The organism is Pseudomonas sp. GW460-LB5 (assembly GCF_059423245.1).
The window spans coordinates 1-51,727 of the sequence record NZ_JBWKXT010000048.1 but is presented as its reverse complement, the minus strand read 5'-3'; the positions used below and the strand labels follow the sequence as shown (position 1 = coordinate 51,727).

The 51,727-nt window shown below is 61.4% G+C and carries 47 protein-coding genes; 23 read left to right on the top strand and 24 right to left on the bottom strand.

Features of this window, described 5'->3' with window-relative positions:
- Positions 1–162: 162 nt before the first annotated feature.
- Together ppnN and AC07XM_RS23795 are read right to left on the bottom strand one after the other, a co-directional pair.
- Positions 163–1,536: a nucleotide 5'-monophosphate nucleosidase PpnN gene (gene ppnN, locus AC07XM_RS23800; RefSeq protein ID WP_016487537.1), complete on the bottom strand. Its 1,374-nt coding sequence runs from the start codon at positions 1,534–1,536 to the stop codon at positions 163–165.
- Between the two features lie 148 nt (positions 1,537–1,684).
- Positions 1,685–2,746 (bottom strand): YeiH family protein, encoded by a 1,062-nt coding sequence (locus AC07XM_RS23795; RefSeq protein WP_102689791.1) that lies wholly within the window; start codon positions 2,744–2,746, stop codon positions 1,685–1,687.
- Between the two features lie 111 nt (positions 2,747–2,857).
- Between AC07XM_RS23795 and AC07XM_RS23790 the strand changes: the two genes are divergently transcribed.
- A complete protein-coding gene (locus AC07XM_RS23790) occupies positions 2,858–3,745 on the top strand; it encodes a LysR family transcriptional regulator (RefSeq protein WP_016487535.1) in 888 nt (295 codons plus the stop codon).
- A 56-nt stretch (positions 3,746–3,801) separates the two neighbouring features.
- On the opposite strand, the gene AC07XM_RS23785 is transcribed toward AC07XM_RS23790, so the two are convergent.
- Positions 3,802–4,422 (bottom strand): response regulator, encoded by a 621-nt coding sequence (locus AC07XM_RS23785; RefSeq protein WP_023047051.1) that lies wholly within the window; start codon positions 4,420–4,422, stop codon positions 3,802–3,804.
- 278 nt (positions 4,423–4,700) lie between these two features.
- On the opposite strand from AC07XM_RS23785, the gene AC07XM_RS23780 reads away from it, so the two are divergent.
- Positions 4,701–6,251 carry a PAS domain-containing protein gene (locus AC07XM_RS23780; RefSeq protein WP_023047052.1) on the top strand — a complete coding sequence of 517 codons (1,551 nt, stop codon included), beginning with the start codon at positions 4,701–4,703 and terminating at the stop codon, positions 6,249–6,251.
- Positions 6,252–6,281: 30 nt separating this feature from the next.
- On the opposite strand, the gene AC07XM_RS23775 is transcribed toward AC07XM_RS23780, so the two are convergent.
- Complete coding sequence (locus AC07XM_RS23775; protein WP_016487532.1) at positions 6,282–6,875, bottom strand: helix-turn-helix domain-containing protein; 594 nt, start codon at positions 6,873–6,875, stop codon at positions 6,282–6,284.
- Between the two features lie 344 nt (positions 6,876–7,219).
- On the opposite strand from AC07XM_RS23775, the gene glnT reads away from it, so the two are divergent.
- From glnT to AC07XM_RS23755, 4 genes are all read left to right on the top strand, one after another.
- Positions 7,220–8,554 (top strand): type III glutamate--ammonia ligase, encoded by a 1,335-nt coding sequence (gene glnT / locus AC07XM_RS23770; RefSeq protein WP_102689792.1) that lies wholly within the window; start codon positions 7,220–7,222, stop codon positions 8,552–8,554.
- 65 nt (positions 8,555–8,619) lie between these two features.
- The gene (locus AC07XM_RS23765; protein ID WP_060518323.1) at positions 8,620–9,525 is read left to right on the top strand and encodes a class II glutamine amidotransferase; all 906 of its coding nucleotides are present in this window, start codon (positions 8,620–8,622) and stop codon (positions 9,523–9,525) included.
- Between the two features lie 27 nt (positions 9,526–9,552).
- Complete coding sequence (locus tag AC07XM_RS23760) at positions 9,553–10,227, top strand: GltB/FmdC/FwdC-like GXGXG domain-containing protein (RefSeq protein ID WP_023047053.1); 675 nt, start codon at positions 9,553–9,555, stop codon at positions 10,225–10,227.
- Between the two features lie 15 nt (positions 10,228–10,242).
- Positions 10,243–11,568: an FMN-binding glutamate synthase family protein gene (locus AC07XM_RS23755; RefSeq protein ID WP_016487528.1), complete on the top strand. Its 1,326-nt coding sequence runs from the start codon at positions 10,243–10,245 to the stop codon at positions 11,566–11,568.
- Between the two features lie 188 nt (positions 11,569–11,756).
- Here AC07XM_RS23755 and AC07XM_RS23750 read toward each other — a convergent pair whose 3' ends face one another.
- Both AC07XM_RS23750 and AC07XM_RS23745 read right to left on the bottom strand, forming a co-directional pair.
- Positions 11,757–13,169 carry a purine-cytosine permease family protein gene (locus AC07XM_RS23750; RefSeq protein WP_016487527.1) on the bottom strand — a complete coding sequence of 471 codons (1,413 nt, stop codon included), beginning with the start codon at positions 13,167–13,169 and terminating at the stop codon, positions 11,757–11,759.
- A 351-nt stretch (positions 13,170–13,520) separates the two neighbouring features.
- Positions 13,521–13,973: an Lrp/AsnC family transcriptional regulator gene (locus tag AC07XM_RS23745; RefSeq protein ID WP_060518319.1), complete on the bottom strand. Its 453-nt coding sequence runs from the start codon at positions 13,971–13,973 to the stop codon at positions 13,521–13,523.
- Positions 13,974–14,084: 111 nt separating this feature from the next.
- Between AC07XM_RS23745 and AC07XM_RS23740 the strand changes: the two genes are divergently transcribed.
- Positions 14,085–14,699, top strand: a complete 615-nt coding sequence (locus AC07XM_RS23740; protein ID WP_016487525.1) for a LysE family translocator — start codon at positions 14,085–14,087, stop codon at positions 14,697–14,699.
- Here the strand turns inward: AC07XM_RS23740 and AC07XM_RS23735 are convergent.
- From AC07XM_RS23735 to AC07XM_RS23690, 10 genes are all read right to left on the bottom strand, one after another.
- The gene (locus AC07XM_RS23735; protein WP_095115119.1) at positions 14,692–16,893 is read right to left on the bottom strand and encodes a GAF domain-containing hybrid sensor histidine kinase/response regulator; all 2,202 of its coding nucleotides are present in this window, start codon (positions 16,891–16,893) and stop codon (positions 14,692–14,694) included. The two genes, AC07XM_RS23740 and AC07XM_RS23735, sit on opposite strands and share 8 nt — an antisense overlap.
- Positions 16,894–17,015: 122 nt before the next feature.
- Positions 17,016–17,579 carry an NUDIX hydrolase gene (locus AC07XM_RS23730; protein WP_016487523.1) on the bottom strand — a complete coding sequence of 188 codons (564 nt, stop codon included), beginning with the start codon at positions 17,577–17,579 and terminating at the stop codon, positions 17,016–17,018.
- 2 nt (positions 17,580–17,581) lie between these two features.
- On the bottom strand, positions 17,582–18,334 hold the full coding sequence (locus tag AC07XM_RS23725) for a GntR family transcriptional regulator (RefSeq protein WP_016487522.1): 753 nt from the start codon (positions 18,332–18,334) through the stop codon (positions 17,582–17,584).
- Positions 18,335–18,422: 88 nt separating this feature from the next.
- On the bottom strand, positions 18,423–18,812 hold the full coding sequence (locus AC07XM_RS23720) for a carboxymuconolactone decarboxylase family protein (protein WP_023047056.1): 390 nt from the start codon (positions 18,810–18,812) through the stop codon (positions 18,423–18,425).
- Between the two features lie 63 nt (positions 18,813–18,875).
- Positions 18,876–19,361, bottom strand: coding sequence for a flavin reductase family protein (locus tag AC07XM_RS23715; protein ID WP_016487520.1), 486 nt, complete (start codon positions 19,359–19,361; stop codon positions 18,876–18,878).
- A 12-nt stretch (positions 19,362–19,373) separates the two neighbouring features.
- Entirely contained in the window at positions 19,374–20,855 is a 1,482-nt protein-coding gene (locus tag AC07XM_RS23710) for an aldehyde dehydrogenase (RefSeq protein ID WP_016487519.1), read from the bottom strand.
- Complete coding sequence (locus AC07XM_RS23705; protein WP_016487518.1) at positions 20,852–21,685, bottom strand: alpha/beta fold hydrolase; 834 nt, start codon at positions 21,683–21,685, stop codon at positions 20,852–20,854. Before AC07XM_RS23705 ends, AC07XM_RS23710 begins: the two co-directional genes overlap by 4 nt.
- A 68-nt stretch (positions 21,686–21,753) precedes the next feature.
- Positions 21,754–22,350, bottom strand: coding sequence for an amino acid synthesis family protein (locus tag AC07XM_RS23700; protein ID WP_003256068.1), 597 nt, complete (start codon positions 22,348–22,350; stop codon positions 21,754–21,756).
- A gap of 323 nt (positions 22,351–22,673) precedes the next feature.
- A complete protein-coding gene (locus AC07XM_RS23695) occupies positions 22,674–23,714 on the bottom strand; it encodes an LLM class flavin-dependent oxidoreductase (protein WP_102689793.1) in 1,041 nt (346 codons plus the stop codon).
- A gap of 75 nt (positions 23,715–23,789) precedes the next feature.
- Complete coding sequence (locus AC07XM_RS23690; protein WP_016487516.1) at positions 23,790–24,275, bottom strand: flavin reductase family protein; 486 nt, start codon at positions 24,273–24,275, stop codon at positions 23,790–23,792.
- A 317-nt stretch (positions 24,276–24,592) separates the two neighbouring features.
- On the opposite strand from AC07XM_RS23690, the gene AC07XM_RS23685 reads away from it, so the two are divergent.
- Complete coding sequence (locus tag AC07XM_RS23685) at positions 24,593–25,996, top strand: purine-cytosine permease family protein (RefSeq protein WP_102689794.1); 1,404 nt, start codon at positions 24,593–24,595, stop codon at positions 25,994–25,996.
- Between the two features lie 138 nt (positions 25,997–26,134).
- Here the strand turns inward: AC07XM_RS23685 and AC07XM_RS23680 are convergent, their stop codons facing one another.
- Both AC07XM_RS23680 and AC07XM_RS23675 read right to left on the bottom strand, forming a co-directional pair.
- Complete coding sequence (locus tag AC07XM_RS23680; protein WP_023047059.1) at positions 26,135–27,760, bottom strand: methyl-accepting chemotaxis protein; 1,626 nt, start codon at positions 27,758–27,760, stop codon at positions 26,135–26,137.
- 228 nt (positions 27,761–27,988) lie between these two features.
- Positions 27,989–29,188: an NAD(P)/FAD-dependent oxidoreductase gene (locus AC07XM_RS23675; protein ID WP_102689795.1), complete on the bottom strand. Its 1,200-nt coding sequence runs from the start codon at positions 29,186–29,188 to the stop codon at positions 27,989–27,991.
- A 546-nt stretch (positions 29,189–29,734) separates the two neighbouring features.
- Between AC07XM_RS23675 and AC07XM_RS23670 the strand changes: the two genes are divergently transcribed.
- Both AC07XM_RS23670 and AC07XM_RS23665 read left to right on the top strand, forming a co-directional pair.
- Complete coding sequence (locus AC07XM_RS23670; RefSeq protein WP_102689796.1) at positions 29,735–31,114, top strand: trimethylamine monooxygenase; 1,380 nt, start codon at positions 29,735–29,737, stop codon at positions 31,112–31,114.
- A gap of 106 nt (positions 31,115–31,220) precedes the next feature.
- A complete protein-coding gene (locus tag AC07XM_RS23665) occupies positions 31,221–31,760 on the top strand; it encodes an RrF2 family transcriptional regulator (protein WP_023047062.1) in 540 nt (179 codons plus the stop codon).
- 155 nt (positions 31,761–31,915) lie between these two features.
- On the opposite strand, the gene AC07XM_RS23660 is transcribed toward AC07XM_RS23665, so the two are convergent.
- Together AC07XM_RS23660 and AC07XM_RS23655 are read right to left on the bottom strand one after the other, a co-directional pair.
- Positions 31,916–34,777 (bottom strand): hypothetical protein, encoded by a 2,862-nt coding sequence (locus tag AC07XM_RS23660; protein ID WP_102689797.1) that lies wholly within the window; start codon positions 34,775–34,777, stop codon positions 31,916–31,918.
- A 650-nt stretch (positions 34,778–35,427) separates the two neighbouring features.
- The gene (locus AC07XM_RS23655) at positions 35,428–36,339 is read right to left on the bottom strand and encodes an AraC family transcriptional regulator (RefSeq protein WP_016487508.1); all 912 of its coding nucleotides are present in this window, start codon (positions 36,337–36,339) and stop codon (positions 35,428–35,430) included.
- Between the two features lie 102 nt (positions 36,340–36,441).
- Between AC07XM_RS23655 and AC07XM_RS23650 the strand changes: the two genes are divergently transcribed.
- The 5 genes from AC07XM_RS23650 (at position 36,442) to AC07XM_RS23630 (ending at position 40,931) form a co-directional block, all read left to right on the top strand.
- Positions 36,442–37,002 carry a carboxymuconolactone decarboxylase family protein gene (locus tag AC07XM_RS23650; protein ID WP_024717863.1) on the top strand — a complete coding sequence of 187 codons (561 nt, stop codon included), beginning with the start codon at positions 36,442–36,444 and terminating at the stop codon, positions 37,000–37,002.
- A 99-nt stretch (positions 37,003–37,101) separates the two neighbouring features.
- Entirely contained in the window at positions 37,102–38,166 is a 1,065-nt protein-coding gene (locus AC07XM_RS23645) for an acyl-CoA dehydrogenase family protein (protein WP_016487506.1), read from the top strand.
- Entirely contained in the window at positions 38,163–38,984 is an 822-nt protein-coding gene (locus tag AC07XM_RS23640; protein WP_016487505.1) for an ABC transporter ATP-binding protein, read from the top strand. The genes AC07XM_RS23645 and AC07XM_RS23640 overlap by 4 nt, the downstream gene beginning before the upstream one ends.
- The gene (locus AC07XM_RS23635) at positions 38,971–40,176 is read left to right on the top strand and encodes an ABC transporter substrate-binding protein (protein ID WP_016487504.1); all 1,206 of its coding nucleotides are present in this window, start codon (positions 38,971–38,973) and stop codon (positions 40,174–40,176) included. Before AC07XM_RS23640 ends, AC07XM_RS23635 begins: the two co-directional genes overlap by 14 nt.
- Positions 40,176–40,931 carry an ABC transporter permease gene (locus AC07XM_RS23630; protein ID WP_016487503.1) on the top strand — a complete coding sequence of 252 codons (756 nt, stop codon included), beginning with the start codon at positions 40,176–40,178 and terminating at the stop codon, positions 40,929–40,931. Before AC07XM_RS23635 ends, AC07XM_RS23630 begins: the two co-directional genes overlap by 1 nt.
- A gap of 224 nt (positions 40,932–41,155) precedes the next feature.
- On the opposite strand, the gene AC07XM_RS23625 is transcribed toward AC07XM_RS23630, so the two are convergent.
- A complete protein-coding gene (locus AC07XM_RS23625; protein WP_016487502.1) occupies positions 41,156–41,842 on the bottom strand; it encodes a GNAT family N-acetyltransferase in 687 nt (228 codons plus the stop codon).
- Positions 41,843–41,923: 81 nt separating this feature from the next.
- Positions 41,924–42,862 (bottom strand): N-acetyl-gamma-glutamyl-phosphate reductase, encoded by a 939-nt coding sequence (argC, locus tag AC07XM_RS23620; protein WP_102689798.1) that lies wholly within the window; start codon positions 42,860–42,862, stop codon positions 41,924–41,926.
- Between the two features lie 120 nt (positions 42,863–42,982).
- On the opposite strand from argC, the gene AC07XM_RS23615 reads away from it, so the two are divergent.
- Entirely contained in the window at positions 42,983–43,864 is an 882-nt protein-coding gene (locus tag AC07XM_RS23615; RefSeq protein WP_102689799.1) for a LysR family transcriptional regulator, read from the top strand.
- A 111-nt stretch (positions 43,865–43,975) separates the two neighbouring features.
- Entirely contained in the window at positions 43,976–44,248 is a 273-nt protein-coding gene (locus AC07XM_RS23610) for a PA2433 domain-containing protein (protein WP_016487499.1), read from the top strand.
- Between the two features lie 47 nt (positions 44,249–44,295).
- Here the strand turns inward: AC07XM_RS23610 and AC07XM_RS23605 are convergent, their stop codons facing one another.
- The gene (locus tag AC07XM_RS23605; protein ID WP_016487498.1) at positions 44,296–44,946 is read right to left on the bottom strand and encodes a TIGR04211 family SH3 domain-containing protein; all 651 of its coding nucleotides are present in this window, start codon (positions 44,944–44,946) and stop codon (positions 44,296–44,298) included.
- Between the two features lie 271 nt (positions 44,947–45,217).
- Here AC07XM_RS23605 and AC07XM_RS23600 point away from each other — a divergent pair, with 271 nt between their 5' ends.
- The gene (locus AC07XM_RS23600) at positions 45,218–46,561 is read left to right on the top strand and encodes an OprD family porin (RefSeq protein WP_102689800.1); all 1,344 of its coding nucleotides are present in this window, start codon (positions 45,218–45,220) and stop codon (positions 46,559–46,561) included.
- A gap of 128 nt (positions 46,562–46,689) precedes the next feature.
- Complete coding sequence (locus AC07XM_RS23595) at positions 46,690–47,169, top strand: VOC family protein (protein ID WP_016487496.1); 480 nt, start codon at positions 46,690–46,692, stop codon at positions 47,167–47,169.
- 128 nt (positions 47,170–47,297) lie between these two features.
- Here AC07XM_RS23595 and AC07XM_RS23590 read toward each other — a convergent pair whose 3' ends face one another.
- Positions 47,298–49,046 (bottom strand): BCCT family transporter, encoded by a 1,749-nt coding sequence (locus AC07XM_RS23590; RefSeq protein ID WP_060518305.1) that lies wholly within the window; start codon positions 49,044–49,046, stop codon positions 47,298–47,300.
- A gap of 310 nt (positions 49,047–49,356) precedes the next feature.
- On the opposite strand from AC07XM_RS23590, the gene AC07XM_RS23585 reads away from it, so the two are divergent.
- The 4 genes from AC07XM_RS23585 (at position 49,357) to AC07XM_RS23570 (ending at position 51,531) form a co-directional block, all read left to right on the top strand.
- Entirely contained in the window at positions 49,357–49,674 is a 318-nt protein-coding gene (locus AC07XM_RS23585; RefSeq protein ID WP_016487494.1) for a hypothetical protein, read from the top strand.
- Between the two features lie 8 nt (positions 49,675–49,682).
- Positions 49,683–49,880, top strand: coding sequence for a DUF1289 domain-containing protein (locus tag AC07XM_RS23580; RefSeq protein ID WP_016487493.1), 198 nt, complete (start codon positions 49,683–49,685; stop codon positions 49,878–49,880).
- Between the two features lie 51 nt (positions 49,881–49,931).
- The gene (locus AC07XM_RS23575; protein WP_016487492.1) at positions 49,932–50,573 is read left to right on the top strand and encodes a LysE family translocator; all 642 of its coding nucleotides are present in this window, start codon (positions 49,932–49,934) and stop codon (positions 50,571–50,573) included.
- 169 nt (positions 50,574–50,742) lie between these two features.
- Positions 50,743–51,531, top strand: coding sequence for a substrate-binding periplasmic protein (locus AC07XM_RS23570; RefSeq protein ID WP_023048921.1), 789 nt, complete (start codon positions 50,743–50,745; stop codon positions 51,529–51,531).
- The last annotated feature ends 196 nt before the right edge of the window (positions 51,532–51,727 follow it).

Below are 51,727 nucleotides of genomic sequence, written 5' to 3'. Positions count from 1 at the left end.
AGCGCTTGACGGGCATCCATGCCCGTCACCTCCCTTCGCAAGGCCTGCGTTCGGCCTCCTGAAGTCGCGAAGATCAAGATCAAGATCAAGATCAAGATCAAGATCAAGATCAAGATCAAGATCAAGATCAAGATCAAGATCAAGATCAGAAGTATCAGGCCGTCAGGTCACCACTTGATAGCAAGGTACATACGCCGCGCCGCCGGGCAACTTCATGCGATGCTGGTCAACGAAGGCTTGCAACAGCCGGCCCAGCGGGTCCAGCACGGCGCTGTCGCCGCGGATCTGGTACGGCCCATGCTCTTCGATCAGGCGGATGCCCTTGTCCTTCACGTTACCCGCTACCACGCCAGAAAACGCCCGGCGCAGGTTGGCAGCCAGCTCATGGGGTGGCAGCTCGCGGCGCAGGTCCAGTTCGGCCATTGCCTGGTGGGTCGGGTCGAACGGGCGCTGGAAACTCTCCTCGATCTTCAGCAGCCAGTTGAAGTGGAAGGCATCATTGCGCTCGCGGCGGAACTGTTTGACCACCTTGAGCCCTTCGACCATGTGCCGGGCAACTTCTGCCGGGTCATCAATGATGATTTCGTACAACCGGTGCGCCGCCTCGCCCAGCGTGGCGCCCACGAAGGCATGCAACTGTTGCAGGTAAGGCTCGGCGCTGCGCGGGCCGGTGAGCACCACCGGGAACGGCACGTCCTGGTTATCGGGGTGCATGAGGATGCCCAGCAGGTACAGGAACTCCTCGGCTGTGCCGGCGCCGCCGGGGAAGATGATGATGCCGTGACCGACACGCACGAAGGCTTCCAGGCGCTTCTCGATGTCCGGCAGAATCACCAGCTCGTTGACGATCGGGTTGGGCGCCTCGGCGGCGATGATGCCCGGCTCGGTCAGGCCAAGGTAGCGGCTGCCATGCATGCGTTGCTTGGCGTGGGCAATGGTGGCGCCCTTCATCGGGCCCTTCATCACGCCCGGGCCGCAACCGGTGCACACGTCCAGCTTGCGCAGGCCCAGTTCGTGGCCGACCTTCTTGGTGTACTGGTACTCCTCGCTGCTGATCGAGTGACCACCCCAGCACACCACCATCTTCGGCTCCACACCCGGGCGCAGGGTGCGCGCGTTGCGCAGCAAATGGAAAACGTAATCAGTGATGCCCTGGGAGCTTTCCAGGTCGATACGCTGGCTGGCCAGCTCGCTTTCGGTGTAAACGATGTCGCGCAGGGCGCTGAACAGCATTTCACGGGTGCTGGCGATCATTTCGCCATCGACGAAGGCATCGGCCGGGGCATTCAGCAGCTCCAGGCGCACACCACGGTCTTGTTGATGGATTTTGACCTCGAAGTCTTTGTAGGCCTCGAGGATCGTCTTGGCATTGTCGACATGGGCGCCAGTGTTGAGGATGGCCAGGGCGCACTGGCGGAAAAGGGTGTAAAGGCTACCAGTACCGACTTCACTCAGTTGCTGAACTTCACGTTGTGACAGCGTTTCCAGGCTGCCTTTGGGGCTGACGGATGCATTGATGACATTGCGTTGAGGCATCTAAGTCTTTCCTGTGCGGGTAAAACATCCTTCTTTGACAACACCATACCGAGAAATGTGGGCGGCAACGAGGGGGCTGGTGAAAAACCTTGAGACCGGGATGGCTTCTTCGCGGGCAACCCCGCGAAGAAGCCATCCCGGTCCCGATTCAGCCCAACAGCTTTTGCACGCCAAGGGTAATCGCCAATCCACCCCCTACCAGCCACAGGTTCAGAATCGCCCCGGTAGCCAGCGCCTTTGGCCCGGCCTGGCGAATCTGGCTGAAGCGGGTTTCCATACCCAGCGCAGTCATGGCCATGGTCAGGGCAAAAGTGTCGAGGCTATTGACCGCTTGCGTCACGCTACCCGGCAGTACCTGCAGAGAATTCATCAATACCAGGGCAAGGAAGCCAAAGGCGAACCAGGGCATCGTAATGCGCCCATTGCCTTGCGCCTGATCAGCCTTGCGCGAGCGGCTGATCCACAGGCCGACTACCAGCAGTACCGGCACCAGCAGCATCACCCGGGTCATCTTGACGATGGTGGCGATATGGGTGGCTTCAGGGCTGACATTACTGGCTGCGCCCACCACCTGGGCGACTTCGTGGATAGTGCCGCCCAGAAACAGCCCCGCTCCCAGGGTGTCCAGGTGCAGCCAGCCGGCGTTGATGGCCAGCGGGTACAGGAACATCGACAAGGTGCCGAACAGCACCACGCTGCCGACGGCCATGGCGCTCTTGTGCGGGGCACTGCGCAGTGCCGACTCGAAGGCCAGCACGGCGGCGGCACCGCAGATGGCGCTGCCAGCGGCGGTCAGCAGGGCGGTATCGCGGTCCAGCTTGAACAGTTTCATGCCGCACCACAGGCCGATCAACAGGGTGCTGGACACCACCAGCAGCGACACGATAAGGCCCGACCAGCCGACTTCGGCAATTTCCTGCAGGCTGACCCGCAGGCCAAAGAAGGCCACGGCGATGCGCAGCAGGCCGCGGGCCGAAAAGTTGATGCCGGCTGCCCAGCTGGCCGGTACACCATCGCGCAAGGCATTGCCGTAGAGGGCGCCGGCGACGATGCCGACAATCAGCGGGCTGATGCCCAGATTGGCGATGGCGGGCAGTGCGGCCAGCTGAGTGACCGCAAGCGCGAACAGCGCGACGAACAGGATGCCATTGAGCCGCCCTCGGGTAGAGAGGGTAGGCGTAAAAGCGGGGTTGGACGGAACCGTGGCCATGTGTGTCCTCCGGAAAGGTGTTTCGACAAGGCCTACGTTAATCGGGTTATAAGCTTATAAAAAATCGTAATTTAAAATGGCAAATATCCGTTTAGCTGATATTTTTAAATCATGACCCCAGAACAACTGATAACGTTTGCCACCGTTGCCGAGCACGGCAACATCAGCCATGCGGCCCAGGCGCTTCATTTGTCGCAACCGGCGGTGTCCGGCCAGCTCAAGCTGTTGCAGGAGGCTTTTGGCGAGCCGCTGTATCAGCGCGCCGGGCGGGGGGTGCGGTTGACGGCAGCCGGCGAACAGCTGTTGGCCCATGCCGAGCGCCTGCGCGAAACCTTCCGCCAGGCCCAGGCACTGCGCGACGCCATGCGTGGCCTGGAGCGCGGTACCTTGCGCATCGGTGCCAGTACCACGCCTGCCAGTTACCTGCTGCCGTACCTGATCGCCGATTTCCATGCCAGTCACCCGGACGTGCTGGTGACTACATCACACGGCAACACGGCGGAGATCGTCGCTGCGCTGGGCAGTGTCGACATCGCCCTGATCGAAGGGCCGCCTGGGCAGGAGCTGCCGTTGGGCACGCAAGTGACAGCCTGGCGTGAGGACGAGATCGTTGCCATCGTGCCCAGCGGTCATCCGCTGGCTGGCAGTGGTCCGCAGACCTTGGGGGCGCTGGGCACTTACCCGTTGGTATTGCGCGAGAGCGGCTCGGGTGTGCGGCAGGTCGTCGAGCGCGCGTTTGCCCGTGAGGGTGTGGCGATGCGCGTAGCGCTGGAGATTGCCGGGGTGGAAGGGGTGAAGGAGGCGGTGCGTGCGGGGATGGGGGTTGGCTTTGTGTCGGCAATGTCGATCCGGCATGAGGATGGGGCCCTGCACCGACTGCAAGTTGCCCCTGAGCCGTTGGTCAGGCGGTTTTCCATATTGATGCCACATGCGGCAACGCCCTCAAGGGCGGCAGCGCGGTTTCTCGAGTTGTGTGTCGGCTTGCAGGCGGTGGGGTAACGGCCCCGGCCTGTTTGCGGGTGAACCCGCTCCCACAGGTCGAGAGTGCTGGCAGATCATCCCTCACATTGATGGGTCCAGCTGAGGTAGGCTGCCTTGAGTGATTGCGGAAGGTTGGGCAGGTTGCGTCCTAAATCCGGCACGGTGCCTGGCTGCCGCGCCCACTCCGTTAGCCATGCGATCACCAAAGGCCTGGTTACGGGGCTGGGCGATATTTGGCGTTCAAGCTCGTCTGCGACCTGGCCGAGTATCGCCATGTCCACATCCAGTTGGGCAATTTTGTCCACCCTGTAGTCACCCCTCATCAAGTCGTTTGCTTTGAAAGATAGCGTTTGCTCGATAGCAGTCAGCAACTGGCCAACCGTCCAAGGTTTTGAGAGGAACGTAGCAGACCCGGGTAAGCGGGAGCCGGCATCACGTTGGCCGGCCGACATCACGATCACGGCGGTGCCCGGCCATCGGTCAATGACCAGGTGCGCGAGGTCCACTCCATCGAGCTGGCCTGGCATCTGGATATCGGTCAACACGAGATCCAGGCGGGCCGTGGTTTCCAGCACCGTTATCGCCTCATCGACGCAGCCGCAGCTGCGCACGTCGAGGTCGAGCGATTCCAGCGCTTCGCAGGCGAGCATTCGAATCAACGCGTCATCCTCTACTACCAATACACTGCGAGCCATAACAAAACCCCGATCATGTAGCCATTCGGCGGGCGGCTATGATCTGTGGTTTCATGCAACTGACGGGTGGCGCTTGGGTTGTTGGCAAACCGAGCGATCTATACTTTCCCATTGCCGCCGGGCTTAGATGGTTTTCGTCATTGCCATCGATGCTGGATCGTTGGTAAATGAAGCCACGAAAAGTTTTCGATCCCTGCCTGGCACGTCCGCAGGGGCCATGGTGTCGAACGGCGCGCCCGAAAGTAATCTTCCCAATTGCCAGCTGTGGATGAGAACCCATGCATCAACTGCCTCCCGATGAAATGATCAGGCTTGCACTGCAGAAGTCACAGGCCCGTTTACACAAGCAGCATCAGTTGGTGGTGGAGTATGGCGTGTCGTCGCTCAGGTCGACGAGTCTCGATACTTTGCTCACGCAGGCTTGTACCGTTGTGGCCAAAGGCATGCACACGCGTTTTGCCAAGGTGTTGATGCCATTGCCTGGCAGCGATGATTTTTTGCTGACCCACGGTGTCGGTTGGGATCCCTCTGATATCGGCCACGCCAAGGTCGGTGGCGATGTGGCCAGTCCGGCGGGTTATGCCCTCTCTACGTACCGCCCGGTGCTCTCCAACCATCTGGGCCAGGAGCAGCGCTTCCGCACGCCGGATCTGTTGAAAAAGTATGGCATCGAACGCGCCATCAACGTGCCCATCCGGGGGGCGCTACAGCCGTTTGGTGTGCTGGAGGCGGACAGCACCGAGGGTGACGATTTCATCGAAAGCGACCTGGTGTTCCTCGAAGGTATCTCCAACGTCATCTCCATGGCCGTGGAACGCCTGGCAAATGGGGCAGATGAGCAGCTACCGGATCGCTATTCGGAAAGCATGCTCAATGCCAGCCCCGATTGCGTAAAGATCCTCACCACGCATGGCGATATCGAATTCATGAATGATGCCGGAATGTACCTCATGCACATAAGCGAGCTGGCAGAGGTGCGCGGCAAACCCTGGACCCAGCTGTGGCCTGACGACTCCAAACCCGTCGTGCGTGATGCCATGGCGCGGTCCGTGGCCGGTGAATCGGCGAGGTTTGAGGCCTATTGCCCCACGGCCGGCGATGAGCCGAGATGGTGGGATGTAACCATTGCGCCCATTCTGAGTGCCGAGGGCAGGGTGGACAGGCTGATCGCAGTGTCGCGGGACATCACCGAGCGGCACCAGCACGAGGCTCAGTTGCTGTCCCTGATTGCTGTGCAAAACACCAAGCTGAGCGACAGCGATCTCTATCTTGAAGAGATTCACCATCGGGTAAAGAACAGCCTGCACCTGGTGAACACTTTGCTCCAGCTTCAGGCCAACCTGTCGGCGGATGAGGCGGTCAAGGTCCAGCTGCAGACGGCAGCGAGCCGCGTGCTGACGATTGCCAGTGTGCATGAGCGCCTCTATCAGACTGCAGAAACCCAGGGCGTCCTGGCATCGGAGTACCTTGGCGCCTTGTTGAGTGACCTGGGGTCGGCGCTGGCTGAACGTAAGATCGTGCTCAACGCCGATGCTTTCATTCTCCCCCCACAGCGGATGGCGCCGTTGGGCCTGGTCATTTCCGAGCTGATCACCAATGCCCTCAAGTATGGCAAGGGCACGATTGGGGTGAGCGTCCAGAACGCAGGCGACCATGCTGTGATTACAGTAAGGGACGAGGGGGAGGGCTTTCCGGAGTCTTATCCCGAACCAAGCGGAACAGGCTTGGGTATGCGGCTGGTGAAAAGCTATTCAGGGTATGGAGCTGATGCAATCACGCTGGATCGGCTAGCCGAAAACAGTACGATTTGCGTGAAGTTCAAGCTGTAGTGCCCACTGCAATTCGCCCTGTGCCGCGCGTCACTCGTCGCCGTAGTTCATGATCGAGAGCAGGCGTATGGGCACCTGCACCAGTTTCTCCGGGCCGTGCGGGGTTTCGCCGTCGAATGTGAGGCTGTCGCCGGCGTGCATGTGATAGAGCTGGTTGCCATGGCGGTACACCAGCTCGCCCTCCAGCAAGTGGAGGAACTCGGTGCCGGGGTGGGCGAAGGTGGGGAACTCTTCGCTGGCGTCATCCATGCTCACCCTATAGGCCTCGAAGTTTTTCTTCGGCCCCCTGGCGTGATTGAGCAAGTGGTAGGTGTGGCCCTTCTCGGTGCCGCGGCGCACCACTTCCAGACCTTCGCCAGCCTTTACCAGCAGAGCATTGCCGTCGGGCTGGTCATATTGGCTGAACAGCTTGGCCATCGGCATGCCCAGTACGTCGCACAGGCGGCTGAGGGTGTCGAGGCTGGTGGACACCTGGGCGTTTTCGATCTTGCTCAGCATGCCCTGGCTAATGCCGGCAATGCGCGCCACATCGGCGAGCTTGAGGGACTGGGCCTGGCGCTGGCGCTTGATCTGCAGGCCCAGGTACTGCTCCAGACGAAGGCGCGGTTCGGTTTCGGTCGACATCGAAAGTCCTGCACGGTTTCAGTTCAAGAATAAAGTTTTCGCACTGGGAAAGTGCGAAATGCAGCTGCGCTGGCCGCTTCTTTCCTCAGGTGAAAACAAGTTTCCCACAAATAGAACAGAAAATCCTGCCTGGGTTTTGTCTTGCCTGTGCCGGCCTCTTCGCGGGCAAGTCCACTCCCAAGCGGCTTTGCGGCGAATCCTGTGGGAGCGGGCTTGCCCGCGAAGAGGCCCGAACAGACACCCAAGGGCGCACCTTGAACAAACTTGGCAAGCGCATTGCATTCCTGTGAGGAAAGTAAGTTTCCTTTGCGGAATCGTCGCCCTTGCCCAGGAGTGTTCAACCCATGTTGCCAGCAGAAACCCAGCGCACCCTCGACCAGCACGGCATCAAGTACGTGCTGGCGCAGTTCGTCGATATCCATGGCTCGGCGAAGACCAAATCGGTGCCGGTATCGGGCCTGAAGATGGTAGCCGAGGAGGGCGCCGGCTTTGCCGGGTTCGCCATCTGCGGCATGGGCATGGAGCCGCACGGCCCGGACTTCATGGCCCGCGGCGATCTGTCCACACTGGTTCCGGTGCCGTGGCAGCCAGGCTATGGCCGGGTGGTGTGCGTGGGCCATGTCAACGGCCAGCCTTGGCCCTATGACAGCCGCTACGTATTGCAGCAGCAGGTGCAGCGCCTGGCCGAGAAGGGCTGGACCCTGAACACCGGCCTTGAGCCCGAGTTCAGCCTGTTCCGCCGCGACGAAGGCGGCAAGCTGCAACTGGTTGACGCCTCCGACAACCTCGACAAGCCCTGCTACGACTACAAGGGCCTGTCGCGCTCGCGGCTGTTCCTCGAACGCCTGACCGAGGCGCTGCAGCCGGTGGGCTTCGACATCTACCAGATTGACCACGAAGACGCCAATGGCCAGTTCGAGATCAACTACACCTACAGCGACGCCATGGAGTCGGCCGACCGCTTCACCTTCTTCCGCATGGCTGCCGGTGAGATCGCCAACGACCTGGGCATGATCTGCTCGTTCATGCCCAAGCCTGACCCCAAGCGCGCCGGCAACGGCATGCACTTTCACCTGTCGCTGGCCAGCAGCACCCACAAGAACCTGTTCCACGACCCGTCCGACAGCAGCGGCATGGGCCTGTCAAAGCTGGCCTATCACTTTGCTGCAGGGCTCATGGCCCACGGCGCGGCGTTGTGTGCCTTCGCGGCGCCGACGGTCAACTCCTACAAGCGTCTGGTGGTTGGCCGTTCATTGTCGGGCTCAACGTGGGCCCCGGCCTTCGTCGCCTGGGGGGCCAATAACCGTTCTGCAATGGTGCGCATTCCTTATGGTCGCCTGGAGTTCCGCCTGCCGGACGCCGGCTGCAACCCGTATCTGGTCACCGCCGCCATTATCGCCACCGGCCTCGATGGCATCGACCGCCAGCTGGATCCGGGCGAGATGTGCAATGAAAACCTCTACAACCTGAGCCTTGAAGAAATTGCCGCGCGCGGCATCAAGACCTTGCCGCAATCGCTGAAGGAGGCCGTCGACGCGCTCGAAGCCGACCCGTTGTTCCGCGAGGTGCTGGGCGCCGGGATCGTCGACGAGTTCATCAAGCTCAAGCGCATGGAGTGGGTGGAGTACTGCCGCCACGTCTCCGACTGGGAAATCCAGCGTTACACCGAGTTCTTCTGACCGCCCCAATCCCCTGGGCGGCAGACACGAAAGCGCTCGCCCACTGCCTAGTAAGGAGCATCACCATGTGTGGAATCGTAGGTCTGTACCTGAAAAAGCCCGAGCTGGAAGGCCAGCTAGGCAAGCTGTTCGAACCCATGCTCCAAGCCATGACCGACCGTGGGCCGGACAGCGCCGGCTTTGCCATCTACGGCGATGAAGTGGCCGAAGGCTGGGTCAAGCTGACCCTGCAAGCGACTGACACCAACTACCCCTGGACCACCCTGATGGGCCAGCTGGAAGGGCACCTGGGTTGCTCGCTGGACTGGTACCAGAACGCCAGCGCCGCTGTGCTCAAAGTGCACACAGATGAGGCCGCAGCCCGCGGCGCCTTGGCCGAGCTAGCGCCCGATGTGCGCATCATGAGCGCCGGGCAGAGCATCGAAATCCTCAAGGGCATGGGCCTGCCGGCGGAAATATCCAGTCGCTTCGGCCTGGCCGGCATGAAGGGCAGCCACATCATCGGCCACACCCGCATGGCCACCGAAAGCGCCGTGACCATGGAGGGCAGTCACCCGTTCTCCACCGGCGCCGACCTATGCCTGGTGCACAACGGCTCGCTCTCCAACCACTTCCGCTTGCGCCAGGTACTCAAGCGCGAAGGCATCAGCTTCGAGACCGATAACGACACCGAAGTGGCCGCCGGCTACCTGACCTGGCGGCTACAGCAGGGCGACAGCCTGGCCCAGGCCCTGGATGGCGCGCTGGAAGACCTGGACGGCTTCTTCACGTTTGCCATCGGCACCCGCAACGGCTTTGCCGTGATCCGTGACCCGATTGCCTGCAAGCCGGCGGTGCTGGCCGAGACCGAAGACTACGTGGCCATGGCCTCGGAATACCAGGCACTGGCCGGCCTGCCCGGCATCGAGCACGCCAAGGTCTGGGAACCGGCGCCGGCCACCCTGTACGTCTGGGAGCGCGAAAGCGCCTGACCTGCCACCGAACCCCTGGAGAACCTTATGAAGACGATCGACCTATCCAGCACTTCGGTGCGTGTGCTCAACCAGTCACTGCACGGCGAGGTGCAGGACCTCGAATGGCAAGTGACCCATCCCGGCGGCAAGCACAACCTGGCGGTGGGCATCAACGCCGCCGTGGCGGTGGATATCGAAGGCCATGCCGGCTACTACTGCGCCGGCATGAACCAGCAGGCCAGCGTGACCGTGCACGGCAACGTGGGTGTCGGCGTGGCCGAGAACATGATGTCCGGCCTGGTGAGGGTCAAGGGCAGTGCCTCGCAGGCCGCAGGCGCCACCGCCCATGGCGGGCTGCTGGTGATCGAAGGTGATGCCGGTGCCCGTTGCGGTATTTCCATGAAAGGCGTGGACATTGTGGTCGGCGGCAGCATTGGCCACATGAGCTGCTTCATGGGCCAGGCCGGACGCCTGGTGGTGTGTGGCGATGCCGGCGACGCGCTGGGCGACTCGCTGTATGAGGTGCGCATCTACGTCAAGGGCTCGGTGCAGTCACTGGGCTCGGACTGCATCGAGAAAGAAATGCGCGCCGAACACCTGCAAGAGCTGCAGGAACTGCTGAACAAGGCTGGCCTGGACCATAAGGCCGCCGATTTCAAACGCTACGGCTCGGCCCGCCAGCTGTACAACTTCAAAGTCGACAACGCCAGCGCGTACTGATCCAGGAGCATTCCCATGAGCGAGCAATTCCCCCCGGTACTGCGTGAGTCGGCCACCTTCGATCGCCTGACCATCCAGGAAATCCAGCGTGCCGCCGAAACCGGCATCTACGACATCCGCGGTGGTGGCACCAAGCGCCGTGTGCCGCACTTCGACGACCTGTTGCTGCTCGGCGCCAGCGTGTCGCGCTATCCCCTGGAAGGCTACCGCGAGAAGTGCGGCACCGACGTGGTGCTGGGCAACCGGTTTGCGAAAAAGCCGATCCACCTGAAAATCCCGGTGACCATCGCCGGCATGAGCTTCGGCGCGTTGTCGGCCAACGCCAAGGAAGCGCTGGGCCGTGGTGCGACCATCGCCGGCACCAGCACCACCACCGGTGACGGCGGCATGACCCCGGAAGAACGTGGCCAGTCGCAGCACCTGGTGTACCAGTACCTGCCTTCGCGCTACGGCATGAACCCCGACGACCTGCGCAAGGCCGACGCCATCGAGATCGTCCTCGGCCAGGGCGCCAAGCCGGGCGGTGGCGGCATGCTGCTGGGCATGAAGGTAACCGAGCGGGTAGCCGGCATGCGCACCTTGCCGATCGGCGTCGACCAGCGCAGTGCCTGCCGCCACCCGGACTGGACCGGCCCGGATGACCTGGCGATCAAGATTGCCGAGATCCGCGAGATCACCGACTGGGAAAAACCCATTTACGTGAAGATCGGTGCCAGCCGCCCTTACTACGACGTCAAGCTGGCGGTAAAGGCTGGTGCAGATGTGATCGTGCTAGACGGCATGCAGGGCGGTACCGCAGCCACTCAGGAAGTGTTCATCGAGCACGTTGGCATCCCGATTCTTCCGGCCATCCCGCAGGCGGTGCAGGCGCTTCAGGAAATGGGCATGCACCGCAAGGTGCAGCTGATCGTCTCTGGCGGTATCCGCAACGGTGCCGACGTAGCCAAGGCCATGGCCCTGGGGGCAGACGCAGTGGCCATCGGCACGGCGGCATTGATTGCACTGGGTGACAACCATCCGCGGCTGGACAGCGAGCTGAAGAAGATTGGCTCGGCTGCGGGCTTCTATGACGACTGGCAGAACGGTCGCGATCCGGCTGGCATCACCACCCAGGACCCAGACCTGGCCGGGCGCCTGAACCCGGAAGAAGCGGGTCGCCGGCTGGCGAACTATCTGCGGGTGCTGGTGCTGGAGGCGCAGACCATGGCGCGGGCGTGTGGCAAGTCGCACCTGCACAACCTTGACCCGGAGGACCTGGTGGCGTTGACCGTGGAAGCGGCCGCGATGGCGCGGGTGCCCTTGGCGGGGACGGCCTGGGTGCCGGGGCAGGCGCAGTACTGATCCACCGTTTTTGGGGCTGCAAAGCAGCCCCAAGGCACCCCAATCGCCCATATCAGCGCCATCGCTGGGAGGCTATGTCGAGGGCGTATCGCCCATTGGGCAGGCACTGGTGCAGCTCAAGGGGGTGGCGTTCACCTTCGTGTACTGCTTCGTAGTGAGGCTGGGCGATAGGGCCGTTACAGGTTGAATCAGTGTCCCATGGCCAACTTGGCACTTGTCTGCCGACGACGGTAGGCACTGTCACGGCTGGCCAGCCACCAGTACAGCGGTGAGGTAATTGCCAGCCCTACCAGCCACGACAGGTCAGCCCCGTTGATGTGCTCGGAAATCGGCCCGACATACAGCGGCGTGTTCATGAAGGGGATCTGCACCACGATACCTACCGCATAGGCTATCAACGCCTGTGGGTTGTAACGCCCGTAGATACCGCCATCGACCTGGAAGATCGACTGGATGTCGTAGTCACCTTTGTGGATGGCATAAAAGTCGATCAGGTTGATCGCCGTCCACGGTACCAGCACCACCAGCAGCACCAGCACCATGTCGACGAAGTGGCCGATGAAGTCTGCCGAGGCGAACACCGCCACCACGCAGCAGGCCGACAGCACGATCAGCGACAGCACCGCACGGCTTTTGGCGGTGGGGATCCAGCGATAGGCGAAGGTTTGCACCAGGGTGATGATCGACAGTACAGCGCCATACAGGTTGAGGGCGTTGTGGCTGATGACGCTGAGCAGGAACAGCACCAGCATGATCGGGCCCAGGGTACCGGTGGCCAGCTTGACCGCATCCATGGTGTCCATCCCGGCCGGAATCGCCAGTACCGCCACGGCGCCGAAGATGAACGACAGGCTCGAACCCAGGGCTGAGCCCAGGTACGTTGTCCAGAACGTCGAGCTGACTTTCACATCTGCCGGCAGATAACGCGAGTAGTCCGACACATAGGGCGCAAAGGCGATCTGCCACAGCGCCGCCAGCGACACGGTGGCCAACCAGCCGGCCAGGTTGAAGCCGCCGCGGGTGAGGAAGTCGTCGCTTTGCACGTGGCTGAAGATGTAGCCGAAGCCGACCACGATACCGATGCCCAGTACCCAGGTGCCAATGCGGTTGAGCACGTGGATGAAGCGATAGCCGATGATGCCGATGATGCCTGAACCCAAGGCACCGATGACGATGCCCACCGGCACCGGTACGGCATCGACCACACCGTGCAGCGATTTGCCGGCGAGCACGATGTTGGAGGCGAAGAAGCCGATGTACATGACGCCGGCGATTACCACCACCAGCAGCGCGCCGAGCGTGCCGAACTGGGCGCGGCTCTGGATCATCTGCGGGATACCCATTTGCGGGCCCTGGGCCGAGTGCAGTGCCATCAGCACCCCCCCGACCAGGTGACCGACCAGGATGGCGACGATGCCCCATATCAGGTTCAGGTGGAACAGCTGCACGCCCAGCGCGCCGGTGACGATGGGCAGCGGGGCGATGTTGCCGCCGAACCACAGTGTGAACAGATCCCTTACCTTTCCATGGCGGTCTTGCGGGGGCACGTAGCCGATTGTGTGTTTTTCTATCAGGGGTGCCGAATTGGCTGCACTGGTCATGACTGACTCCAAGGCAAGGTAGGGCATCGGGAGCTGCCCGGGGGCGTGCCGGCGATGGGCAACGCGTTCTTGTTGGAGGGATGATGCGGGGCGCGGGGATAACGAGAAATTAGTAAATATGTACCCATAAACCTTAAAAAACCTAAGGCTGACAAAAGCTTAAGCGGGGGACGGTAGCAAGGACGGTGCCAGTTGGCGGCAGGGCTTGAAGTAGAGGGGTTGAGCCCTGTTTCGGCAGAACGCGGTGGGCTTTGATGGTGCGTCGTGCGCATTTGCAGGGCAGCTGAATGGTTGCCTGCATCGGCCCTTTCGCGGGGCTAGCCCGCGAAAGGGCCTGTACAGGCAATAGAGCTACATCGGCAACAACCGGTCCTGGATCACTTCCTTCATCACCAGGGTTGAGCTCAGGCGTTTCACATTGGGAATGCTGGTCAGGTGCTCGTCATACAGCTTCTGAAACGCCGGCAGGTCCTTGGCCACCACATGCAGCAGGTAATCCGGGTCGCCGAATAACCGCTGTGCTTCGACAATCTGCGGAATCTCCGAAAGTGCCGCTTCAAAATCCGCCACCGGCTGCCGGGTCACCTCGCGCAGGGTCACGAACACCAACGCGGCAAAATTCAGCCCCAGGGCGCTCGGCGCCAGGCGGGCGTGATAGCCCAGAATCGCCCCGGATTCTTCCAGTGCCTTCAAGCGCCGATGGCAGGGCGACAGGCTGAGCCCTACGCGGTCGGCCAGTTCGGTTACCGATAGCCGACCGTTTTTTTGCAGCTCGGCAAGCATTTTTCTATCAGTTCTGTCCATTGAGAAGGATCTTCCAGTCATTGAGCGATTGCAGGGAATATACGAAAGAAAATCCCCGGGCGGAATCCGTAATCTTTCGACATCCCAAGGCAGTAGATAAGGAAGATTCAAGTGGCTATCAGTGTGCTGACGGCGTTTTGGGCCGTGTCGATGCTGTTCGTGATTACCCCGGGCGCAGATTGGGCTTACGCCATTTCGGCAGGCATGCGTGGGCGCTGGGTAATGCCCGCGGTGGCGGGCATGTTGTCGGGGCATTGCCTGGCGACGCTGGTGGTGGCGGCCGGGGTAGGCAGCCTGCTGGCAGGCCACCCATTGGCACTGACCTTGCTCACCCTGGCGGGGTGCAGCTACCTGCTGTGGCTGGGTGGTAACCTGTTGTTGAGCCCGGCATTGCCGGCAGCCGGGCAGGGCGGTGCGGGGGATTCGGGTTCGCGCTGGGCGTTGAAGGGCTTCTGCGTCAGCGGCCTGAACCCGAAGGTTTTCCTGCTGTTCCTGGCTTTGCTGCCGCAGTTCACCGACCCACAGTCGAACTGGCCAGTGCCGTTGCAGATCTTGCTGCTGGGGCTGGTGCACCTGTGCAGCTCGCTGGTGATCTACTCACTGGTCGGCTATGGCGCCAAAGCCGTGTTGAGTACCCGGCCGGGGGCGGCGAAGCTGGTCGGGCGGGTGTCGGGGGTGGCGATGATTACGGTGGCCCTGGGCTTGATTGCCGGGCAAATCAACTGACACCGTGAGGCAAGGGGGCCAGGACGTTCCCGAGCGTCTGGCACAGCTGTTCTGCCGAGTAAGGCTTGGCCAGAAAGGTAAACCCTTGGTGCCCGCCTTCGGCAATTGCATCGCTGTAGCCCGAAGTAAGGATCACCGGAAGCTGCGGGCGCTGACGGCGCAGCTCCAGGGCAAGTGCCAACCCACCCATGCCGGGCATGACCACATCGGAAAACACCGCATCAAAACCGCCCGCCGGGCCAGTCAACTGCGCCAGCGCCTCTTCCGCCGAGCGTGCACAGCTGACCTGATAACCATGGTCCTCAAGGATCTGCGCGCTGAAGCGGGCCAGGTCGGAATTGTCCTCTACCAGCAGTATCCGTCGCCGCTCGCTCTGTGCTTGCAGCAGGCTGCCGGCCGAGGCGTCTTCCGACGGGGCAGCGGGCGGGTCCTCCTGCGGCAGGTAAAGGGTAAACGTTGTGCCTTGGCCGGGGGCACTGGTCACTGCTACATCCCCCCCGGACTGCTTGGCAAAGCCGAACACCTGCGACAGCCCAAGCCCGGTCCCTTCACCTGCAGCTTTGGTTGTGAAAAACGGGTCGAAGATGCGCTCCAGCAAATCGGCGGCAATACCGGTACCACTGTCGCTCACGGATATCGCCGCGAATGGGCCTGGCAGGGACGGCTGGCCGCGCAAGGCCGGCAGGCGCTGATCGGCCTGCAGGCGCAGTTGCAACACACCTTCGCCGGCCATGGCATCCCGGCCGTTGAGCATGAGGTTGATCACTGCGTTCTCCAGCTGGCTGAGGTCGGCGCGGATGTGGCACGGCGCAGGCGGTAACTGCAGCTCGACCTGGATGCGTGCGCCGGTGGCGGTGTCGAGCATGTCAGCCATCGCTTCCAACCGTGGTCCTGCCTCGAACACGTGTGGGCTGAGGGCCTGTCGGCGGGCGAAGGCCAGGAGCTGACCGGTTAGTTTGGCACCACGGTCGACGGTGTCGGATATGGTCTTGAGGTAACGTTCGCGACGCTTCTCGTCGAGGTTGGGGCGTTGCAGGAAGTGCAGCGAGGAACGGATGATGGTCAGCAGGTTGTTGAAGTCGTGGGCAACGCCACCTGTCAGCTGGCCGATGGCTTCCAGCTTTTGTGCCTGGCGCAGCACGGCTTCGGTGTGCAGCAGCTGGGTCGTGCGTTCTTCCACGCGGTGCTCAAGGTTGGCGTTGAGCGCCTCCAGCGCTGCCATCGCCTCACGCACTTCAGCATTGGCCTGAACCCGCTGGATATGCGCCCAGCAACGTTCGGTAACCTCGCTGATCAGCGCTTGCTCGTAGTCGGTCCATTCCCGGGGAAAACGGTCGTGAATCGCCATCAGCGCGGTCAGCCTGCCAGCCTTGATCAGCGGCATGCAGACAGTAGCGGTGATGCCGATGGCCTGAAATGTCGCCGCTTCGTCAGCGGCCAGTTCGCGAAGGTTGTCATTGATCACCAACGCCAGGCCGCTGCGCAGGCGGCTGACCGCCAGGCGGCCGAAATCATGCAGGTGATATTGGCCCACCAGGCGTGGGGAGCCGGGTGCTACGGCATCGCCGCAGATGGTGAAGCCATTCTCGTCCGGCTCCATTACCGCATAGGCGCAGCTGGACAAGCCAAGGTGCTCGACCAGCATGCGCGTGGTGATGGCCATGATCTGGTCGGGGTCGGTGGCGTCGGCCACGGCGCGCCCGAGGCTGTCGAGAAAGTTGAGGCGCAGGTTGGTGACCACACCGGCGGTGGTTTCGGTAACCGTATCGAGCATGCCAAGCACTTCGCCATCCAGGCCGCGAATCGGGCTGTAGCAGAAGGTGAAATAAGCCTGCTCCGGGCCGCCGTTGCGGTCGATCGTCAGTGGGAAGTCTTCGATGTACACCGCTTCGCCGGACAACGCACAGTCGGCCATTTTGCTGATATCGGCCCAGGCCTCATGCCACACGTCGCGGAAGGGGATACCCAAGGCCGAGGGCTTGCGCCCGAGAATCGGGATGAAAGCATCGTTGTGCAGGGTGATGAGGTCAGGGCCCCAGAGCACCGCCTGCGGAAAACGCGAAGCCAGGCACAGGGCCATGGTGGTCTTCAGGGCGTCAGGCCAATGTTCCAATGCCCCCAGGGGGGTGGCGGCCCAGTTGTGGTTGCGGATGCGTTCGGCCATCAGCCCGCCGCCGTCTAGCCATTTCGCCATTTGTTCTGTCGGTCCTTTAACACAAGGCCTTAGGGTGCACCGAGAATAGACGGTTGGCGAGCATTTTGTGGTGGCCTGTGCCGGCCTCTTCGCGGGTTCACGCGCGAAGAGGCCGGCACAGGCTAGCGCATGAAGTGCACCTTGCCAGTGTCGTCATTGCCCATGTAGATCCCGTAGACCCCGGCCTGCCGTTCAAGGATGTAGCGCTCGAGAATCTGCCGGATAGCCGGATAGTAGATGTCGTCCCACGGAATCTCGTCGGGCTCGAAGAACTTGTATGCCAGGGTCTCCGGCCCGTAGTGCCCGGTTTCTTCGGCGACGACGGCGCGGAAGATGATGTACACCTCGCTGATCCTGGGTACGCTGAAGATGGAGTAGGGCGAGACGATGTCGGCACGCACCCCGCTTTCTTCCCAGACCTCGCGCAGTGCAGCCTGCTCGGTGGTCTCGCCAGCTTCCATGAACCCGGCCGGCAAGGTCCAGGTGCCGGGGCGCGGCGGGATGGCGCGCTGGCACAACAGGTACTTGCCATCGCGCTCGATGATGCAGCCGGCGATGATCTTCGGGTTGATGTAATGGATGTAGCCGCAGCCGGTGCAGTGCAGGCGTTCGTGGGTGTCGCCTGTGGGAACGCCCCGGGCCAGTTCCGTGGTGCAGTGCGGGCAGTAGCGGGGGGCGTTGGGCATGATCAGCGGCCTATGCGAGGTTCCTTCAGGGCCAGGGGCTCGACGATGTCGCGCACCTTGGTGTTGTCATCCTGCTTCTGGCGCAGGTAGTCCAGGGCCACCTTGGCGGCAGCGCGGACGTGGTCGACCGAAGCTTGGTGGGCCACCAGCGGGTCACCACCCTTGATGGCTTCGACGATCTTTTCCATTTCGCGGTTGCTGGCGCCGCGGCGGTTTTCTTGCGACACCGAGGTGGCGCGCAGGTAGCTGATGCGCGCCTGCAACTGGCGCAGTTGCTGGGCCGCCACCTGGTTGCCGGAGCCCTCCAGCAGCACGTCGTAGAAACCTTGTACCGAATCCAGCACCTGTTGCAGCTCGCCTTCTTCCAGCGCTTCGCGGTTCACCTCCAGCGCGCGTTCCAGGGCACGGATGTCCTTGGCCTTGGCGTTGAGGGTGAACAGCTGCACGATCAGGCCTTCGAGCACACAGCGCAGCTCGTAGATGTCGCGGGCGTCTTCCAGGGTGATGATGGCGACACGCGGGCCTTTGGCGTCGGCGAATTCCACCAGGCCTTCGGACTCCAGGTGGCGCAGGGCTTCGCGCACCGAGGTACGGCTGACGCCGAGGCGGTCGCAGAGGTCGCGCTCCACCAGGCGGTCGCCGGGCAGCAGATGGAAGTTCATGATTGCGGCGCGCAGCTTGTCTAGCACGATTTCGCGCAGGGTAACGGGGTTGCGGTTGACCTTGAAGCTGTCGTCGAGTGGCTGGCGTTTCATCAGGAGCGCTCTTTATGAGGCTGTTGCGCCAACATCGCGGAACGCCCCGAACCGAGGCTTTCCATGCAGTGGTTCGAACAGCCCGTTGTTAACGGGTTGACTCCGCATCGGCTTCGGCAAACGCTTCACGGGCCAGGCGGAAACTGTCCACCGCCGCGGGTACGCCGCAATAAATGCCGACCTGGAGCAGAATTTCGCGAATCTGTTCACGGCTCAGGCCATTGCGCAATGCGCCGCGGATGTGCAGCTTGAGCTCGTGGGGCCTGTTGAGCGCGGAAATCATGGCCAAGTTTATCATGCTGCGCTCTTTGAGCGACAAGCCTTCGCGGCCCCAGACGTGGCCCCAGCAGTATTCGGTGACCAGTTCCTGCAATGGCTTGGTGAACTCGTCGGCGTTCTGGATCGAGCGGTTGACGTAGTCCTCGCCCAGCACCTGGGTGCGGATGGCCAGGCCTTTGTCGTACTTCTCGTTACTCATGTGCCGTACTCCGGAAGAAAAAAGGGAACGGGGGCCGCGTTGCGGCCCCCGGCGGTCTCAAGGTCAGCCCAGGGGCGGCAGGGCGCCCAGTTTGCCTTTGTGGTACACCATCGGCGTCACCGGCTCGGCCGGCAACACCAGGTTCTTCACTGCACCGACGATGATCGCGTGGTCCCCACCGTCATACTCGCGCCACAGTTCGCACTCGATGATCGCGGTCGCCTTGGCCAGCAGCGGGTTGCCCAGCTCGCTCAAATGCCACTCGACGCCCTTGGCCTTGTCCTTGCCCTTGCCGGCGAAGGCGTAAGCTTCAGCGGTCTGCTCGGCGGACAGCAGGTGAATCGCGAACTGCTTGCTGTCACGCAGGATCGGGTAGGTGTCGGAGGCGTAGTTGGGGCAGAACAGTACCAGCGCCGGGTCGATCGACAATGCGCTGAAGGCGCTGGCGGTGATGCCGACGATGGCGCCGTCGGCGTCCAGGGTGGTCACTACCGTGACGCCGGACGGGAAAGAGCCCATCACGTCTTTGTAGATGCCGGGTTCGATCATCTTGTGTTCCTCCTAGCGCATCACGAACGGGTCGGGCATCGGCGCGGTGGACAGGTTGATCCACACGGTCTTCAGCTCGGTATAGGCCAGCACCGAATCGATGCCGCTCTCACGGCCGTAGCCGCTGTTCTTGAAACCACCAATTGGCGCCATGGCCGACACGGCGCGGTAGGTGTTGACCCAGATGATCCCCGAACGCACGTCGCGGGCCAGGCGATGAGCACGGCCCAGGTCACGGGTCCAGATGCCGGCGGCCAGGCCGAACTGCGAGTCGTTGGCGATTTCCAGGGCCTCCTCCTCGGTCTTGAAGCGGATGACCGCGGCGACAGGGCCGAACACTTCTTCCTGCATGATGGTCATCGAGTTGCTGTCGCACTCGAACAGGGTCGGCTCGTAGAACCAGCCGTCACCCTCGACCTCGGCACGCTTGCCGCCCATGTGCAGCTTGGCACCTTCAGCCTTGGCCGCAGCCACCAGGCCTTCGACGACGGCCAACTGCTGCGCGGTGGCCATAGGGCCCATTTCGCTGGCGTCGTCCTGCGGGTTACCGATGCGGATGCGCTTGGCGCGGGTAATCAGGCGCTCTACGAATTCGTCGAAAATCTCGTCCTGCACCAGCAGGCGCGAACCGGCTACGCAGCTTTGCCCGGAGGCGGCATAGATGCCGGCCACGGCACCGTTGATGGCGCTGTCCAGGTCGGCGTCGGCGAAGATGATGTTCGGCGACTTGCCGCCCAGCTCCAGCGACAGCTTGGCAAAGTTCTCGGCACTGCTGCGCACCACATGGCGGGCTGTAGCGGCGCCGCCGGTGAAGGCGATCTTGCGCACCAGCGGGTGGCGGGTCAGTGCCGCGCCGGTGGTCGGGCCGTAGCCGGTGACCACGTTGACCACACCGGCCGGGAAGCCGGCTTCGAGGGCCAGACGGGCCAGCTCGAGGATGGTCGCCGAGGCATGTTCGGACGGTTTGAGCACGATGGTGTTGCCGGCAGCCAGGGCTGGGGCCAGCTTGATCGCGGTGAGGTACAGCGGGCTGTTCCACGGGATGATCCCGGCAACCACGCCGATGGGCTCGTGCACGGTGTAGGCGAACAGGTCGGGCTTGTCCAGCGGCAGGGTGCCGCCTTCAAGCTTGTCGGCCAGCCCTGCGGTGTAGTGGAAGAACTCTGGCAGATAGCCGACCTGGCCGCGGGTTTCGCGGATCAGCTTGCCGTTGTCACGGCTTTCCAGCTGGGCCAGGTGTTCCTTGTTCTCGCTAATCAGGTCACCCAGGCGACGCAGCAGCTTGCCACGCGCGGTGGCGGTGATGCTGCGCCATTCCTTGCTGTCGAAGGCACGCTGGGCGGCCTGCACGGCCAGCTCGACGTCGGTTTCGTCAGCGTCGGGAAGCTGCGCCCAGGCTTGGGCGGTGGCCGGGTTGAGGCTGTCGAAGGTCTTGCCGCTCTGGGCATCGCGCCATTGGCCGTCGATGCACATCTGGAAACGAACGAGGGTCATGCAACAATCCCCTTGGCGGATTCGGTGAGGGTGCGGGCTTGCGCGAGGAAGTCCAGCAGCATCTTGTTGACTTCACGGGGTGCTTCTACCGGCATCATATGCCGTTGCTCGGCGAGGACCACGCTGTGCGCACCCGGAATGCTGGCGGCAAGCTGGCGGGTCATGGCCGGGGTGGAGCCCGAATCGAGTTCGCCCGTGGCGATCAGCGTCGGCACCTGGATGCTGCCCAGGTCGTCAGCGCGGTACATGTCCTGAGTGGCGAACAACGAATACGTGGTGTGGTAGCCCTGCGGGTCGTTGCTCGCCAGCACTTGGCGAATGGCGGCGACCTGTGCCGGGTTGGCAGCCTTGTATTCACGGCTGAACCAACGATCCAGGGCGGCATCGACGTTGGCGTCGGGGCCCAGCTCCGCTGCCTGGGCAGCGCGGGCGATCACGCCGGCACTTTGCTCGGGGGTGCGGTTGAACACGCTGTTGAGCACGACCAGTGCAGTCAGGCGCTGCGGGTAGTGCAGGGCGAATGCACGGGCAACCAGGCCGCCCATGGAGAAGCCGATCACGGTCGCTTGTTGAATTTGCAGGTGGTCGAGCAGCTCGGCGAGCTGGTCGGCGTAGGCTTGCAGCGGCGTGTCGGCAGCCGGCACGCGGCTTTGACCGTGGCCGAGCATGTCGTAGGCGATGACACGGTAGTCGTTGGCCAGGCCAACGATCTGGCCGCCCCACATTTCCTTGTTCAGGCCCACGCCGTGGATCAGTACCACGGGTTGGCCCTGGCCTACGGACAGGTAGCTGGTGCCGGCAGGTGTACGTTCAGCGACAGGCTGAATCATGGAGGGCGCTCCTTGAAGGTCGGGCGCGGCGGGAAAGCACGCCACGCCCCGGCCCGTCTTGGTTGTTGTTATTGAGCGTTGGCTTTTTCGGCAGCCAGTTCTTCCAGGTCGATGTAGCGGTTGCCGATGCGCGGGTGCAGGCGGCCGCCGTCGGCAGCGCCCAGCACCACAACGATTTCATCGGCGCGCGGGGCGTCTTCGATCTGCATTTCCAGAGTGATGTAGTGCGAACGCAGGCCTTCGTCGTCCTTCTGCATCATCGGGATCTGAATCGAGGTGCCGGGGCCGCCGCGCTTGTTGGTGAAGCTCAGGTAGCTCTTGGCCTGCACCGCTTCGCGGTAGTGGTTGCCGAAGCGCAGGGTGTGGATCACAGCCGAGGCGTGCTCGATTTCGCCGTCGGCGCCGACCACGGCCGCTTTACCGTAGGCTTCGATCTTGTCGGCACCGCCAATGGCAGCGGTCAGACGCTCGACCATCAGTGCACCCAGCTCCGAGCAGTTGGCGCGGATTTCCGGCTTCAGATCTTCAACAAAACCGCGACCGGCCCATGGGTTCTTGATCACGACGGCCAGGCCGACCATGGTCACTGGTTTGTCGGTGGCCTTGCCGCCTTCGATGCGGGTCTCTTCGGAGTAGGTGACGATCTTGCGGATTTCGAAACTCATGGAGGGCTCCTGGTGAGGGTTATCAGCTCTTGTTGTCTGATGGTATACCATAATATTTGTTGTGCAAGAGGTGTCAGGAAATTTCTCTTGTCGGGGGACGAAAGGTGGCCTGATGCCTTGATTTCGCTGCTGTCTGTACTGGCCCTATCGCCGGCAAGCCAGCTCCCACAGGTACCGCGCTGCATTCAGAGCCTGTAGTGGCAATGTGGGAGCTGGCTTGCCGGCGATAGGGCCAGTAAAGGTTTCAAAAAAAAGCCCGCTCACGCAGGCTGAAGGGGCCCACGTGAGCGGGCGCGTCCCGCAATGATTCAGGCAATGGGAATTCAGGCGAACGCCGGCACCACTTCCTTGATGAACAGTTCCAGCGACTTCTTCTTCTCGGCGTGGGGCAGGCTGTTGTCGCACCAGAAGCTGAACTCGTCGACGCCGAGCTCCTGGTAGTACTTGATGCGCGCGATGATTTCTTCCGGCGTGCCGATCATGGTGTTCTTGCGAATGTTCTCCAGCTGGAACGCCGGCACTTCGGCAAACTTCGATTCCGGGCTCGGCTCCAGGAAGCCGTTGACCGGAACGGTCTTGTTACCGAACCAGGCATCGAAGGTGCGATAGAAGCGCGAGATGGCCTGCGCGCCGACTTTCCAGCCTTCCGGCTCGGCCGGGCTGTGCACGTGGGTGTGGCGCAGCACCATCAGTTGTGGGCGCGGCACGTCCGGGTTGTTGTCCAGAGCGGCCTGGAACTTGTTCTTCAGGTCCAGTACTTCTTCGTCACCCTTCATCAGCGGGGTGACCATGACGTTGCAGCCGTTGGCCACGGCGAAGTTGTGCGAATCCGGGTCGCGGGCGGCGATCCACATCGGCGGCGTCGCGTTGAACGGTTTCGGCACGCTGGTGGAGGTGGGGAACTTGTACACTTCGCCGTCATGGGCGTAGTCGCCTTCCCACAGCTTACGTACGACCGGCACCATCTCGCGCAGCGCCTTGCCGCCGTCGGTGGCTGGCATGCCATTGGCCATGCGGTCGAACTCGAACTGGTAGGCGCCACGGGCCAGGCCCACTTCCATGCGGCCGTTGCTGATCACGTCGAGCAGGGCGCATTCCCCGGCGACGCGGATCGGGTTCCAGAACGGCGCAATGATGGTGCCGGCACCCAGGCGAATCTTGCCGGTGCGCGCGGCCAGGTAGGCCAGCAGCGGCATCGGGCTCGGCGAAATGGTGTATTCCATGGCGTGGTGCTCGCCAATCCACACGGTGCTGAAACCGCCGTTTTCGGCCATCAGGGTCAGTTCGGTCAGGTCTTCGAACAACTGGCGGTGGCTGACCTGTTCATCCCAACGTTCCATGTGTACGAACAACGAAAATTTCATGGGGCTTTCCTCAACGCTTGAAAGGGGCTGGCGCCTGGCAGGGGAGGCGCCAGTGGTCTCGATTCAGAACAGGCTTCAGGCAAAGGCCGGCAGGCTGGCCATCTTGCCGCGGCAGTACACCATCGGCCGGGGCGCTTCTTCGGGCACGATCAGGTTATGCACCTTGCCGACCATGATGGCGTGGTCGCCACCTTCATATTCACGCCACAGTTCGCATTCGATGACGGCGGTGGCGCCGGCCAGGATCGGGTTACCCAGTTCGCTCATGGACCACTCGATGCCGCTGGCCTTGTCCTTACCCTTCTTGGCGAACGCATAGGCTTCGGCTTGCTGTTCACCCGAGAGCAGGTGAATGGCAAAACGCTTCTGTTTGATCAGCACCGGGTAGGAGTCGGAGGTGTAGTTGGGGCAGAACAGCACCAGCGGCGGGTCCATCGACAGGGAGGAGAAGGCGCTGGCGGTCAGGCCGACAACCGAGCCGTCATCGTCCAGGGTGGTGATGACGGTAACGCCGGAGGGGAAGGAGCCCAGGACGTTCTTGTAGACGGTTGCGTCGATCATCGGGAATACCTCTAAAAGGCTGCGGTGGTCCGCGGTTTTTATCGTTGATGTGTCTGATGGTATACCGTAATACCTATTTTGCAAGCGGAATTTTAATGCCCGAGGTTTACACGATGAACGGCTAAAGGCCACGTATACCGTGGCTTAGAGCGGTGACGCGGTTTGTTGTATGGGTTTGCAAAGCAGATCAGTGGACGCTTTTTCGTGCGGATCAGTGTTGTCAAAAGCTTGGAATACCATAATATGGTCCGCAGCTGAGAGGCCGCCTAGATGCGGTTTCCTTACAACGATAAAAACGACCTTTCGAGCTGAATCCTATGTCCCAACCGTCATCGCAACACCCGTTTGTCGAGAATCACACGGTCGATTACGTTCCACCTGCCGAGCGCCACGGGAAGGCGCGCGACCTGTTCACCCTCTGGTTCAGTACCAACATTGCGCCACTGCCAATTGTCACCGGCGCCATGGTGGTCCAGGTGTTCCACCTGAACCTGTTGTGGGGGCTGATCGCCATTGTGCTGGGCCATCTGGTCGGGGGCGTGGTCATCGCCCTTGCCTCTGCGCAGGGACCGCAGCTGGGCATTCCACAGATGGTGCAAAGCCGTGGCCAGTTCGGCCGCTACGGCGCCTTGCTGATCGTGTTCTTCACTGCACTGATCTATGTCGGCTTCTTTATTTCCAACATCGTCCTGGCGGGCAAGACCATTCACGGCATCGCCCCGAGCATGCCGATGCCGGGCGCGATCGTGATCGGTGCCCTGAGCGCCACGGCCATTGGCGTGATCGGCTACCGCTTCATCCATGTCCTGAACCGCATCGGTACCTGGGTGATGGGCTCTGCGCTGCTGGCGGGGTTCATCATGATGTTCGCCCAGGAGCTGCCGGCCGACTTCTTCAGCCGTGGTGCATTCAATCTGTCGGGCTTTATCGCCACCGTGTCACTGGGCACTATCTGGCAGATCAGCTTCTCGCCGTACACGTCCGACTATTCGCGTTATCTGCCACGTAAAGTGGGCATTGCCAAGCCGTTCTGGGCCACTTACTTTGGCGCGACCCTGGGCACCATCCTGTGCTTCAGCTTTGGTGCCGTGGCGGTGCTGTGCGTGCCGGAAGGTACTGACGCCATGGACGCAGTGAAGCAGGCTACCGGTTGGCTGGGCCCGATCCTGATGGTGCTGTTCCTGCTCAATATCATCAGCCATAACGCCCTTAACCTGTATGGCGCGGTGCTGTCGATCGTCACTGCTATTCAGACGTTCTTTGCCGAATGGACGCCAAGCATCAAGGTGCGGGTAATCCTGGCCTCGGTGATTCTGCTGGGCTGCGGGATGGTCGCGCTGAACGCCTCGGCGGACTTCATCGGCCACTTCATCGGCCTGATCCTGGCGTTGCTGCTGGTGCTGGTGCCGTGGGCTTCGATCAACCTGATCGACTTCTATCTGATCAAGAAGGGCCAGTACGACATTCCTTCGATCTTCAGCGCTGATGGCGGCATCTATGGTCGCTTCAATCACCACGCGATCATTGCCTATGCCTGCGGCATTCTGGTGCAGTTGCCGTTTGCCAACACCGCCCTGTATGTGGGGCCGTATTCGAACATTGTCGAAGGGGCGGACTTGTCCTGGCTGTTCGGGTTGCTGGTGACGGTGCCGTTGTATTACTGCCTGGCGACGCGGGGGCAGGCGGTCAACAGTACGCGGGTGATCAGCGTCAACGACTGACAGTTGCAGTGGGGGCCGCCTTGCGGCCCATTCGCGGGGCAAGCCCGCTCCCACAGATTCAACCAAAGCAATGGAGTGAACCTGTGGGAGCGGGCTTGCCCCGCGAATGGGCTGCAAAGCAGCCCCGGCTATATCCGATCAAACCTTGAACTGCGCCACCATGCCATTCAGGTCCACCGCCAACCGCGACAAGTCCTGTGCCGCCGCGCTGGTCTGGTTGGCCCCCGCTGAGGTCTGCATCGCCAGATCACGAATGTTCACCAAATTGCGGTCCACTTCGCGCGCCACCTGCGCCTGCTCCTCTGAAGCACTGGCAATCACCAGGTTACGCTGGTTGATCGACGCAATCGCCTCGGCAATCACCTCCAGCGCCTGACCGGCGCCCTGGGCCACTTCCAGCGTGCCCGTCGCACGCCCCTGGCTGCTGTGCATCGCCGTCACGGCCCGCTCGGTACCGTTCTGGATGCCGGCAATCATCTGCTCGATCTCTGCGGTCGACTGCTGGGTGCGGTGGGCGAGGGCGCGGACTTCGTCGGCCACCACGGCAAAGCCACGGCCTGCCTCGCCGGCGCGGGCTGCTTCGATAGCGGCGTTCAGTGCCAGCAGGTTGGTCTGCCCGGCAATCGCGCCGATCACATCCAGCACACGGCTGATCTCATTGGCATTGTTGGCCAGCTGTTCGATCTCGACCGAGGTGCCGGTCACATCGGCCACCAGGTGCTGGATGGACGCCAGTGCCTGGTTGACCCGGTCACGGCCATCGCGGGTGGTCTGGTCGGCACCTTTGGAGGCGTCCGCAGTGCTGACTGCATTGTTCGCCACTTCCTCGACTGCTGCGGTCATCTGGTTGACAGCCGTGGCGGCCTGGTCGATTTCGGCGCTTTGCTGATGCAGGCCGCGGCTGGTGTCTTCGGTGACGGTGTGGAGTTCTTCCGAGGCCGAGGCCAACTGGTCGGACGAGGCGGCGATCTTGCGGATGGTGTCGCGCAGGCTGCCTTGCATGCGGCTCAGGGCGCGCAGCAGCAAGGCGGGCTCGTCGCGGCCGGTGACGCGGATTTCCTGGGTGAGGTCGCCCGTGGCCACACGTTCGGCCACGGCCACTGCATCGGCCAGAGGCACCACGATGCTGCGAGTCAGCACGGTAGCCATCGCGGCCAGGGCAAGCATGATCACAAGCAACGAGAAGATGATGGCGTTAAATGCTTCGTCCGCTACATCGCTGCTGCGCTGCGAGGCATCTTCGGCACCCTTGCTGTTGTAGTCGATCAGCGCCGTCAAGGCCTTCATCATGCTGTCGGCTCGTTGGGTGAGCGGGCCGCTGATCTGCTGCTTTGCCTCGTCCATGCGGCCTGCAGCAATGTCCTGCAGCACTTTCAGCTGCAGTTCGAGGTACTGGTGATACCCGTCGTTGAAGGTGTTGAAAAGGGCACGGTCGTCGGCCGCGATGATGGTGTCGGCGTAGTCCTTCAGGCCACCTTTGAGCTCGGCATTGATGGCTTCGAGCATCTGCAGGTTACGTGTGCGCTCGCCGGGGTTATCGTCCAGCGCGGCCCGCAGGGTAACGGCGCGGGCGCGCCCGAGGTTGCTGCTGATGTCACCCAGCGCTACCACAGCGGGTATCCAGGTGACCCGGATCTCGTCGGTGGCCGTGTCCATCTGGCGGGTTTCGTAAAGTGCGATAAGGCCCATGATCAGGACCAGGACGCCCAGCAGGGCAAACACGCTGGCAGCGCGAATGCCGATTTTCAAATTCCTTAACTGCATGGAATGCTCCTTGACGGTGGCGTGCAGGCGTCAGGAGCTGGCTGCAAAGCCAGGACACCGAGGTGGCGCCAGGCTCTTGATGCACTGCGGGTTAGTAGATTTTTCTCACCCTCTTGCATTGTTTTCTTTGAATGATGCCATATGGCCATCATTGTTGAACAGTCATTCAATGTAACGAAATAATTGACAAAACCGACGTTTTTGACGGTTTTGTCAGGTTTTCTCGCATCAAACGATGGCAATCATCGGGTCGGCAGCTGCCAACGCCAAGGTGCGGTCAGCTGCCGGCGGGTAGATCCACACCGAGTTGATCTGGCGCTTGAGGTGCTTGCCTTCCTGGCCCTGCAGTTTCAATTCTCGTTCCCAGCCTTCGCTGTACGCCGCCCCCCACTCACCCAGGTCGAGGCAGGTGACGTACTTGGGCTGGCGGTACACCACAGGTGCCAGCCCCAGCAGGTCGGCCATCGCGTTGTTGCCACTGTGGCGACCCATCGGGATGGCGTGTTGGCAGGTCATCAGGGCGTGGTTGCCAGCTTCGTCCACAGCAGCCCAGGCAGTATCGCCGGTCGCATAGATGTGGTCCTGGCCAATGACCTTGAGGTGCCCGTCGACCTTGAGCCTGCCGAAGTTGTCACGCTCGCCGGCAACCTGAGCGGTCAGCGGGCTGGCCTTGACACCGACGGTCCAGATCACGGTGTTGCTGGCGATGTACTCGCCGTTGTCCAGGGTGACGCCACCGGCATCGACAGCCACCACCGAGGTGCCAGTCAGCCACTGGACGCCGGCAACCTGCGAGGCGGCAACAATCGACGGCTTGATGCCTGCACCCAATGCCGCGCCGATGCTGGCGCCACGGTCAACCAGCAGCACCTGCACATCGGCGCCTGCGAGGATGGCGCGCAGCCGGGCGGGCATTTCGGTGGCCGTTTCGATGCCGGTGAAACCACCACCGCAGACCACCACGGTATTGCGGGCAGGTGAAGGGGGCATGGCAGCCAGGCCCGTCAGATGCTGCTCAAGGCGTACGGCCGACTCCATCTTGTCGACGTCGAAGGTGTACTCGGCCAGCCCCGGGACTGCTGGGCGCGCTACCTGACTGCCAGCGGCGAGGATGAGGCGGTCGTAGCTGATCTGGTGGCGCTGGCCTTGGCTGTCGATGTAGCTCACGGTGCGCGCATCGGCGTCGATGGCTTGGGCGTTACCGGTGATGAAATGCACGCCCACCGCAGTGAACAACTCACCCACGGGGGCCTTCAACGTGTGTGCGTTGGCCTCGTAGAAGCGCGGGCGAATGTGCAGTTCCGCTTGCGGCGCGAGCACGCTGATGCTCAGGTCTTCGCGCTGGGCCTGGTCGAGGAGCCGGGCGGCGCTCAGGGCGCTCCACACGCCGGCAAAGCCGGCACCGATGATCAGGATGTTGGATTTCATGCAGGTGCTCCGCAAAGGTCGGGGATGAAAACGGTGGCTTCGATCGCACGATAGGTGCCGCTCGAATAACTACGACTCTATTGGTCGTAGTTTGTCTCTGCAAGTTTTTTTCATCGTTGCGATGAGGCGAGCCCGAGGACGAACGAACGCAAAGGCCGTACTTCGTGCTGTCTTGGCTGCCGGCGGCAGGGCCGCAAACCTTGCTATCCCCACCCCCATCCGTTATAGATAAAAAAGAAACCATAAAGAAAAGAGGCCATTTCAGCCCCCCATGCACGAGATCACACGTATCTTCCGCCCTTCAGGCCCCCATTTCGCGCCTTGCGCAGATGGATACGGGCCCGCCCCCATGACCCTCTCTCCGCTTTCGAATCTGTACCACGTGTTGTCGATTCCGCCGGTCAACATTCTGCTGACCCAGATGCGCAAACGCCCCGTCCCCCCACCTGCACCGTAGCGCCTGAATTTCACCACCCCCCGGTCTTTTGCCGTTTGGGGTTGGGGAGCCTTTGCATTTTTTCAGCGTTCAACTGTTCAGGAATCACTATGACTCTTCGTGTCGCTATCATCGGTGCCGGCCCGTCCGGCCTTGCGCAACTGCGTGCCTTCCAATCCGCCCATGCCCAGGGCGCGCCCATGCCCGAAATCGTGTGCTTCGAAAAACAGGCCGATTGGGGCGGTATGTGGAACTACACCTGGCGCACTGGCCTCGACCAGCATGGCGAGCCGGTGCACGGCAGCATGTACCGCTACCTGTGGTCCAACGGCCCCAAGGAATGCCTGGAGTTCGCCGATTACAGCTTTGATGAGCATTTTGGCCGGCCGATTTCCTCGTACCCGCCGCGCGAGGTGCTGTGGGACTACATTCAGGGCCGCGTAAACAAGGCTGGGGTGCGCGACTACATCCGCTTCAACACGGTGGTCAAGCATGTCAGCTTCGATGAAAGCACCCGCGAGTTCACCGTCAGCGCCCACGACTACGGCGCGGGGCTTGGCATCGAGCAGGTGTTCGATTATGTGGTGGTGGCCAGCGGGCACTTTTCTACCCCGCACGTGCCGGAGTTCGAAAGCTTCGAACGTTTCACCGGGCGTATCTTGCACGCTCACGACTTTCGCGAAGCCATGGAATTCCACGGCCAGGACCTGCTCATTGTCGGCAGCAGCTACTCGGCCGAAGACATCGGCTCGCAGTGCTACAAGTACGGTGCGCGCTCGATCACCACGGCCTACCGTACCCAGCCGATGGGCTACAAATGGCCCAAGGGCTGGGAAGAGCGCCCGCAACTGGTCCGCGTCGAAAACGACCTGGCGTTCTTCGCCGATGGCTCGAACAAGCGCGTGGATGCGATCATCCTGTGCACGGGCTACCAGCATCACTTCCCGTTCCTGCCCGATGAACTCACCCTCAAGACCAACAACCGCCTGTGGCCTGCCGGCTTGTACCAAGGCGTGGTGTGGGAGCAAAACCCGCAACTGCTTTACCTGGGCATGCAGGACCTGTGGTACAGCTTCAACCTGTTCGATGCACAGGCGTGGTTTGCTCGTGACTACATGCTGGGGCGCATCAAGCTGCCGGCCAAGGCGGTCATGCAGGCTGACAGTGCGCGCTGGCGCGAGGATGAGGGGCGGCTGGCAACTACTGCTTCGATGTATGAATTCCAGGGCCGATACATCAAGCACCTGATCGAGCAGACGGATTACCCGCGCTTCGACATCGATGCGGTGAACCGCATCTTCCTGCAATGGAAGACCGACAAGAAGCACGACATCATGGGCTACCGTGACAAATCCTACCGCTCGGTGATCACCGGCACCAAAGCAGTGCCTCACCATACCCGCTGGATGCAGGCCATGGACGACTCGATGCAGGAGTACCTGCGCGAAACGGACGGCAAGCAAGCAGAGGTGAAGGTGCTGCGCAGGTAGCCGCCGAGCCTGACCTCGTGATCAGGATGCGCGGCTAGCGGGGAAGTGTTTTGCCGTGCTGGCACTCCCCGCGTATCATTTGCGACAAAGCTGGTCGGAGATTGATATGTCCCTTTACAGTGCTGGCGTCGAATACGGCATCCATTGCCTGCTGTTTCTGGTAGGCGAGGGCGGTGAGAGCCGTGATTCCAGCGTGCGCGACCTGGCCGAGTTGCAGGGCGTACCGCAGGAATACCTGGCCAAGGTCTTCACCAAGCTGGCACGTGCCGGGTTGGTGGCCGCCACCGAAGGCGTGCGCGGTGGTTTCCGCCTGGCGCGGCCGGCGGCTGAAATCAACGTGCTGGATATCGTCAACGCCATCGACGGGCCGAAGAAGATTTTCGATTGCCGCGAGATCCGCGAACGCTGCACGCTGTTCGAGGGCTCGCCGCCCGCTTGGGCGACGGAAGGCACCTGTGCGATTCATGCCGTGATGCTGGGGGCGCAGAAGCGCATGGAAGAGGCGTTGGCGCAGCAAACTGTTCTGGCATTGGCAATGCGCTTCGGGCGCAAGGCCCCGGCCGAGTTCGGGCAGCAGGTCGATGCCTGGATGGCCGAGCGGCGAGAGAGTAAAGGGGCTGGGGATATTGCAGTGGATCAGCTTTGATTTTGATTCCCACATTGGCGCCGGTGTCGAGGCCGGTGATGGCTTATCACGTCCAGGGCACCGCCGCCAATGTGGCGAAAGTTACACAGGCTCTTGCGCTGCTGGCGCAAAAAAAACGCTGTATGCATCATTGCTGGTCATACGTCTCATTATCGCTAAATGGGTCTGACGGTTATCGGAGTATGCATATTAAGCCGTGGCGGAGCGCCGTTAAATTGTCCGTGATAACCTGATGCCGTAATTTGCACGGGCAAGCTTTGACTTCTGACAGTAATAACCCAATTGCCTTGGGCTTCGTTTGGGTATTTTTTATATCGCATGGATATAAAGCCACATGCGTCCTGCGAGGGATGCAAGCTATCAGCTGTTGGCCGGTGCAAGAAGCTGTATTCTGTATGTGGTATGTACGCGACCTGCCCTTTCCCGTGTTCTTTCAGTAAATTGTACTGTTCGTTTTCTTTTTTACTGAAGACGTGATAAACACGATACTGCGTGTCATTTATCTGGTCCACAACAAAACTGCAGCCGCTGAAATTATCTGTGAATAGAGTGGTTGGCTCCGTGCCTGTGGGGTGAATCGGAATGTCATAATACTTGTTCTGAGGCACCCAGTACGCTGAAATGAGTTTGTTGTTGTCACTGGCTCGTTCAGTGCTCGTGGGTGTGACATTAATAAAATCGTGTAACGTATTGCTCCTTGGGGAATCAACCATAAAACGTCGCGTTTCAAACAATAAAATACCTGGCTCTCGGTCATTTCCCATCCACCTCGGATCTGACGGGAGTCTTGCATCAGCACCGATAGCGATCGGCAAGGCACTATTATCGGCCTCTTCAAAAGTTATAGGGAGTTTAAGTCGGATGGCGCCTTGGCCCACATAATTAGGGTCGTAGGATAACTGTGGCTCGGGGTTGTACCCAGAACGGATGTTTTGATAAAGAGGAATGGTCTTTTCGCCTACGCCTCCCCTTAATTTAAGTACGGTCCAGTTTCCATTACTGTCTTTTACAATATCGGTCGGCAAGTTGGTCACGGATGTGCCGTTTTTATCTGCCGGGATGGGTGAGCCATTTTTCCTGAAACCATTAATCCTTACCCATCTGCCATCGACATAGATATAGTCTTTGTTGGTGGTCAAGTTTCTATAATAACCGCCTTGATAGGTAATGCCTCTGAGCTCCAAATCGTCTGCAACAATTCTGGCTTCATGTGAAAAATTACCGTACAGTGGAGTTAATGGTTTGGATGTTATGATGAAGTCGCGAGATCCCCTGCTGTCGATGGTTGTATTTTCTATTAATTTTTTTTCATTAATTAGATTTCCATATTTAGGTGTTGCAAGGTTGGCCAGATCTCCAAAGCCCTTCATGAGACTGCTAATGTCAATAAGGTTGTCGTGTGTGATGGTGCCTGAATCAGTTACTTTGATAACTTCCTGAATCACAGCGCCAGCCATGGTTAATCCTGCAACTACCGGGCCCACAACAGGAACTCGCATAAGCAGGGTTTGTAAGATAAAGCCGATGGAGGAACCGATGTTATAGGCGATGGTAACACTTTCCCTGTTGGAGGTGAAAGGCAGGGTAATGACCGTTGCAAATACTCCCACAGGGTTTTTTAAAGCTTCGGCGGCTACATAAGCGGCTTTCGCCCAATTGAATGAACTGTACAAGGTGCCAATAAAATTCATTTGACAAACGGTGTTTATTTTGTCGTTGATTTTTTGAAAATCAGCTTCTGTATAGACAGCGTGAAGGGGTATCTCAGGCTTTGCTTGTCGCTTGTATCGGCTGACTGTCAAAGTGCCATTTAGACGTGAAGTTGTCAGGGTGTCCGCTAATGGGTGATAGTAAAGATTGTTTCTCAGGTGCAATGGGATATGTCCTCTGACCTCAACCCAAACACCTTCATCGTTTTTAGGCGGCTCGAAAGCGCTGTATCGATATTCGGCAATACGGAAACCTGCTTCGCTATCTTGTTTTGGGTAATATTTGAGCCACAAGCTAACGACTTTGAAGTCGTGGCCCCATGTGCAGACATTGGATTTGCCCTTGTTGTATTTCGCGGCGATTTTGTGATCACCATTTTCCACAGTTAAGGATGCTTTCCACTTACCCTCGCTGTCCGAGGTGGTTAAAGCAGAGAAATATATCGCTTCTCTCTTCCAACCGTTATGGCATAGCCAAATAAGTGTATTTGCTGGGGCGTTTCCTTTAAGGGTTATGTGTCGTCTGTTTATTTCGCGGTTTTTCAATGGGTGATAAATATGAATGTCAATCGCGTATGGCTTGCTGCATCCATATGGAAGTGTCTCGCCGGCGCTTATTTCCTCCTCAGTATCCTCAGCCTCCTCTGCGATGATGTCGACTTCTTCCTGTTCGACGGTGCCCTCATTCGGTTCTGCGGCCTCATCGTTGCCTTCTAGCGGTAAGTCATCCGAATGCATGATGACGCTTTGTAAAATCATTTCTGTTTCAGGGTCAAGCTGTGCATGCTCGCATATGAGCATGTGCAACGCGTCGTCCGTCGTTGATGTCGTGTCAACTATAACTTTGAGGTCGTTGAGGGTTTTGCAGAGTGTGTTGAATTTGTCGATAAACTTTTTATTTCCAGTCACGATGAGATTTTTGTCAGGCGATATGCCAACATTTAGGACTGAGATTTTTGCCATTGGTTCATTGGGTAGAGAGATGTGCGTACTTAAGATGGATGGTGCAGAGGCTATAAATAGTTCTTCCAAATCGTTTTTTACGAAGTCATCAAAATGAAATGACTTTCCATTAAAGCTGTGCGTTTTTTTCAGGTCTATTGATTTGGTTTTTTTGTTGGTGTCGTTAAATATTTTTATTTTTCCTATCTTCCAATTTATCTCTTTGATGGTGCCCTGTTCCAAGACAGGGTTGATAGTGTTTTCAGCTTTTATCCATAGCCTCACATGGCTATCTTTTGCGAAATCGCTCAAGTTAAGGCTTTCATTCCCACTATGGGAAGGGTCAAACTGCTGATAAAGTTCCATGGGGTATCCTCAGTTTATGCATTTATCCTGGTAGCTGACGGCCGTATCCATAACGGGGCTGCGCCGGAATTATGCAGGCGGGCCATCGGCGAGACTTATACTGCGTAAGCCATTGCTCATGTATGACGATCTTCCGTTAATACCGCTTTGCGCTTGGTACGTTTGTCCTGCTTTTGACCGGGCGACCAGCGCCCGTGTTGATGGACGTTGTTCTATCTTCCAGCGTGGATTTTTTCTGAGGTCTTCAGGCTTGATTATGCAGGCACACTAATCCTATTGAAACTGGTAAAAATGTCAGGTCATAGGGGCAATTCAACTCTCAGTAAACCACTCGTCGTCCCTCGGGTATTTTGGCTTGTGAAGCCTCAGCAACGCTCTAGCTTGCGGCCACGGCTGTCCAGACACACCTCAAACCAATAGAAGCATGCGCCCATACTGCCGAGTTCTGTATTAAATCCCGCAAATCCAATTACTGCCGTTTGAATGTCAACGGGTGTTGTTTTGATTTCTTCTCTATGGCGGGCAAGGTAGGGCGTAGCAGTTACGCCTCAGCATGGCGGAGGGTGTCCTTATCCCGACAACCCAACCTGCCTGCCTTCCAAACGCTGCTCGCTCTAGGCGGTGAATGCACCCCCCTTTTCAGGCAGAGCCTAGCGGCCCTCATGTCGCCGCCGATAAGCCCCCGGCTGCTGGCCCACCGCCTTGGCAAAGGCCCGGGTAAACGCCGCCACCGATTGGTACCCCACCTGCGCGCCCACCTGTTCGACGGTATTGCCCGCCTGCAACAGCTGGCAGGCAAGGCGCATGCGCAATGCCAGGAGCACCTGCCCAGGTGACTGCCCGGCCAGCTCACTGAAACGCTTGAAGAAAGCCGAACGCGAAAGCCCGGTGCAGGCTGCCATGCGCTCCAGCGTCCAGGCCTGGCCCGGCGCTTCGATCAGCTGTGCCAGCAGCCCGGCAAACGCTGGCTGGCGGGCGAGGGCGACCAGGCCGCCCAGTGACTGCCCGGCAATGACCTGCTGGCGCAGCACGTACAGGAACAACAGGTGGGTCAGGCGCTCCAGCAACGTCTGCGACGGGCCAGCGGCCCGCCGGCATTCTTCCAGAATGAGCTCGAACAGCGCCCGCGCCGCACTGCCGGCGGGGTCTTCGGCGCGCAGCAGGATCCAGTCGGCCAAGCCTTCGACAATCAGTGAAGACAGGCCGGACTGGAAATGGAAGAAGCCACAAACCAGCCCGACGCCGTCGCTGGCTTCGCTATCCAGCGCCTGCATGGCCTGGCGCGGTTGGGCACAGGCGTCGACCGGGTCCTGATCGCTGGACAATCGATAGGCAAGGTCGCGCAACAGGAACACGGCATCTCCCTTTTCCAGGCGCACCGGCTGCGGCTGGCCGTCGATGTGCAGCCAGCAATGGCCCTGCACCACCAAGTGGAAGCTGGCGCGGCCCATGCCCTGGGTGCTGGCGTGCCAGCCACCGCAGTAGCGGCCGACATGAAACAGGCTGGCATCGAGCTCCAGGCCCTCTAATAACCAATCGACAAGGTGGCTGGACGAAATCATCTAATCCAAAGACTCAGGAACAAGGAAAGGCGACTGATGAATATGGAGGGTAATTCTTATAACCAACAGACTGTAGTGACACCCATCAAAGGAGACCACTCCATGTCCTCGCGTATTACTTTACACACGCTGCAGAGTGCTCCGGAAGCGGCCCGGCCGTTTCTCGAGAATGCCCAGAAGAATTCGGGCTTCATCCCCAACCTGCTGGGCGTGCTGGCCAACGCCCCGGCGGCGCTGGAAACCTACGTGACCGTTTCGGCACTCAATGGCAAGTCCGAGCTGAGCCTGGCCGAGCGTGAAGTGGTGCAGCTGATTGCCGCCACCCGGCATGGCTGCGACTTCTGTGTGGCCGGCCACACCGCCGTGGCGCTGAACAAGGCCAAGCTGCCGCAGGAAGTAGTCGATGCCCTGCGTGCCCGCGGCGAACTGCCCGATGCCCGTTACGAAACCCTGGCCGCCTTCGCCCGTGAAGTGATCGACACTCGCGGCAACGTCGGCGAAGCCACCTATCAGGCCTTCCGTGAAGCTGGCTTCAGCGAAGGCAACGCGCTGGAAGTGATTTTGGGGGTAAGTCTCGCAACCCTCTGCAACTTTGCTAATGTTTTCGCCCAGACGCCGCTCAACGAAGAGCTTGGCAAGTACCGCTGGCAGCCTTCTGCATAGCCCACGTGTGAGCGCGGACCTGACGCGGTCGTTGTAGGAGCGGCCTTGTGCCGCGAATGGGCCGCAAAGCGGCCCTGGCGTTCAAAAAGGAGCAAGACCATGCAAGATTGTGCATTTCGACACTGGCTGGATGCCAATGCCGAGGCCATCGACCGGGGCCTGTGCGAACCGCAGCAGGTGCTGGCGCAGATCGCCGAATCTCAGCTGCTGCGCGTGGGTGTCGACCCGGCGCTGGGCGGCACGGGCGGGCAGGTGACCAACGCGGTCGAGGCGATTGCCGCTATCGCCAGCCGCTCGTTGGCCGCAGCCTTCGTCTGCTGGGGCCAGCGTGCCTTTATCGAATACCTGTTGCACAGCCCCAACCAGCCCCTGCGCGAGCGCCTGCTGCCGCGCTTGCTGACAGGCGAGCTGGCCGGCGCCACCGGGCTGTCCAACGCCATGAAGTTCCTTTCCGGCATTGAAGCGTTGCAGGTGCGTGGCCGGCCGGCAGCCGATGGCTGGCACTTGGAAGGGCGCCTGCACTGGGTGACCAACCTGCGCAAAAGCGGCTTCGTGGTGGCGGCGGCCATCGAAGATGAAGCCGGCGGCGCGCCGTTCGTACTGGCCATTCCTTCTGACGCCCAGGGCCTGGAACGCTCCGACGACTTGCAACTGATGGGCCTGCAGTCGAGCAACACGGCGGCACTGGCCTTCCACCAGGTGCCGTTGGCGCGTGACTGGCTGCTGCACGAGAATGCGCGCGAGTTCCTGCCACGGGTACGCCCGGCATTCCTGGCGCTGCAGTGCGGCATGGCCATCGGCCTGGCGCGACGGGCGCTGGAAGAGGTTCAGGCGCACCTGCACGGTCGCGCCTCGTTCCTCGACGAAGCCCGGCAGGTGCTCAGCGAGCGCCTGGAAAACACCGTCAGCGAGCTCAAGCAGGGCCTGCTCGAAGGCCGCTTCCAGCAACAGCCGGCGGCCTTGTTCAAGCTGCGCATCACCTTGGCTGAATGTGCCGCCGATGCAGTCCAGCTAGAGTTGCAGGCCAGCGGCGGCAAGGCCTACCTCAGCGAGTATGGAGAAGGCTTCGCCCGCCGCTGGCGCGAGTCGGCATTCGTGCCGATCGTGACGCCGAGCCTGGTGCAATTGCGCGCCGAACTGCAACGCCAGGCGGGCGCGGCATGAGTGAAGTGTTGCTCGAAGCCCGCGGCATCAGCCTGGGCTACCCGCGGGAGGGTGGCTGGCAGCAGGTGCTGGCGCAGTTCGACTTGCAGTTGGCGCCGGGCGAAGTGGTGAGCATTCTTGGCCCCAGTGGTGTCGGTAAATCCAGCCTGCTGCGGGTGCTGGCCGGCCTGCAACAACCCGGGGGCGGCAGCGTGAGCCTGCACGGCCAGCCCCTGCAAGGGCCGCACCCGCGCCTGGCGGTGGCCTTTCAGGACCCGAGCCTGCTGCCCTGGCTGAACCTGGAAAAGAACGTCGCCTTCGGCCTGGACTTTGCCCGCCAGCCCAAGCTGGCCGCTGACGAGCGGCGCGCGCGCATCGACCATGCGATTGCCGCCGTGGGCCTGGCCCACGCCCGTGGCCAGTACCCGGCGCAGTTGTCCGGTGGCATGGCCCAGCGCACCGCACTGGCCCGCTGCCTGGCCCGCCAGCCCGAGGTGCTGCTGCTGGACGAGCCGTTCGGCGCCCTGGATGAAGTGACCCGCGCCGACATGCAGCAACTGCTGCTGCAACTGATCGCCACCCACAACACTGCGGCGGTACTGATCACCCACGATATAGACGAAGCCCTGCTGCTGTCCGACCGGGTCCTGCTACTGGGCAACCACCCAGCGCACATCCTCGGCCAGTGGCACATCGACCTGCCGCAACCGCGCGCCCAACGGGTCGAAGAACTGGGCGCGTTGCGCATCGAAATCCTCAAAACCCTTCGGCGGGCAAGCCGCACAGGCGAACCTACCCCAACCCCGTTGCCCTCGGAGGCTGTCCATGTGCATGGATGACTGCTGTTCCACTTCTTCGCGTCGTGATTTTCTAAAGCTTGGGGCCATGCTCACCGCCGCCGGTGCGCTGCCGTTGCTGTCGAGCTTGCAGGCGCGCGCGGCTGCCGAGCCGGATGCGCCGGTGCGCATCGGTTACCTGCCGATCACCGACGCCACGCCGTTGCTGGTGGCCCATAACAACGGCCTGTTCGAGGCCGAAGGCATCAAGGCCGAGCGCCCGGTGCTGCTGCGCAGCTGGGCACAGGTGATCGAGGCGTTCATCTCTGGTCAGGTCAACGTCATCCACCTGCTGTCGCCGATGACTGTATGGGCGCGCTACGGCAGCAAGGTGCCAGCCAAGGTAGTGGCCTGGAACCATGTGGGCGGCTCAGGCCTGACCGTGGCGCCCGACATAAGCGACATGAAACAGCTCGGTGGCAAGACCGTGGCCATCCCGTTCTGGTACTCGATCCACAATGTGGTGCTGCAACAGATGCTCAACGACAACGGCCTGACGCCGGTGTCGAAGCCGGCCAATGCGCAGCTGGCCGCCACCGAGGTCAACCTGCTGGTGCTGCCGCCATCCGACATGCCGCCAGCACTGGCCAGCAAGCGCATTGCCGGCTACATCGTCGCCGAGCCGTTCAACGCCCTGGCCGAGAACCTCAAGGTTGGCCGTGTGCAGCGCTTTACCGGCGATGTATGGCGCAACCACGCCTGCTGCGTGGTGTTCATGCATGAGCATGACCTGAACAACCGCCCGGAGTGGTCGCAGAAGGTGGTCAATGCCATCGTCAAGGCCCAGCACTGGACCCGCGACCACCGCGCCGAAGCCGCTGCGTTGCTGTCCAAGGCCGGCCCCAACAAGTACACCCCGCACGAGCCCGCGGTGCTGGCCAAAGTGCTGGCGCCGGCCGCCGAGGACCGTGCCGGCTACGTTGCCAGTGGCGCCATTCGCCACCAGCAGTGGGACGAAAAGCGCATCGACTTCCAGCCATACCCGTTCCCCAGTTACACCGAAGAGCTGGTCAAGCGCCTGAAAACCACCCTGATCGAGGGCGACAACGCGTTCCTTGCCGGGCTGGACCCGGTGCAGACCGCCCGCGACCTGGTCGACGATCGTTTCGTGCGTAATGCCATCGCTGCGGTTGGCGGCCCGTCGGTGTTCGGTATTGCCGACAACTTCGAGCGTAGCGAGGAGTTCGCCGTCTGATGCGCACGCATGTCGTACACGCCAGCCTTGGGCTGGCTGGGTTGCTGGCTTTGATGCTGCTGTGGTGGGCCGGTGTTGCCGTGTTTGGCCAGGCCGAAGGGCTGTCGGCGCGCTTTTCGCCGGCGGCAACGTTGGCCAGCCTGGTCGAGCTGTTGGGGCAGGGTGAGGTTTACGGGCACATCTGGGTCAGCCTCAAACGTATTCTGGTCGGGCTGCTGCTGGCGCTACTGATTGGCGTGCCGTTGGGCTTGCTGGTGGGCAGCTATCGGCACCTGGAAGCGGCGACCACGCCGGCGTTTCAGTTTCTGCGCATGATCTCGCCCTTGTCGTGGATGCCGGTGGTGGTGATGCTGATGGGCGTGGGTGACCAGCCGATCTACTTCCTGCTGGCGTTTGCCGCCTTGTGGCCGATCTTGCTGAACACGGCGGCAGGGGTGCGGCAACTGGACCCACGCTGGCTGCAACTGAGCCGCAGCCTGAGCGCCACGCGCTGGGAAACCTTGTGCAAGGTGATCGTGCCGGGGGTGATCGGCCACGTGCTGACCGGCGTGCGCCTGGCCATCGGCATTCTTTGGATTGTGCTGGTGCCGTGCGAAATGCTGGGCGTGAGTGCGGGGCTTGGCTACTTCATTCTCGATACCCGCGACCGGCTGGCGTACTCCGAACTGATGGCGATGGTGCTGCTGATTGGCGTGCTGGGGTTCGTGCTGGATGCCTTGGCGCGTGGGTTGCATCGGCGCTGGGTGCATGGCTGACGGGTGTCATTGTGGGGGATTGCTCAGCCCCTTGGGCTGCGCTGTCCGGCAGAGAACACCGGTGATTGTGGGAGCGGGCTTGTCCCGCGAAGGGGACCGCACGGTGCATGGCACCGGCTTTGCCGGTGTTCGCGGGGCAAGCCCGCTCCCACAGAGACACTGCTGATTCAGTAAATCAGCGGTTTTTCCAAAACGGCAGGTTTACCCGCCAATCGGTCCTTGGGTCAATGCACGGTCTTGCGCTGGTGTACGCACTCCAGCGCCTGGGCGGCCAGTTCATCCAGCCGCTCATCGCGCATCTGCTCCGCTTCGATCATTGCATCCTCTCCCTGCTGATTAAGCAGGTAGGTATGAATCTGCAACACTTCAGCTGCCTGATAAATCGGCGCAATGTCCAGGCGCCCGATCAGCGCACCACTGGCCTGGCCGGTACTGCTCATCAGCACCTGCGGCCCATTGGCGGCCACCACTTGCATGCCCATCGTCTCGAACCACGGCACCTGGCTGGCAAAGGCATTCAGTTCCACACAGGCATGACGTGCCTGCAGGTCGCTCAGCAGGGCACGGGCGATGCCCTGGCGGCGATGGCTGGGGCGCACGGCAAGAAATGCCAATGAACACGCCTGTTCATCGTCCTCGGCCGGCAACGACAGGGCAAAGCCCAGCAGCTGGTCCGGCGCCTCGGCATCCAGGGCAAGGGTCAGCGCCACGGCAAGGCCGCGGGTGCCATCCAGCGCTTGCAGGTATTGGTGCACCTCCATGCCTACGCCGTACTGGTACAGCGGGTATAGCGGGTTGTCGGCGGTGATGGCGACACTGCTCAGTTCGCCGACATGGTGGATCACCAGCTCGCGGATCTGGTTCTGGAAGGATTCGGGCGGCACGCTGTCGAGGCGGCTCAGGATGAACATCTTGGGGGTCGGCTCCGGCGGGTGGGAATACAGCCCGGGCCAGGTTGGCGCGGGCTGTACAGTTTAACCGGTTTTGCCGTGTCAGCCTTGTTGCTGTAATGCACCGAGCATCAGGTCGAGGTTTTGCACGGCCGCACCGGAGGCGCCTTTGCCCAGGTTGTCGAACACCGCGGTAAGCAGCACCTGGCCATGCTCGGGGTTGGCATACAGCGCCAGGCGCAGGTCGTTGCTGTCGTTCAATGCTTCGGGGTCAAGGTTGGCGGCTGTGCCTTGCTGATGCAGCGGCATAACCTGGACGTGGCGGGCACCCTGGTAATGCTGTTCCAGGCGGGCCTGCAGCTGTTCGGCGCTGACCTGGCCGGGCAGCAGGCGCAATTGCAGCGGGATACTCAGCACGATGCCCTGGCGGTAGGCACCGTAGCCGGGCATGAACATCGGCCGCGCCGACAGCCCGGCGTGTTGCTGGATTTCGGGTACGTGCTTGTGTGCCAGCTCCAGCCCATACAGTTGCAGGGCCGGGGCATTGCCGGTACTGGTTTCGTGGCGCTCGACCGCCGCGCGGCCACCGCCGGAGTAGCCAGAAATGGCATGTATGCCCAGTGGGTAGTCGGCTGGCAGCAACCCGGCCTTGACCAGGGGGCGGAGCAGGGTGATGGCGCCAGTGGGGTAGCAGCCCGGGTTGCTGACACGCGTGCTTCGGGCGATGCGCTCGGCTTGCTGCTCGTCGAGTTCCGGCAGGCCATAGACCCAGCCGGGGGTGGTGCGGTGCGCGGAGCTGGCGTCGATCACCCGCACCTTGGGGTTGTGGATCGTCGCCACGGCCTCGCGGGCGGCATCGTCGGGCAGGCACAGCAGGGCGATGTCGGCGCTGTTGATTGCCTCGCGGCGGCGCCGCAGGTCTTTGCGCTCAGCCTCGGGCAGGGTGAGCAGGTGCAGGTCGCTGCGGCCTTGCAGGCGAGCATGGATCTGCAGGCCGGTTGTGCCTTGGTCGCCGTCGATGAAGACAACAGGAGTGTGCATGTTCGGGTCCGGTTGGGTAAGGATGGCCTATGCTCGCCTATGGCTTTGGTAATGAAAATTTGAATATGATGACGGTTACATTCAGTTTTTCTGAACACGTCACTCAGGCCGGTACTGACCATGCGCGAAATCAGCCTCGACCGCCTCCGCACCCTGGTGGCCATCGCCGACCTGGGTTCTTTTGCCGAGGCCGCCCGCCAGCTCAACCTGGCAGCGCCCACCATCAGCCTGCATGTGGCCGAACTGGAAGCACGTATCGGCGCCCCGTTGCTTGGTCGCGCCCGCGGCCAGGTGCGCCCCACGGCCATTGGTGAAACGCTGCTGGCCCGTGCCCGGCGCCTGCTGGCCGACGCCGACCTGGCGCTGGACGAAGTGCGCCGTCAGGTTGAGGGGCTGACTGGCCGGGTACGCCTTGGCGCGTCTACCGGTGCTATCGCCCACCTACTGCCACAGGCGCTGGAGCACCTGCGTGTGGACCACCCGGGGATCGACGTGCAGGTACAAGTGCTGACATCCCAGGCGTCGCTGGGTCGATTGCGTGAGGGGACGCTGGATATCGGCCTGGTGGCCTTGCCGCAGGTGGCCGGCAAGGGGCTGACTGTTACCCCCTGGCGGCGCGACCCGATCCTGGCCTACGTACCGGCCGACTGGCAGCCGCCGGCGAAGGTCACGCCGGCCTGGCTGGCGCAGCGGTCGTTGATTCTCAACGACAGCAGTACCCAGCTGTCACGGGTTACCGGGGAATGGTTCGCGGCAGCGGGGTTTTACCCCGAGCCGCGGATCGAGCTGAATTACAACGATGCGATCAAAAGCCTGGTCGGCGCCGGGTATGGGGCGACGTTGTTGCCGCAGGAAGGCGAGGCAGGCGAGTTGGACCAGCGGATTGCGCGCCGGCCCCTGCGACCAGGGTTGTGGCGGCAATTGGGTATTGCCTGTCGGGAGGGGCAGGTGGAACGGGCCACGGGGTATGTGTTGCAAGCATTGGAGCGGTTGCGGCAGTAGGTTTACCGCTGGGCTGAAGCGCTGCGCTGCAGGTGATGGCCAACTATGCTTTTTGCTGCGTCGAGCCGAATACACCTCGACGAACCCCACGGTTTTCCAGGAGAACGTTCCATGAAGCCTATGAAATGCATACCTTTACTGGTGATTGCTTCAGTATTGAGTGTTGCCGCCCATGCTGACCCGGCAAGCAACTGTGCAGCCAAGATCAAGGAACTCGAGGACTTCCACAAAGCGAGTGGCCAGGCGATGCATGGGGGCATGGCCCATGATTTCAAAGTCCACCTGCAAAACGCAAAGGAGGCCCAGAGCAAGGGGGACATGGCTCAGTGTCAGGCGTCGGCGGACCAAGCCAAGACCATCTATAACAAGGCACGTAGCAAGTAAGCCCCTATCGGCCTTTTCGCGGATAGGACCGCGAAAAGGCCGGTGCGTCAGAACCAGCGGTCGTTCTTCCTGCGCCCCCGGGTCAGTGCCGGCAAGATCAGCCCCGCCAGCAAGCCCGCGCCGGCAATGCTGCCGCCATACACCATGTAGCGCATCATCACCTGCTTGTTCTCGTCACCCAGGCGCGCCTGGGTATCGCGCAGGGTCGACTGGCTCTCGTCGAGCTGCTCGTTCAGCGCTTTGTTGCGCGCCTCCAGTTCGTCGATCAGCTTTTTCCGTGAGTCGAGGGTTTCCTGCATGCCCTGTACGCGGCTCTTCCAGCTGTCATCGATGGTTTTCAACTGCCCTGTCAGGTCTGCCACCTGGGCATCGAGCTGCGGCAGGCGCTCGTTCTGGCCCGGCACCGCCTGCAAGTCGTTGCTGAGTATCCATACCACATCGCCATTCTGCCCACGCACCTGGCTGTAATTGCCCTGAGTACCGAGCAGGGTCAGCGGTTGCCCGGACTTCAGGGTACCGACAATGCGGTGGCCGTCGGTGGGGCCGCTGCGCACATAGGTGCTCAGGCTGTCGCTGACCCAGCGTGCGTCGCTGGCGGGCTCTTCGGCGTGCACCGGCGCGGCAAGGGCCACCAGGGCGGCAATCAGGCCGCCGCGCAGGGCAGGGAGGACGAAAGCGGTTGGGCGGGATTCGGGCATGTTGGGTCTTCGCTGAAACAGGACAAAAGTAGGCCCGGTGACTGGGCCGATGAACCGGTCGGTGAGTTGACCGTCAGCCAATGACCCTTTTTTTGTCAGCAGGTTCACTACCTGATGTCGGAAATATCTGCAGGATGTTGCAGAACTCGCCCTCCCAGCGCTTCGCCGCCGATGACGCAATTGTAATGCGCCGATCACCTTGCCGTTATCTGCCGGCCGTCAATCTCGGCCAGCCGACACCACTATAAAGACGACGTACAAGGAGCATCGGATGACCTGCAGATCACCCCTGAAACTGGCTGCGTGCATGGCGCTCTCCGGCGTCGGCAACCTGGCGATGGCGTCGGACGAACCCGCGCAGGGTTTTGCCGAGGGCAGCACGCTCAGCGTGCTCAACCGCAACTTCTACTTCAACCGCGACAACCGCGATGCCGCAGCCCCCACGCGCAACCCCGGCAAACAACCTGATAACGGCTATTCCGAAGCTTGGGCGCATGCTGTCATTGCCCGTTTCGAGTCAGGTTTCACCCAGGGCACCGTAGGCGTTGGCTTGGATGCGTTCGCCATGCTCGGCCTCAAACTGGACACCGGGGGCGGCCGCAATGGCGGGCGCAGTTCGTTCGATGTTTTGCCGGTAGACCACGACGGTCAGGCCCGTGACGAGTACACCAAATTCGGTGGTGCGGCCAAGGTGCGCCTGTACGACACGGTGCTGAAGGTAGGCGATGTGTTCCCTGCTAACCCGGTGGTGGCCGCTGGCGACTCACGGCTGCTGCCGGAAAGCTTCCGGGGCGTGACCCTGGAGAATACCAGCATCAAGGACCTTGTTCTGCAGGCCGGGCGCCTGCATGCCATGAGCCAGCCGGTGTCCAGTGACCTGCGGGAGAACTTCATGACCTTCTACGGCGGCCCGGTCGATTCGCCATGGATCGCCTACGGCGGCGGTGACTACACGCTGAACGATTATGTCAGTGTCAGCCTGTTCAGCAGCCGGCTCAAGGATGTGTGGAATCAGTATTACGCCGGCACCAGCCTGAGCTGGCCCCTGAGTGATGAGCTGGCGTTGATTGGCGGCTTCAACTATTACAAAGCCGTTGATGAAGGGCAGCAGCGCCTGGGCGCCTTCGACAACAACATCTGGAGCGCCAAACTGGGGGTGCGCTTCGGCGCCCACACCCTGGCGCTGACTCACCAGCGCAACAATGGCGACGATGATTTCGACTACCTGCGCCAATCCGACTCGATCTTCCTCGACAACTCCATCCAGTACAGCGATTTCAACTCGCCCAAGGAGCGTTCGTGGATGCTGCGCTATGACCTGAACATCGCCGCCTATGGTATTCCCGGGCTGTCGTTCATGACGCGTTATGGCAAAGGCACCGACGCCGACTATTCCAATGCCAACGCCTTCTACATGCGCCGCGATGCCGACGGCAACCCGCTGACCGACCAGAAGCGCTGGGAGCGTGACATCGAGGTCAAGTACGTGGTGCAGACCGGCGCAGCCAAGGACCTGTCGTTGCGCGTACGCCAGGCTACCACCCGGGCCACGGCGTTCGAGTCGGACCTGGACGAGGTGCGGCTGATCGTGGAGTACCCGTTGTCGGTCCTGTGAATTCACCTGGGTAGCCTTGCTGCTCCTTTGGTTTGGGTGGATGTTTTGGCGCTCCGTGCGGGGCGCTTTTTTTCGCGCTCAAGGGTGCGGCTAGACTCAAGGGTTCATACCCTTCATGGAGCAAGGCCATGACTGCCAAGAACACCCTCTGCCTCTGGTACGACAATGATGCCGAGCAGGCTGCCAACTTCTATGCCAGCATTTTCCCGGACAGCAAGTTGATCGCACTGCACAAGGCCCCGGCAGACTACCCCTCGGGCAAGGAGGGCGATGTCATTACCGTCGAATTCACCGTCATGGGCATACCCTGTGTGGGGCTTAATGGCGGCGCTACGTTCAAGCATTCTGAGGCGTTTTCATTCCAGGTCAGTACCGAAGACCAAGCCGAAACCGACCGTTTGTGGGAGGCGATTATCGCAAACGGTGGCGAGGCCAGCGTTTGTGGCTGGTGCAAGGACAAATGGGGGATTTCCTGGCAGATCACCCCCCGTATCCTGATAGAGGCCATCGGCCACCCTGACCGCGCTGCGGCAAAGCGGGCGTTCGAGGCCATGATGCAGATGGGCAAAATCGATGTGGCCAAGATTGCAGCGGCATTGAAGGGGTGATCCCTCATCTGTTTGCTGCCCTTTGGTTATCGGCTTGGTTGGGCGATCTATCGTTGATCGAGGGGGCCGTTTTTTCTGGATCCAAGTGGCGGCCCCCGAATCAAGCGGTGAAGCGCGAGGCTAGCGTGTCAGGTTTCGGACACCTCGCTCGCTGCTGCTGCCACTTTCACCGAAGCCTTCTTCTCCTGGACCACGATGTAGAACTCCTCACCATGTTTCACAGCCCCGTACAACACCGCCTTTTCGATCAGCTCGTTGCCGCGCAGGTGGCGCAGCATCATCGGGTCTTTGCGCAGGTCGCGGTACAGCGCCAGGCACAGCAGCACCATCACCACGACAAAGGGCAAGGCCACGACGATGGTCAGGTTCTGCAGCCCGGTCAGCGCCTCGCCAGGGTCGCTCGGGTCGCCGATCGCCAGCATGATCGCTGCCACCGTTCCGGTGAGCGCGCCCCAGAAAATCACCGTGCGCCGCGAGGGTGCGGTGGTGCCGTGTTCCGACAGCGTGCCCATCACCAGTGACGCCGCATCGGCACCGGAGACAAAGAAGATGCCCACCAGGATCATCACCAGTACCGAGGAGGCCGATGCCAGCGGGTAGCTGTCGAGCAGCTGGTACAGCGCGTGGTTGCTGTTGACTGCACCGTTGGCCAGCTGGAAGGCGCCTTCGCGCAGGGCATCGATGGAAGCACCGCCAAAAATGGTGAACCACACCAGGCTGACCAGGCTGGGCACCAGCAGCACGCCGGTGACGAACTGGCGGATGGTACGACCGCGGCTGATGCGGGCGATAAACATGCCTACGAACGGTGTCCAGGAAATCCACCAGGCCCAGTAGAACACGGTCCAGCCGGCCAGCCAGCTGTTCATCTGATCGCCGCCACTGGCGTTGGTGCGGGCCATCATTTCGGGCAGCATCTTGATGTAGATACCGATCGAGGTCGGCAGCAGGTTGAGCATGAGCAGGGTAGGGCCGACCATGAACACGAACGCTGCCAGCACCAGTGCCAGCACCATGTTGGTGTTGGACAGCCACTGGATGCCCTTGCCGACACCGGACACCGCCGAGGTGACGAAGGCAATGGTCAGCAGGGTGATGATGGCGATGTAGAACAGCTTGCCGGGGCTTTCGACCCAGCCGTTGTATTCCAGCCCGCCGGCAATCTGCAGCGCACCCAGGCCCAGCGAGGCCGCCGAGCCGAAAAGCGTGGCGAAGATCGCCATCATGTCGATCAGGCGGCCGAGGGGGCCGTTGGCGTGCTTGCCGATCAACGGCCGGAAGGCCGCAGAAATCAGCTGCGAGCGGCCGCGGCGGTAGGTACCGTAGGCAATCACCAGGCCCACGATGGCGTACATGGCCCAGGGGTGCAGCGTCCAGTGGAACAGGGTGGTGGCCATGGCCACCTGCATCGCCTCGCTGGTCTGCCCGGTGGCCGAGCCGGGGGGCGGCGTCACATAGTGCGACAGCGGCTCGGCAACGCCAAAGAACATCAGGCCGATGCCCATGCCGGCACTGAACATCATTGCCACCCAGGACACCGTGCGGAATTCTGGCTGTTCGCCATCACGACCCAGTGGCACCCGGCCATAACGGCTGGCAGCCAGCCACAGCACGAATACCACGAAAAGTGTGGAGGTGAGCACGAAGAACCAGCCGAAGTTGAGAATGACCCAGGACTGCGCGCTGGAGGCGCTGCTGGCGAGGCTGGCCTGGTTGAGGAAGCCCCAGAGGACGAACGCGACAGCCAGGAGGCTGGTAAAACCAAAGACGATCCAGTCGAGCTTGCCCTCGAAATGCCTGTCCTGGCGGGCTTCTGCGGTTTTCGAGGGGTCCGTCACGCCAAGGTCGAGTGTTTCGGTGATGTGTTCCTTTGCCATGAATGTTGAGGCCCTTTGAGGATTACCTGGACGCGCAGGCTTGTTGTTGTGTGGGCTACCGAGTTCGATGACGGCCTCGGCGGGGAAATTGCCGGCCGATTATCCAGTGCCCGAAACCGCTGTGCCTGTCCCGTAAACGTCCTGGGGCGTCCATTGCGCGACCTGCCAAATACTTTTAGTTCTGGGGGCGATGGCCCTTTCTGCCCCGCGTTCTGGTACCCTGTTGGCATTACCCTGGCCTGCACATCCGAGCACCGTAGAAGCGCTGCTGCCCGTGGGCCAGGCCGCACCAGGAAACGGAGATTCGTCAATGGCCACTGACCGTGTGAGCCTGATTCATTTCGATAAATTGAGCATGAGCCCTGCCGCCGCCGACCGGTTCCAGAAAGCCCTCGACGCGCTGGCAGCGCTCAAGCTGCAGGACCGTTACGTGTACCTCATCGCTCCTTATCTGGGTGATATCGCTGACGCCTCCGACGCCGAGCAACTGGACACCGCCAAGGGCCAGTGCATTCGGGTGATCGATGAACTGCTGGATGCCAGGTCGGTCAGCAAGGCCAAGGCTCAAGAGCTGCGCGAGGTGTTTGACAGTGCCGTCGAACGAGCACGGGCAGACATGGCCGGCTGAGTGGTGGCATGGCCAAAGACATCGATAACCCCTGCGTCTCGTTATGCCAGCTCAACAGCGAGCTGTGCGTGAGCTGTGGTCGCACCCGCGACGAAATTCGCAAATGGCGGGGCATGAAACGCCCGGAAAAGATGGCCACGGTGCAGCGCGCGGCGACGCGGATGAAAGCTATCGCCAAGAAGGCAGCCAAGCGGCAGAATGACTGAACCTGCGTGCCCTGCGCACGGCCTACCCTGATCTGCTTGAAGAGCCTGAAAATGGATGCTCACTCGCTGTTTGCGTTTACCCTGGTCGCCGCCATCGCGATTGCCAGCCCCGGTCCTGCCACCCTGATGGCCATCAACAACAGCCTTGCCCACGGCCAGCGCAGTGCGATCTGGTCGTCGCTGGGCAATGGCTCGGGCCTGTTCTGCCTGTCGGCTGCGGCCATGCTTGGGCTGGGCGCTTTGCTGGCCAGCTCCGAAGTACTGTTCAACGCTGTGAAGATCCTGGGGGCAGGTTACCTGTTCTACCTCGGTGCGCGGCAGTTGCTGAAAAAGAACCCGATGCTGGAGCAGGGCGCTGCTGAGGGGGCTGTCAAGGTGCGGCCCACACCGCTGAAGTTGTACAAATCGGCTTTCCTCACAGCAGTGACCAACCCCAAGGCGACCATGTTTTTCACCGCGCTGTTCCCGCAGTTCATCGACCAAGGGGCGGCGTTGTTGCCGCAGTTTCTGACCCTGACCGGGATTTTCGTGAGCTTGTCGCTTGCATCTCTGAGCTTGTATGCCGCACTGGCCGCTCGGGCCAAGGGCGTACTGACCCGGCCGTCGATGTCACGCTGGGTGAGCCGCGTGGTGGGTACCACCTTTATCGGCTTTGGCGCGGCGATTCTGGCAATGCGTCGGCAGGGCGCCTGAGGCGTTGCTCGGCCGGTTCGTTGCTGAGCGATAAAAGGCCGCGGCTCCAAGCGTTCCTGGTCCAGACTGTTTGAGCACGCGCAGACCAATGCTGCGTTCGAGCACAGGGCGTGGCGGCCTTTGGCCGCTTCGCCGGGTCGCCAGAGGTTCCATGTGCCGAGGGTTGTAGATGATCGAGCGTTGCTTGCGTCAAGCCTTGCTGTTGTTGCCTTGCCTGTTGCTGGCTTTTCCGGGCGCAGCGCAAGAGCCCTGCCGACGGCTGACCGCTACCGGTAACCCTGAGTATCCACCTTACCTATGGCGCGATCCGCAGAACCCTCGGCAACTGATCGGTGCCAACGCCGACCTGCTCAAATACCTGGGCAAGCAGCTGGGGCTGGAAATCGAGGTGGTGTACGGTGGGCCTTGGTCGCGTGCCCAAGAAGAAGTCCGCACAGGCCGGATCGACCTGCTGGCCGGGTATTTCATCACCCACGCCCGGCAGCAACAGATGGACTTTGTCGCCCCGCCATTCCTGCACACCCCGAGCGTAGTCTGGGTACGCCAGGACAATGCCTTTGCCTACCATCAATGGGCAGACCTCAAGGGCCGCAAAGGCGGGACCCTGGTCAACAACAGCCATGGCCAGCAGTTCGATGAATATGCCCAGGCAAACCTCACCCTGGAAGCGGTGCCCGGCGCCCGGCAGGCGTTCGAGAAGCTGATGCACAAGCGCAGTGACTACGTGGTGTACGAGCAGTACCCCGGGATGGCGCTGGCCCGCACGTTGGGTATCACTGATACCGTGCAGGTGTTGCAGCCGCCTGTATCCAGTGAAGGGTTGTACCTGGCTATGTCACATGAATCGCCCTGCAACAAGCCACAGCTGCGTGAGGCGCTGGCGCGGGAGATGGCGAAGGTCGTTGGCGGGGCGCTGCCTGAGCAACTGCTGAAGCAGAACCTGGAGCGGTGGCAGTAACAGCCCTGGCACGTACCTGCAGGGACCGCGCTAGATTCTAGAAATTGAGCAAGGCAGTTGCTCCCACAAAGTCACCGCTAAATCAGCAAATCAGTTAGGTTGCGCTGTCGCGTAGAGAACAAGTGCCATTGTGGGAGCGGGCTTGCCCCGCGAAGCAGGCGACGCGATGGATGGCCCCGGCTGCGCCGGGGTTCGC

Excerpts from the sequence above, each read along its gene's own strand:
- ppnN (WP_016487537.1), bottom strand. The coding sequence starts at position 1,536 with ATGCCTCAACGCAATGTCATCAATGCATCCGTCAGCCCCAAAGGCAGC.
- AC07XM_RS23795 (WP_102689791.1), bottom strand. The coding sequence starts at position 2,746 with ATGGCCACGGTTCCGTCCAACCCCGCTTTTACGCCTACCCTCTCTACC.
- AC07XM_RS23790 (WP_016487535.1), top strand. The coding sequence starts at position 2,858 with ATGACCCCAGAACAACTGATAACGTTTGCCACCGTTGCCGAGCACGGC.
- AC07XM_RS23785 (WP_023047051.1), bottom strand. The coding sequence starts at position 4,422 with ATGGCTCGCAGTGTATTGGTAGTAGAGGATGACGCGTTGATTCGAATG.
- AC07XM_RS23780 (WP_023047052.1), top strand. The coding sequence starts at position 4,701 with ATGCATCAACTGCCTCCCGATGAAATGATCAGGCTTGCACTGCAGAAG.
- AC07XM_RS23775 (WP_016487532.1), bottom strand. The coding sequence starts at position 6,875 with ATGTCGACCGAAACCGAACCGCGCCTTCGTCTGGAGCAGTACCTGGGC.
- glnT (WP_102689792.1), top strand. The coding sequence starts at position 7,220 with ATGTTGCCAGCAGAAACCCAGCGCACCCTCGACCAGCACGGCATCAAG.
- AC07XM_RS23765 (WP_060518323.1), top strand. The coding sequence starts at position 8,620 with ATGTGTGGAATCGTAGGTCTGTACCTGAAAAAGCCCGAGCTGGAAGGC.
- AC07XM_RS23760 (WP_023047053.1), top strand. The coding sequence starts at position 9,553 with ATGAAGACGATCGACCTATCCAGCACTTCGGTGCGTGTGCTCAACCAG.
- AC07XM_RS23755 (WP_016487528.1), top strand. The coding sequence starts at position 10,243 with ATGAGCGAGCAATTCCCCCCGGTACTGCGTGAGTCGGCCACCTTCGAT.
- AC07XM_RS23750 (WP_016487527.1), bottom strand. The coding sequence starts at position 13,169 with ATGACCAGTGCAGCCAATTCGGCACCCCTGATAGAAAAACACACAATC.
- AC07XM_RS23745 (WP_060518319.1), bottom strand. The coding sequence starts at position 13,973 with ATGGACAGAACTGATAGAAAAATGCTTGCCGAGCTGCAAAAAAACGGT.
- AC07XM_RS23735 (WP_095115119.1), bottom strand. The coding sequence starts at position 16,893 with ATGGCGAAATGGCTAGACGGCGGCGGGCTGATGGCCGAACGCATCCGC.
- AC07XM_RS23730 (WP_016487523.1), bottom strand. The coding sequence starts at position 17,579 with ATGCCCAACGCCCCCCGCTACTGCCCGCACTGCACCACGGAACTGGCC.
- AC07XM_RS23725 (WP_016487522.1), bottom strand. The coding sequence starts at position 18,334 with ATGAAACGCCAGCCACTCGACGACAGCTTCAAGGTCAACCGCAACCCC.
- AC07XM_RS23720 (WP_023047056.1), bottom strand. The coding sequence starts at position 18,812 with ATGAGTAACGAGAAGTACGACAAAGGCCTGGCCATCCGCACCCAGGTG.
- AC07XM_RS23715 (WP_016487520.1), bottom strand. The coding sequence starts at position 19,361 with ATGATCGAACCCGGCATCTACAAAGACGTGATGGGCTCTTTCCCGTCC.
- AC07XM_RS23710 (WP_016487519.1), bottom strand. The coding sequence starts at position 20,855 with ATGACCCTCGTTCGTTTCCAGATGTGCATCGACGGCCAATGGCGCGAT.
- AC07XM_RS23705 (WP_016487518.1), bottom strand. The coding sequence starts at position 21,685 with ATGATTCAGCCTGTCGCTGAACGTACACCTGCCGGCACCAGCTACCTG.
- AC07XM_RS23700 (WP_003256068.1), bottom strand. The coding sequence starts at position 22,350 with ATGAGTTTCGAAATCCGCAAGATCGTCACCTACTCCGAAGAGACCCGC.
- AC07XM_RS23695 (WP_102689793.1), bottom strand. The coding sequence starts at position 23,714 with ATGAAATTTTCGTTGTTCGTACACATGGAACGTTGGGATGAACAGGTC.
- AC07XM_RS23690 (WP_016487516.1), bottom strand. The coding sequence starts at position 24,275 with ATGATCGACGCAACCGTCTACAAGAACGTCCTGGGCTCCTTCCCCTCC.
- AC07XM_RS23685 (WP_102689794.1), top strand. The coding sequence starts at position 24,593 with ATGTCCCAACCGTCATCGCAACACCCGTTTGTCGAGAATCACACGGTC.
- AC07XM_RS23680 (WP_023047059.1), bottom strand. The coding sequence starts at position 27,760 with ATGCAGTTAAGGAATTTGAAAATCGGCATTCGCGCTGCCAGCGTGTTT.
- AC07XM_RS23675 (WP_102689795.1), bottom strand. The coding sequence starts at position 29,188 with ATGAAATCCAACATCCTGATCATCGGTGCCGGCTTTGCCGGCGTGTGG.
- AC07XM_RS23670 (WP_102689796.1), top strand. The coding sequence starts at position 29,735 with ATGACTCTTCGTGTCGCTATCATCGGTGCCGGCCCGTCCGGCCTTGCG.
- AC07XM_RS23665 (WP_023047062.1), top strand. The coding sequence starts at position 31,221 with ATGTCCCTTTACAGTGCTGGCGTCGAATACGGCATCCATTGCCTGCTG.
- AC07XM_RS23660 (WP_102689797.1), bottom strand. The coding sequence starts at position 34,777 with ATGGAACTTTATCAGCAGTTTGACCCTTCCCATAGTGGGAATGAAAGC.
- AC07XM_RS23655 (WP_016487508.1), bottom strand. The coding sequence starts at position 36,339 with ATGATTTCGTCCAGCCACCTTGTCGATTGGTTATTAGAGGGCCTGGAG.
- AC07XM_RS23650 (WP_024717863.1), top strand. The coding sequence starts at position 36,442 with ATGTCCTCGCGTATTACTTTACACACGCTGCAGAGTGCTCCGGAAGCG.
- AC07XM_RS23645 (WP_016487506.1), top strand. The coding sequence starts at position 37,102 with ATGCAAGATTGTGCATTTCGACACTGGCTGGATGCCAATGCCGAGGCC.
- AC07XM_RS23640 (WP_016487505.1), top strand. The coding sequence starts at position 38,163 with ATGAGTGAAGTGTTGCTCGAAGCCCGCGGCATCAGCCTGGGCTACCCG.
- AC07XM_RS23635 (WP_016487504.1), top strand. The coding sequence starts at position 38,971 with ATGTGCATGGATGACTGCTGTTCCACTTCTTCGCGTCGTGATTTTCTA.
- AC07XM_RS23630 (WP_016487503.1), top strand. The coding sequence starts at position 40,176 with ATGCGCACGCATGTCGTACACGCCAGCCTTGGGCTGGCTGGGTTGCTG.
- AC07XM_RS23625 (WP_016487502.1), bottom strand. The coding sequence starts at position 41,842 with ATGTTCATCCTGAGCCGCCTCGACAGCGTGCCGCCCGAATCCTTCCAG.
- argC (WP_102689798.1), bottom strand. The coding sequence starts at position 42,862 with ATGCACACTCCTGTTGTCTTCATCGACGGCGACCAAGGCACAACCGGC.
- AC07XM_RS23615 (WP_102689799.1), top strand. The coding sequence starts at position 42,983 with ATGCGCGAAATCAGCCTCGACCGCCTCCGCACCCTGGTGGCCATCGCC.
- AC07XM_RS23610 (WP_016487499.1), top strand. The coding sequence starts at position 43,976 with ATGAAGCCTATGAAATGCATACCTTTACTGGTGATTGCTTCAGTATTG.
- AC07XM_RS23605 (WP_016487498.1), bottom strand. The coding sequence starts at position 44,946 with ATGCCCGAATCCCGCCCAACCGCTTTCGTCCTCCCTGCCCTGCGCGGC.
- AC07XM_RS23600 (WP_102689800.1), top strand. The coding sequence starts at position 45,218 with ATGACCTGCAGATCACCCCTGAAACTGGCTGCGTGCATGGCGCTCTCC.
- AC07XM_RS23595 (WP_016487496.1), top strand. The coding sequence starts at position 46,690 with ATGACTGCCAAGAACACCCTCTGCCTCTGGTACGACAATGATGCCGAG.
- AC07XM_RS23590 (WP_060518305.1), bottom strand. The coding sequence starts at position 49,046 with ATGGCAAAGGAACACATCACCGAAACACTCGACCTTGGCGTGACGGAC.
- AC07XM_RS23585 (WP_016487494.1), top strand. The coding sequence starts at position 49,357 with ATGGCCACTGACCGTGTGAGCCTGATTCATTTCGATAAATTGAGCATG.
- AC07XM_RS23580 (WP_016487493.1), top strand. The coding sequence starts at position 49,683 with ATGGCCAAAGACATCGATAACCCCTGCGTCTCGTTATGCCAGCTCAAC.
- AC07XM_RS23575 (WP_016487492.1), top strand. The coding sequence starts at position 49,932 with ATGGATGCTCACTCGCTGTTTGCGTTTACCCTGGTCGCCGCCATCGCG.
- AC07XM_RS23570 (WP_023048921.1), top strand. The coding sequence starts at position 50,743 with ATGATCGAGCGTTGCTTGCGTCAAGCCTTGCTGTTGTTGCCTTGCCTG.